Here is a 56,951-nt window from a genome sequence, read left to right as displayed (position 1 = left end):
CAAGGTCATAGCCCGACATGGTGCCGTCCCGGTCGACGGATGTGATCATGATCTCTCCGGCGTGGGCGTCTTCCATGCGCAGCGCCCATTCGGCCGCATCCATGCCGGTTTCCTCCTTGCCGCATCCGGCAAAGACCTTCCGGCCCTCGGGGGTTTCGCGGTAGTCGACATTGACCACGATGCACTGATCGCCAAACCGCGACGCCGCGCGGGTCACAAAGCCCGGATCGCGGATCGCAGCGGTGGTCAAACAGACCTTGTCCGCGCCCTGTGCCAGCAGTTTTTCGATCTGGCCCAGTTCGGTCACGCCGCCGCCGACGGTAAAGGGCATGAAGACCTCTTCCGAGACGCGTTCGATGATCCGTCCGTCAACAATCGAATTGTTGGGCGTGGCGTCGATGTCGAGAAAGATCATCTCGTCCACGCCATAGCTGTCATAGACCCGCGCGGTCGATACGGGGTTGCCCGCCTCGCGCCAATTCTCGTCAAAGCGCACGCCCTTGATCAGGCGACCGCCGTGCACGAGGAATTTCGGGATGATCCGTTTCTTAAGCATCGAAGTCGTGATCCAGCCAGTTCTGCAGGATCTGCAATCCGTTGTCCTGGCTTTTTTCGGGGTGGAACTGGGTGGCCGTCAGGTTGCCGCGGCTGATGGCCGCCGCGACCGGGCCTCCGTGATTGGTCGTGGCCACCAGATCGGCCGGGTCGTTGCAGATCATGTGATAGCTGTGCACGAAATAGACGTCGTTCTTCTTGGCCGGCAGACCCTGAAACAGCCACTCCGCGCCCGAGATTTGAAGCTCGTTCCAGCCGACCTGCGGCACCTTGAGATCGGCGTTCGGGCGGATGCGGGTGATCGTGCTGTCGATCCAGCCCAGTCCGGTGTGTTCACCATGTTCCGTGCTGGTCTTGGCGAACAGCTGCATGCCCAGGCAGATGCCGAAGACGGGTTTGCGGTTCTCCAGAACCTGCTGGTTCAGGGGGCGCTCCAGCCCCAGATCGCGGATCGCCTTGATCGCATCACCAAAGGCCCCGACGCCGGGCAGCATGATCCTGTCCGCCGCGTCAAAGTCGTCAGGATCGCGGGTGATTTCGGCCTCGGCCCCGCAGAAATCCAGCGCGTTCATCAGAGACCGGACGTTGCCAAAGCCGTAATCGACGATTGCGATCATTCGCCGGCGTCCGTGGTTGCCTTGCCGGGGGCAAAGTTGCGGCCGTCGGGGCCAAGTGGCACGTCGCTCAGATCCGTGCGGTCCCATTTGTCGAAGTCATAGGGCACGGGGCCGTCCTCGACCTTGTCCTTGTCGAATTCCCACGGGTGGACCGCGTGGGCGCGGAGATAGTCGTAATACTCGTCCTCGGTCATGTTGAGGATTTCCAGGAACCAATCCATCGAGGCGGGGCGCTTGCCGTCGTATTGTTCTTCAAGGCGCAGGGCCTCTTCGCGGGTCTTGCGGCCGTTGCGGATGTCGATGGACATCAGGTGGTTGGTCCGACCGTAGCCACGCTTTACGAACTTGGAATAGTCGCGCATCCCCTGGAAGGTGCATTCAACCTTCTCATAATGGAATTCCGGCGGCACGCCTTCGACCTCGTGGCCGAACCAGTCCAGCTCTTTGCCGATCAGTTCGACGTTCGCCTTGGTGTCCCACTTGATGTAGTTGCCCAGGCAGATCGAGCGGACCTTCAGCTTCATCAGATCTTTGCGCTTGGGATAGTTGAACATCCACAGGTCGCGCATTTCGACCCGACCCTGCAGGAATTCGTACATGTCGTCGGCGGTGATGCCCTGGTTCATCAGACGGTTGAAGCGTTTCTCGTCCACTTCCTCCATCTCTTCGAAGGTGTACCAGCTGTGGTATTCTGCGGTGCTTTCGCCCCAGAACAGCAGCGGCACCTGAAAGCGCACGGCCATGTGCATGACGCCGGCGTAGATCCCGGTGTGGCAATGCCAGCAGAAATCGCCCCGGCGCTTGAAGCTTTCCAGCATCAGTTCGCGCACGACGTGGAAGTTCGGCTGAAATTCGACCACGTCGACGCCCAGCTTCTTGAAGACCATGGTGTTGTTGTCTTCGACCTTGGGGCGATAGCCCCAGTGGTTGAAGCGCACCACCAGCGGCTTCAGCTTCAGGATCCGGCGAATGTACCAAAGCTGGAAGACACTGTCCTTGCCGCCCGAGAAGGGCACGATGCAGTCATACAGACCCTTGTTGGCGTATTCGTCGATCAGCCCGTCCAGCTGCTTGCGGCGGTCGTCCCAGTCGATCTTCTCTTCCTTGAACTCAACCTGGCGGCAGACGGAACAGACGCCCTCTTCGTCGAAGGTCAGGGTGTCCACGGTCTCGGGGTTGAGGCAACGGGTGCATTTTTTCATGTCTGATCTCCGATCGAGGATCTCAAGTGTGTCTGGCTCGGGTGGCTTTGACCCAAGTGGCTTTGACGATGCGTCAGGATGGCTTCGATGCAGAGGAAGTCGACCAGATCGTCCACCTCCAGCGCCTTTTCGCGGTCGGTCGGCACGCCCATGGTGTTATCATGGCAGAACCCGCGTTCATCGCGCAGGGCCTGGGGTGTCGAGATATAGAAACTGCCGTCCAGGGCAAAGACCGGCTCCAGGTCCTGGCGGCGGGGCAGGGTGGCGAAACTGCCGCCCGCGTAGGGGGTGATCGCGCCGGTTCCCGCGTCGCGCCGGACGGCGAAGGCGGGGTGCTGGGTCTCCATCGGGGCGATGCCCACGGCGGCGGTGATCCCCTGCGGGCGGGCATCGTCCAGCGCCTGAAGGGCGGCGTCGATGTCCCCCCCCTCGGTCAGGGGAGAGGTCGGTTCCAGCAGCACGAGGTAGTCATAGACCTCGCCCTCTGCCGCCAGGGTATCCAGCGCATGCAGGATGAAGCCGATGGACGGCGCGGTGTCGCTGGCCAGATCGGCAGGCCGCAGGAACGGAGTCTCGGCCCCATGGGCGCGCCCGATCCGGGCATAGTCTTCGCTGTCCGTCGACAGGATGACCCGGTCCACCGCGCGCGCGGCCAGGGCCGCCGCAATCGGCCAGGCCAGCAGCGGCTTGCCCATGAGCGGGCGGATGTTCTTGTCGGGCAGCCCTTTTGACCCGGCGCGGGCCGGGATCAATGCCAGAACTTTCTTGCCCCCGATCATGCCTCAGCCCGCCGGAGCCAGAATGTTCGGAGCGCTCACGAACTTGCCGCGCAGGCGCTGCATCAGCCGGTCCGAGGTCTTGGTCGTCCAGAACCGCACTGGCGAGCACTGCAGCCCGTGCTTTTCCTGCGCCGCGCGGATTTCGCGGTTCTGGCGCATGACGCTTTGGAAATTGCCGCCCGTTGCCCCGCCCGACCGCATGCGGACCCAGATCTGCGGGATGTGCCGCGACGGGATCTGATGGGTGTAGAAGGTGCGCAGCAGGAATTCGTAATCCGCCGCCAGCCGGTAGGTCAGGTCAAAGTTGCCGACCTTTTCATAGACATTGCGCCGCAGGAAGACGGTCGGATGCGCCGGTATGAACCCGGTCTCAAGCCGTGCGCGGGTGATCTGCCGGGACTTCCAGTGGCGTTCGATCTTCGCCGTATCCTCGGGATCGACATAGACCAGATTGGCGTGCACCGCGTCGATGGCCGGATCCTCAAAGGCGGTCATCACCTCTTGGATCACCGTGTCGGAACAGTAGAAATCGTCCGAGTTGATGAAGCCGATGATGTCGCCCGTCGCATGGGTCAGACCCTTGTTATAGGCGTCATAGATGCCCTTGTCGGGTTCGCTGACGATCTTGGTGATGCGCTGACCCAGGTCTTCGCAGATCTTGACGGTGTCATCCTTCGACGCACCGTCGATGATGATGTGGTCAATGTCCGCATAGGTCTGGGCGTTCACCGATTTCAGCGTGTCGCCGATGGTGCCGGCCGAATTCCAGCAGGCCGTCAGCAGGGTCATCTTGGTCATTCGGCATCCTTCCTGCGGACATGATCCGGGGCTTGTTTCAGCGGGCGGGGCAGGGGCGTGCCGTGCTGGTCCTTGTCGGACAGAAGCAGCGGGCGGCCGCCCAGCATTTCGGTGACCTGAGGCGCGATGTACCAGCTTTCCTCGGCACTTTCCATGTAACCGCCTTCGCAGAAATATTCGAAGACCACATCCTCAAGCGCATAGAAGCCATGGGCATATTTGGCGGCGATATGCACCCAGCCGTCCTCGGGGCCGATTTCGCTGTGCCAGATGGGGTCTTCGGGATCGTCGGGATTGGTGACGAAGTCGATGATTCGCCCCGAGATCACGCGAATGATTTTGTCCTGCAGATGCGGGGCGATCTGCCGGTGCAGCCCACGGAACACCCCCGCGGACGAAGAGGAGCGTTTAAGCACCACCCGGTCCGTTTCATAGAGGATCTCGACCTTGCCGCGGTCGTCGCCCAGGGTGATCGGTGCGGTTTCGAGGCGGGGGAACAGCATCGCCGGACCCTTACTTGAAGTTGGTGGCAAGGTAGGCTTCCTTGCGCGCCGTCTTCAGATCGCCCGCGACCATTTCGTCGACCATCTGTTCCAGCGTCGTCTCAGGCTCCCACCCCAGTTTCTGCTTGGCGTTGGTCGGGTCGCCCAGAAGGGTTTCAACCTCGGTCGGGCGGAAATAACGGGGGTCCACGCGCACGATCACGTCGCCCACCTTGACCGAGGGCGAGATCGCGGCGTCCACCGCCGTGACGGTGCCGATTTCGTCAACGCCCTCGCCGCTCCAGGTCAGGGTGATGCCAAGGCGCGCGGCGCTCATCTCGACGAATTCGCGGACCGACCGTTGCTGGCCGGTGGCGATGACGAAATCCTCGGGCACCTCCTGCTGCAGCATCAGCCACTGCATGCGGACGTAGTCACGGGCATGACCCCAGTCGCGCAGGGCGTCCATGTTGCCCAGGTACAGGCAGTCTTCCAGGCCCTGGCTGATGTTCGCCAGGCCTCGGGTGATCTTGCGGGTCACGAAGGTCTCGCCGCGGCGTTCGCTTTCGTGATTGAAGAGGATGCCGTTGCAGGCATAGATCCCATAGGCCTCGCGGTAGTTCACGCAGATCCAATAGGCATAGAGCTTGGCCACGGCATAGGGCGAGCGCGGGTAGAAAGGCGTCGTTTCGCGCTGCGGGACCTCCTGCACCTGACCGTAAAGTTCCGAGGTCGAGGCCTGGTAGAACCGCGTTTTCTTCTCCAGACCCAGAATGCGGATCGCTTCCAGCAGCCGCAGGGTGCCGATGGCGTCCACATCGGCGGTGTATTCCGGCACCTCGAAGCTGACCGCGACGTGGCTTTGCGCACCAAGGTTGTAGATCTCGTCCGGCTGGACCTGCTGCACGATCCGCACCAGGTTCGAGGTATCTGTCAGATCGCCATAATGCATAATAAAGCGCTGATCATCGACATGCGGGTCTTGATAGATGTGATCCACACGTTCGGTATTGAACAGGCTCGAGCGTCGTTTGATCCCGTGGACCTCGTACCCTTTTTCCAGAAGAAATTCAGCCAGGTAGGAGCCGTCCTGCCCCGTAATGCCAGTAATTAGGGCCTTTTTCACAATCGGGGTCCTCAGTACAGGAATTGGTCTTAAACCGTATTTCCATTCCGTTTAGCGACAGTTCCCTATCCCTTCAACCACCTGCCGCGCGGATATTGTGCCGTTAAGAAAGTCAGGCAGTCTTTGGCCGGTCTGCCCGATCTGTGACCGCAGGTTTAGCCGCCTGCGGAGACGTGAAAAATCGATTCAGGCCAAGCCTTTATACGTATTGTACCCCTGCCCAGGCCCCGTGGCAGGGGTGCGGGAAGATTACCGTTTCAACGGCTTGCCGATCTCCATGTCGGGGGTGATGGGGATGAATTCATCCTCGTCACCCGGGGGCAGGCGGAAGGGGCCGTTTTCCCAGTCGCCGGCTTTCCAGGCCTCTTTCGCGGTCTCGATCCGGTCGAGCGAGGATGAGACGAAATTCCACCAGATATAGCGGCTTTGGTTCATCGTGGCCCCGCCAAGCGCCATCAGACGGGCACCGCGTTCGCCCGCGCGGACGGAAATCGCGTCGCCGGGGCGGAAGACCATCATGCGGCCGGCCTCGAAGATGTCGCCGGCAACCTCGACCGAGCCTTCGGTGATATATAGCCCGCGATCCTCGTGGTTGTCGGGCAGCGGAAAGCTGGCGCCGGGCTCAAGCGTGACGTCCAGATAGAAGGTCTCGGACGGCAGGGTCACGGGGCTGCGCACGCCATAGGCCTCGCCCAGGATCAGCCGGGCCGAGGCCCCGCCGTCGCGCAGCATCGGAAGCGCCCCCTTGCCGTGGTGTTCGAAGGCCGGGTCCATGTCTTCGCGGTCCTCGGGCAGGGCGATCCAGGTCTGGATGCCGAACAGGCTGTGACGTTTGGCGCGCGTTTCGGCGCTGGTGCGTTCGGAATGGGTGACGCCGCGCCCGGCGATCATCCAGTTGACCTCTCCCGGGTGGATCATCTGATGGGTGCCCAGGCTGTCGCGATGTTCGAATTCGCCCTGGTAAAGGTAGGTGACCGTGCCCAGGCCGATATGCGGATGCGGGCGCACGTCGATGCCGCCTTCGGTGATGAACTCGGCCGGGCCCATCTGGTCAAAGAAGATGAAGGGCCCGACCATCTGCCGCTTGGGCGAGGGCAGGGCGCGCCGCACCTCGAACCCGCCGATGTCGCGGGCGCGGGGGATGATCAGCGTTTCAAGCGCGTCGGGACCGGCATGGGGGCCTTCGGGATTCTGGGTGGGATTCCAGCTCATGACGTTGCCTTTCTTGGCTGTGCCCGGATGCGGCGGGCGGCTTGGGGCCTGGGAAACGGTGTGGGGATCTATCTGCGGTTGGGCGTCACCATTGGATGACGTCGGCCAGGTCGTCGCGGTGGCGTTCCGCATAGGCGCGGAAGAAGGGGCACAGCGGCACGATCTTCTGCCCCCGCTCCCGGGCGTCTGCGATCGCGCGGCGGGCAAGGGCGGCGGCGATCCCCTGACCGCGCAGCGCATCCGGCACCCCGGTGTGATCGACGATCACCGTCCGGGGCGATGCCTTCGACAGGGTCAGTTCCCCTTCGGCCGATGTGCCCGCGACCCGGGCGACATAGCGGCCCTTGGTGTCGGTTTCGGTGTAGGTGATGACAGGGTCGGTCATGATCCAGGGCCTTTTGATTGGGGCAAAGGCGGGGCTTTGCGTTTCCGGGACGGGCCTGCGGCGTAGGGCAGGCCGGTTTGGTCAGTCGGCCAGCAGACGGGCCAGCGCCTCGGCCTCGGGTTGGCGGAGGTCGTGGCCGCCGTCGTGCACTTCGGTCGTGACCTCGGCCCCCTGGGCGCGGGCCCAGTCGATCAGCGCCTGGGTCATCGGCCAGGGGCAGATCGGATCGCGCCGCCCGGCGGTGATCAGAATGCGCCGCCCCTTCAGGCCCGGCACCGGGGCGGGATCCCAGGGGATCAGCGGGTGCAAAAGCCCGATCCGGTCGAACAGATCCGGCTGCGCCATGGCGACCGAGGCAAGGATATTCGCGCCGTTGGAATAGCCGAACCCATAGACCGGCGCGCCGGGGTGCTGCGCCTTGTGCGCCGCGACAAAGGCGGCCATCCGGTCGGTCCGGGCGGCCAGGTCCTCCATGTCATAGACGCCTTCGCCGGTGCGCCGGAAGAACCGCGCCGCGCCGAATTCCGAAACATCCCCACGAGGAGAGATCACCCCAGCCCCGGGCCGCAGCCCCTGCGCCAGGTCGAAGAACTGCGTTTCGTCCCCGCCGGTGCCGTGAAAGGCAAATAGCAGCGGGGCGCCGGGCGCGGGCGGGGTGGTCAGGGCGGTGTAAAGCTCGGTCGACATCGGGTTACTCCTGGATCTCGGGCAGGATCGCCTCGATCTTGCTGCGCAGGGGTTCGTAGCGGGTCGGCAGCTTCAGCGCCTCGCCCAGGTGCGCGGTGTCCTCGTCGCGGTCAAAGCCCGGTTCGTTGGTCGCGATTTCGAAGAGCACGCCGCCGGGGGTGCGGAAGTAGATCGCGTAGAAATAGTCCCGGTCGATGACCGGCGTGACCTGATAGCCGGTGTCCAGCAGCGCCTTGCGCACCTCGGCCTGGGCGGCGCGGTCTTCCACCGCAAAGGCGATGTGATGCACCGATCCCGCGCCCTGATGGGCCGCCGGGGCCGAGGGCACTTCTTCGATGTCGATCGAATTGGCCGCGTTGCCGCCGTCGATGACATAGCGTGTCACCGCGCCGCTTTTCTCGGCCTGTTCATAGCCCATGAAGCGCAGCAGCTCGGCCGCGCCGGCGGCATCGCGCAGACGCAGGCGGGCGCCGTGAAAGCCCAGAACGGCGGCGTCTTCGGGCACATCCGCGCCGGTCCAGCCGTTTCGGTCGCGGGGCTCATCCTCGACCAGCGCAAAACTGTCGCCATCGGGGCCGTCAAAGGACAGGCGGCGCTGACCCAGGAAGCTGTCTTCCTTCACGCCGGTCACGCCGTGATTGCCAAAGCGCCCGGCCCAATAGTCGATCGCGCCCTTGGGCACGGCGAATTCGGTCACGCCGACCTCGCCGGTGCCGCGCCGACCGCGCGGCATCCGACCAAAGGGAAAGGTGGTCATGACCGATCCCGGCGTGCCGACCTCGTCGCCGTAATACAGGTGATAGACGTCGGGCGCGTCGAAGTTGACGGTCTTCTTCACCCGGCGCAGCCCGAGGGTGCCGGTGAAGAACTGGTTGTTTGCGCTGGCATCCCCGGCCATCGAGGTGACGTGGTGCAGGCCCCGGATCTGATTGATCATTGGTGATTCCCTCATGTGTCTTTGCTTGGCCTTAAGATAGGGCTGGCCCATCATCCCGGGAATGATAATGTCGATGCATCTACCATTGCCAAAAATGCAACGATGACCGATCTGAAACCCGTGCGTGTCTTTCTCGAGGTCGCGGCCGAGAAAAGCTTTGCCCAGGCGGCCCGCAACCTTGCCATGACGCCGGCCAGCGTGACGCGCATCGTCGCGCGGCTGGAACAGGACCTGGGCCAGCAGCTTCTGGTGCGCACCTCGCGGCAGGTGGCGCTGACGGCCGCCGGGGCCCGCGTGGCGGCGCGCTTTGGTCCGATCGTGGCGGATTTCGACCGCGCGGCGGCGGATCTGGACCGCGCGTTGCGCCCCGACCGGGGGGTGCTGTCGGTCAATGTGCCGATGTCGCTTGGCCAGCGGCTAATGCCCGGCCTGATCTCGGCCTTCCGGCTGGCCTATCCCAATGTGCAGCTGAAGGTGACGCTGGCCGACCGGCTGATCGACATCCTGAAGGAAGAGGTCGACCTGGCGATCCGCATCTCGGCCCCGCCAACGGACAAGTCGACGATCTGGCGGCGGATCTGCGCAGTGCCCAGGCATGTGGTCGCGGCCCCTGCACTGTTCGACCGGGTGCCGCGCCCCGCGACGCCCGGTGCGCTGAACCCGGCGCTGTGCCTGTCTTACAGCGGCAGCGGTACGGCCGAGCACTGGCACTTTGCCCGCAACGGCGAGGCCCGCAGCATCACCGCCGGCAAAGATGTGATCTGCAACAACGGCGACGTGCTGCTGGGCCTGGCCTGTGACGGCGTGGGCATGACCCTTTTGCCGGATTTCCTGACGGTGGAGGCCCTGGCCTCGGGCGCGGTCGAACATGTCCTGCCCGAATGGGAGGTCGCGCCGCTGTCGCTTGGCATCTTTTATCCGCCCTACGACACGCTGCCGCCGCTGGTCGCCACCTTCACCGAGTTCTTCGAGGCCTACCTGCAGGACGAGGCCGGGTTCGATTTCCGCCCCGCGCGCCGCAGCGAATAGACCCTAACGCCCCGCGTCGAGCCGCTTTTCGATTGCGATCAGCCGTTGCAGCACCTCGTCCCGGTAGGTGTCGGTTGCGGCATTGCTTTCCTCGGCATGGGCGTCCTGCATCGAGTTCACGATCAGGCCGACCACAAGGTTCACCACGGCAAAGGTGGTGATCAGGATGAAGGGCACGAAGAAGATCCAGGCCTCGGGGTGGACCTCCATCACCGGGCGGACGATGCCCATGGACCAGGATTCCAGCGTCATCACCTGGAACAGCGTGTAAAGCGACCGGCCAAGGGTCCCGAACCAGTCGGGGAAGGTGGGCGCGAACAGCTTGGTCGCGATCACGGCCGAGATGTAGAAGATCACGCCCATCAGCAGAAAGACCGAGGCCATGCCAGGCAGGGCCGAGATGAAGCCCTCGACCACCCGGCGCAAGGTCGGCGCGACCGATACGACGCGCAACAGCCGCAGGATCCGTAGCGCCCGCAGCACCGAAAGCGCACCGGTCGCCGGCATCAGCGCGATGCCCACGACCACGAAATCGAAGACGTTCCAGGCATTGCGGAAGAACCGCCAGCCCCGGGCGTAAAGCTTGGCCACCAGTTCCGCCACGAAGATCGCAAGGCACGCGGTGTCCAGCGCCACGATCAGCCCGCCTGTGGTGTTCATCACGCTTTCCGAGGTTTCCAGACCAAGGATCACGGCGTTGAACAGGATCACCCCCATGATCGTGTAGCGAACGGAAGACCGGTCAAGAAAATCGGACAGGGACTGGCGCATATCGGGCTGGGCTCCTTGGAAATCCCAAGGGATCTAGGCGGTTTGCGCAGCGGTTTCCAGTGGTGGGCGGGGAAAGGGCAGATGTGCTGATATTCAGGGCACGAACTGCGCTGGAATTAATTTTTTTGGCGGAGTTCGACGGGGAAGAAGGCACCCCCGGCTCTGAGCGAAAGAAGACGCAGACCGATCCATAGCCCCGAGGTGTAACGGGCAAGGCGCAGACGGCAACCGGCACGCAACGCCAGTGCGCCACGTGCCGGGTAGGACTGGCAGGTCTGCTTTCGTCGGGCGAAAGAGGCCTGAAGACCCAGTCGTCAGTCGTTGTAGCCGTAGAAGTCGTTCACCTCTTGCGGGCGGTCGGGACCGGGTTCGAAGACCTCAAGCAGCACGTTGTCCGGCGCGGCGACCATGAAATAGGCGCTGCCGTCGTTGCGCTTGATCGGGTTGGGCAGATGCACGCCGCCGGCCTTCATTCGGTCGTACAGGTCGTCGATGCCCACGACCTGGAAACCCAGGTGGTGCACCGCGTTGCGCCCCAGATCGCGAGGCTGCTGATCATACAGGTGGATCGCACCGATGCCGATCTTCATGAAGACGTTGCGCGATCCGGCATAGGGGCCATCGTGCGCCACGACCGCATCGAACCAGCGGGTGTAGAAATCAATGGTCGCCTCGATGTCCGAACAGAACAGATGCGCGTGATGCATGTGGAACCGGGCCTTGCTGCCATAGGGATAGCGCCAGTTCGGGTTGGTCTCTTCGGTCATCTCTCATCCTCCTCAATGTGATGGTCCGCGACATCCGGGACGGCCAGGCCCGATGGCGGGCAGGGTTGGCCAGAGGATGCAGGACCCTTTATTGATAGTCATATTGGTATCAGTCAATGCAAATTCAGTATTTTATTTGCGATCAAATTCCACCTAGCCTGACCCCAAGCCGTTCAGAGGAGGACGGCAACAGATGGATCTGCAGGGCACAGCGACCCGATCGCCCCGCCCTGCAATCCGCCCAGGAGGAGAGACCAGATGGTCAGATTCACAAGCATCTACGAGATGTTGGCAGACACCACGGCCCGCCACGGCGACAGCCCGCTTTTTGCCGTGCCCGCGCGCATGGCGCAGGCCTGGTCCATCCCGGCCGAGCTGAGCTATGCGCAGGTCCTGGCCGAGGCCGACCGCCTGGCCGAAGCCTATGCCGCGCGGGGCTACGGCGAAGGCGATGTCATCGGACTGGCCTTCGAATCCCGTCCCCAGCACATGCTGCATTACTACGCGCTGAACCGGATCGGCGCCTGCATGATCCCGCTGAACACCGAACTGGCGGCGGTCGAGCTGGCCTATGTGCTGGATCATTCCCGATGCTCGGCCATCGTCGCCCTGCCGGAACTTGAGGCCCCGCTTGCCGCCGCACGCGCCGCAGCCGCCGCCGACATCCCGATCGCTTATGACGATCCCTCTGACCTGCCCCAGGCCCGGGCGGATCGCTGGCGCTTTGATCCGCAGGCCGATCCGCTGAACCGCGCGGCCGCGCTGCTTTACACTTCGGGCACCACCGGCAAGCCCAAGGGCTGCATCCTGTCGAATTGCTACGCGCTGGCCTCGGGGCAGGCTTATGGGTCGCCCTGGGGGGACAAGACCCTGCGCGCCGGCGTGGACCGGGTGCTGAATCCTCTGCCGCTGTTCCACATGAATTCGCTGATGCTGACGGCGGGGGGCGTGGTCGATTGCGGGGCCTGCCTGATCCTGCCCGGACGGTTCAGCCTGTCGAACTGGTGGTCGGACATCCGCGAAACCCGGGCGACACGGTTCCATTACCTCGGGCTGATGATCCCCGCGCTCATGTCGCAGCCCGAAACCCCGGCCGACCGCGATCACGCGCTGCACAGCGGCCTGGGTGCCGGGGTCGATCCCGCCCATCACGCCGCCTTCGAAGACCGGTTCGGCGTGCCGCTTCACGAAGTCTGGGGCATGACCGAGGTTGGCCGCGGCCTGTTTGCCGCGCAAGAGCCGCGCCACATCGACACCCGCGCCTGCGGCCGTCCTCGCAAGGGGGTGCTGGCCCGGATCATGCGCGAAGACGGCAGCACCGTCCCAGATGGCGAACCCGGCGAACTGGTGGTGCGCAGCGACAGCGACGATCCCCGTTTTGGGTTCTTTTCCGGCTACCTCCATGATCCCGACGCGACCGAGGCGATCTGGCACGAAGACTGGCTGTGCACCGGCGACATCTGCACCCGGTCGCCCGACGGCATGTTCTTTTTCGTCGACAGGAAGAAGAACATCGTTCGCCGCAGTGGTGAAAACATCGCCTCGGCCGAGGTTGAAACCGCGCTGTCCCGGGATCCGCGCGTGGCGCAGGTGGCCGTGCTGGCCGTCCCCGACGCGATGCGCGATGAAGAGGTCATGGCCTGTGTCGTGCTGAAACCCGGCGCGGATGCGACCGGACAGACAGCGCAGGGGCAGGCCGCGCTGGCCCGCGACATTGTCGACCAGGCCCGCGCCCGGCTGACCAGTTACAAGCTGCCCGGCTGGATCTATTTCATGCAGGCCCTGCCGGTCACGGGCACGCAGAAGGTTCAGAAACACCGGATCTTCCCCGACGGCTTTCGCGAAGATCTGGATCTGCCGGGCCTGCATGACTGTCGCCCGCTGAAGGCGCGGAAACGGGCCGCCGTGCCGGGCTAGGCCCCTCAGGTCAGCGACGGCAGATGCGCCATGTCGCTGGCCTTCACGAAACGCAGAAATTCGCGCAGCACCTCGTTGCCGCTGTCGGCGTGACAGATCATCGACACGCGGTGTTCCGCCGCCGGCCCGTCGATTTCCGCATAGCTCACGTCGCCATAATCCATGCGCGACAGCGACTGCGGCACCAGCGCGACGCCCATGCCCTGACTGACCAGGGTGACAACGGTGAACCAGTTGCGCAGCTTGTAGCCGTCGTTCGGCTTCATCCCGCCTTCGGCCAGCAGTTCGGCGATGCGGTCGTAATTGTATTCGGCATAGGCCCGTTCAAAGACGATGACCTTTTCGCCGGACAATTGCTGGATCGAGATCTTGCTGCGCCCGGCCAGCCGATGCCCCCGGGGCAGACAGCAGACCAGCCTTTCGGTTTCAAGCAGGTGATCCTGCACCTGGTCGGGCAGGGGGGCGCCGTGGATAAAGCCGACGTCCAGCTGGTGATGTTCGATCAGGTCGATCTGACCGGCGGTGTTCATCTCTTGCAGGATCAGGTCGACCTTTGGATAGGCCTCCTGGAACTGGCTGAGGATCTCGGGCAGGCGCCGGAACAGCATCGAGGGCACGAAACCCACGCTCAGCGTGCCGGATGTGCCCTTGGCGGTCTGCGCGGCGATGGTTTCGGCCTGTTGCAGCTGATGCAACAGCCGCGCAGCGTGCTTGGCAAAGACGGCGCCTGCCTCGGTCAATCTGACCGATCGGTTAGATCGAATCATCAAAGCAAAACCAAGGGTTTCCTCCAATTGGCGCAGGCTGGCGCTTAGCGGCGGCTGAGAGATGTTCAGCTTTCGCGCGGCATTTCCAAAGTGCAATTCCTCGGACAGGGCCAGGAAGTATTCGAGTTGTCGGAACGTTATCGCCATGTAGCGATTAACTATATTAAAGTTAGTATCGATCAATAGAAAAATAGTATTGTTATTAAAATAACCACCTGCGCAACAGTGAAAGCCGAACCGGTTCACCGCCCCAATCCTGATCGCGGCGGGCACACCGGTCGGAGGAGAACATATGCATTTCAAGGGAGGAGATACCTTGCGCACTTTCACGCTCTCGCTCGTTGCGGGTCTGATGTCGACGGCGGCCATGGCCAGCGATTATGCACTGCCCAGAACCGTCACCTGGACGACCTATTCCACCGGTTCGTCCGGCTATAACCAGGCCGTCGCGATCGGCGCGGCGCTGCAGGCCGACAGCGATGTCAACCTGCGCATCCTGCCCGGCAACAACGACCTGTCCCGGCTTGAGCCCGTGCGCCAGGGCAAGGTGCAATTCGCGGCCAACGGCGTCGGCACCTACATCGCCCAGGAAGGCATGCTGGAATTCATGGACCAGTCCTGGGGTCCGCAGAAGGTCCGCGTTGTCCTGAACAACATCGGATCCGGCGCGGGCATGGCGCTTGGCGTGACCAAGTCCGCCTGTGAAAAGGCAGGCAAGCCCGATTGCGAAGGCTTCCAGATCTCCGACCTCAAAGGTATGCGCGTGCCCGAGATCAAGGGCGGACCGTCCCTGAACCTCAACGTCGAGGCCTTCCTGGCCTATGGCGGGCTGACCTGGGCCGATGTCGAGGTCGTGGAATTCGGCGGCTTTGGCGCGTCCTGGAAGGGCATGGTCGAAGGCTCCGTGGATGCGGCTTTCGCCATCACCTCGGCCGGCAACGCCTATGAGGCGGAATCCAGCCCAAATGGCCTGTACTGGCCGCCGATCGACCCCGCGGACGCGGAAGGCATGGACCGCCTGAAGGCCGTGGCCCCCTATTTCGTGGCGATCAAGGCCACCCAGGGTGCCGCCATGCCGGACGAAGGCCAGGCGCTGACCGCCTATCCCTATCCGATCCTGATGGCCTATGACACGCAGGATGCCGACCTGGTCTACAACATGACCAAGGCGATGGCCGACCTTTACGACGCCTACAAGGATGGTGCCCCGGGCGCGATCGGCTGGGCGCTTGAAAACCAGGTCTACGACTGGGTTGTCCCCTTCCACGAAGGGTCCGTCCGCTACCTGACCGAGGCCGGCCTGTGGTCGGATGAGGCGCAGAAACACAACGACTCGCTGCTGCACCGCCAGGACGTTCTGGCCAAGGCCTGGGCCGAGCTGACCGAAGCCAAACCCGAAGGCGACTGGAAAGAAGCCTGGGCCGCCAAGCGCCGCGAAGCGCTGACCGCCGAGGGGCTGCCGGCCCCCTTCTGACAGGGCTGACGCGACACCGGCCGCACAGGGCCGGAACGCATCCTGAATGCACGGGGCAGGTCTTTGCCCCGTGCTGTTCAGTCTGGGACGGGCGAGCGGCGCGGCAGGAAGCCCGCCGGAGGAGGACACATGGAAACCCAAGACACACGACAGGGCCGCGGGGCAGCCGCGCTCGAGGCCGAGGCCGAGCGCGAGAAGGCAACCTTCACCGGGGTCACGCGATTGGTCATCGTGGCGCTGACGCTTTTTGCCATCGGGCTGACGATCAACCAGCTTTTCAACCTCAAGATCGGCGGTAGCGCGATCCTTGACGGGATGTATCTGAACATGCTGGCGGGGATCTTCCTTAGCCTGACGTTCCTGGTCTTCCGGGCGCATGGCCCGGTGTCCGCACGGGTGCCGTGGTACGACTGGGTCATCTTCGCGGCCGCCTTGGCCGTCGGCGGGTTCATCGCCTGGAACGCGGAAGAGGCCACCACCTTCGGCTGGGAATTCGCCGCCCCCGACTATGGGGTCTGGGCCGCCATCGCCTTCTATGTCCTGATCCTAGAAGCGACACGCCGGGCAGGCGGCACAGTGCTGTTCCTGATCGTGCTGATGTTTTCGCTGTATCCGACCTTTGCCGAAAGCGTGCCGGATCCCCTTTCGGGCTACCAGCAACCCTTCAACGACGTGGTCGCCTTCTTTATCTATTCCTCCGAAGGCTCCTTCGGCATCCCGATGCAGGCCTTCGGGTCGCTGGTCATCGGTTTCATCCTGTTCGGGTCCGTGCTGCAGTTCACCGGCGGCGGGCGGTTCTTCAACGATCTCGCCTTTGCGCTGGTCGGCCGCTATCGCGGCGGATCGGCCAAGGTTGCGATCTTTGCCTCGGGCTTCATGGGGTCGATGTCCGGTTCGGTCATCTCGAACGTGCTGACCACGGGCGCGGTGTCGATCCCCGCCATGCGCCGCGCCGGGTTCTCGGCGCGCTATGCCGCCGCGACCGAGGCCTGCGCCTCGACCGGGGGGGTGCTGATGCCGCCGATCATGGGGGCCACGGCCTTTGTCATGGCATCCTGGCTGGGCCTGCCCTATTCGGAAATCATGCTGGCCGCGGCGATCCCGTCACTGCTGTACTACTTCGGCCTGTTTGCCCAGATCGACGCTTATTCGGCCCGCCGCGGGTTGCGGGGCATTCCCGCCGAGCTGCTGCCGCACCTTGGCGCAGTGATGAAAAGCGGCTGGTTCTACATCTCGGTCTTTGCGCTGCTGATCGTCCTGATGGTGGCCTATCGTTGGGAAACCACCGCGCCCTTCTACGCCATCGCGCTGCTTCTGGTGATCAACCAGCTGATCGGCACCGACCGCTTCACCCTGTCGGGCTTCGTGGACATGATCGCATCCGTCGGGCGCATCCTTGCGGAACTGGTGGCGGTACTTCTGGGCATCGGCATGATCGTCGGCGCCTTCCAGGCGACCGGGCTGACCGGGCCGCTGGCCGGGGAACTGGTGTCGCTTGCCGGCAATTCGACGATCCTGCTGCTGATCATGGGGGCGATCACCGCCTTCATCTTCGGCATGGGGATGACCGTGACCGCCTGCTACATCTTCCTGGCCGTCATCCTGGCCCCGGCGCTGGTGCAGGGCGGGCTGAACGAACTGGCCGTGCACCTGTTCATTCTTTACTGGGGGATGGTCAGCTATATCACGCCGCCGGTGGCCCTGGGTGCCTTTGCCGCAGCGTCGATGGCCGGCTCCTCTCCGATCCGCACCGCGTTCGAGGCGATGCGCCTGGGCGGTGTCATCTATATCATGCCGTTCTTCTTCGTGCTGAACCCGGCGCTGGTCGGCCAGGCCGGCACGGCCGAGGTGCTGTTCGTGCTGGTCTGCGCCATGGTCGGCGTCTGGTTCATCTCGTCCGCGCTGCAGGGGCACATCAGCCTTGTGGGCGGCCTGGGGACCGGCGCGCTTGGCTGGCTGATGCGCGGGATGATCCTGCTTTCGGGTCTTCTGATCGCCGCGCCCATGGGCGGGCTCGTCGGGCTTGGTCATACCGAGGTCACGATCCTTGGGGCCCTGATGGCGGTTGTCCCGCTGATCCTGGCCTGGCGCACCGGCGAAAACGGGGACGCCGTGCCCAGCCCGGCCCCCGGCGCATGAGAAGGGGACAGGCATGAGCATCGAAACCGAAGACAGGGTCGAAACCCTGGCCCGGAAGCTGGCCGAGGTCCGGCGCAGCTTCCAGCCCATCCACAGCCTTCCAGCCGAACTTGTTCCGCCGGACGTCGCCGCCTCGTACCGCGTCGATGCGCGGGTCGAGAAACTGCTGGGCTGGGAACCGCTTGGCTGGAAGATCGCCGCCACCACGCCCGCCATGCAGGAAAGACTGGAAAGCGATGTGCCGATCCGCGGGCGGACCTACGCCCGGCACCGGCACCAATCGCCCGCGCGGTTGAAGATGTCGGCGCTGAACGGGCCCATGGTGGAATGCGAATTCTTCATGACCCTGGCGAAGGATCTTCCCCTGCGCGACACCGACTGGACCGAGGCCGAGGTCGCCGCCGCCGTCGGCACCGTGCACGCCGGGATCGAGGTCGCCGAGACACGCTATGTGATCGGCCGACGCCCGGGTGTGACCGGGCTGATCGCGGACGCAAGTTCGGCCGGGCAGTACATCTTCGGGCCGCAGGTTCATCTGCCGCCCGACGGGCTGGCCGGGGTCGAGGTCGTGCTTTACGTCGACGGTGTCGCGGAACAGCGGGGCACCGGGGCGGATGTGCTGGGCAACCCGATCCGGGCCCTGCAGTGGCTGGCCAACGACCTGCGGCGTCTGAACCGCAGCCTCTCTGCCGGAGAGGTGATTTCGACCGGCTCCATCACCGGGGTCTTCTATGCCCGCCCGGACAGCCTGTTCCGGGTTGAATTCGGGTCGCATTGCGCGGTCGAGGTGACCTTCGACGCCGCATGACCCCAAGCACGGGACAGCACCCCGGCGCGGGGTGCTGTCTCTGCCTTTGCGATGGCCACGACCGGGACGACGAAGACCCTTCAGCCGGAACCGAACCCTAGTCGGCGGTCCAGCCGCCATCCAGCATCAGCGACGACGCCGCAGAGAGGACGCCGTTGGAGTGCCAAAGCGTCACAACACAGGGCAAAATAAAAAAGCACCACCCGAATTCTCAGGTGGTGCAGTCATACTTGGTCGGGGCCAGTCGTCAGCCGTCAAGCTGGCTGACGTCGCGGACGGCACCCTTCGCGGCCGAGGTCGTCAGCGCGGCATAGGCCTTGAGCGCGCTCGACACCTTGCGGGTGCGTTTCTCTTCCGGCTTCCAGCCCTTGGCGTCGCGCGCGGCGCGGCGTTCGGCCAGAACGGCGTCATCCACGGCAAGGTGGATCGTGCGGTTCGGGATGTCGATCTCGATCCGGTCGCCATCCTCGACCAGCCCGATGGTGCCGCCTTCGGCCGCTTCGGGGGAAACGTGGCCAATGGACAGGCCCGAGGTGCCGCCCGAGAACCGCCCGTCCGTCAGCAGGGCACAGGCTTTGCCCAGGCCCTTCGACTTCAGGTAAGAGGTCGGGTACAGCATTTCCTGCATTCCCGGACCGCCGCGCGGCCCTTCGTACCGGATCACGACCACGTCGCCTTCCTTGACCTTGCCGGTCAGGATGTTGCTTACCGCCGTGTCCTGGCTTTCGCAGACATGGGCCGTGCCGGTGAACTTCAGGATCGAGGCATCCACCCCGGCCGTCTTCACGATGCAGCCTTCTTGCGCGATGTTGCCGAACAGGACCGCCAGGCCGCCGTCCTGGCTGAAGGCGTGTTCCTTGGACCGGATCACGCCGTTTTCGCGGTCGGTGTCCAGCTCCTTGAAGCGGTTCTCGGTCGAAAAGGCCTGCGTGGTGCGCACGCCACCGGGGGCGGCGCGGAACAGCAGGTCGGCCTCGGGGTTGTTGGCCACCTTGATGTCCCAATGCGCGATGGCCTCGCCCATGGTCGAGGAATGCACGGTGGTGCAGTCGTCATGCAGCAGGCCGGCGCGGGACAATTCGCCCAGGATCGAGAAGATGCCACCGGCGCGGTGCACGTCTTCCATGTGGACGTTTTCGATGTTGGGCGCGACCTTGCACAGGCAGGGCACGTGGCGCGACAGCTTGTCGATGTCGTCCATGGTGAAGTCCACGCCGCCTTCATTGGCGATCGCCAGCAGGTGCAGCACGGTGTTGGTGGACCCGCCCATGGCAATGTCGAGGCTCATGGCGTTCTGGAAGGCCTTGAAGGTCGCGATTTCCCGCGGGAGAAATCCGTGTTCTTCCAGCTCGTAGTGGCGGCGGGTGATTTCAACGATCTTGCGGCCGGCTTCCAGGAACAGGCCCTTGCGGTCGGCGTGGGTCGCCAGGGTCGAGCCGTTGCCGGGCAGGGCCAGGCCAAGCGCCTCGGCCAGGCAGTTCATCGAGTTCGCCGTGAACATCCCCGAGCAGGAGCCGCAGGTCGGACAGGCGTTCTCTTCGATGTGTTTCACCTGTTCGTCGGTGTAGGTGTCCGACGCGGCGGCGACCATGGCGTCGACCAGGTCGATCTTCTTCACGTCCAGGTCGGCCAGGTCGATCTTGCCCGCTTCCATCGGCCCGCCTGATACGAAGATCGCGGGGATGTTCAGGCGCATGGCGGCCATCAGCATGCCGGGGGTGATCTTGTCGCAGTTCGAGATGCAGACCATGGCGTCGGCGCAATGGGCGTTGACCATGTATTCCACGCTGTCGGCAATGACTTCGCGCGAGGGAAGGGAATACAGCATCCCGTCGTGGCCCATGGCGATGCCGTCATCCACGGCGATGGTGTTGAATTCCTTCGCGACACCGCCGGCCTTCTCGACCTCTTCCGCGACCATCTGGCCCAGGTCCTTCAGGTGGACGTGGCCGGGCACGAACTGGGTAAAGGAATTGACGATGGCGATGATCGGCTTGCCAAAGTCGCCGTCCTTCATGCCGGTGGCGCGCCAGAGGCCGCGGGCACCTGCCATGTTGCGGCCATGGGTGCTGGTTCTCGAACGATAGCGGGGCATAGGCGGCTCCAATTTTTGCGGATGCAGCGGGTGCTGCACAGGCTACGATTTCAACACATTGCAAGTACTGCGAAGCCGCGCGGATTGGAAGGCCGGACTGATCTTTGTCAGGGGATCAGGACAGGCACGCCACGCCGGGCAAACCCTGGCTGATTGACCCCTCAATACCGGACAATATAGATTATGTTGCCAAACCCGCGCATCGCGCGTCGCCATCCTAAAACAGCAGATCCGGCAGGAACAGCGCGATGGCCGGGAAGACCGTCAGCACAGCGATGGCGAGAAGATGGATGATCCAGTAAGGCACCGTGGCGCGGGCAACGCGGCCCAGGCTGACCTCGTTGTTGGTCAGGCTGGCCAGAACCGACAGGTTCAAGCCCACGGGTGGCGTGACCTGGCCGATCTCGATCACGATGGTGATCATAACGCCGATCCAGATCGGGTCATACCCAAGGCCGACCAGCAGGGGAAAGACCACCGGAAGGGTCATGATCATCAACGACAGCCCGTCAAAGAAACATCCCAGGATCAGGTAGATAAGCACCACCAGAAACAGGATCGTATAGCGGTTGAGCCCGCTGTCGGCGACCACGTTCAGGATCTGCTGGGCCACGCCAAGAATGCTGACCGACTGCGCCAGGATCGTGGCGCCCATGACGACGAAACCGATTGCGGCAAACAGCAAGGTCGCGTGGAACACCGCCTCGCGCAGGGATGTCAGGGTCAGATCACCCCAGATGAACGAAATCACGATGGCCAGCACGACCCCCAGGGCGGCGGCCTCGGTCGGGGTGGCCAGGCCTCCGATGATCGAACCGATCACCGCGAGGATCAGCAGCAGCAGCGGCCAGACCTGCCCCATGCCGCGCAGGATCGCCAGAAACGGCATATGCACGTCCTCGCGCGGGGCGACATGCGGATGGCGTAGCGTCTTGATGACGATATAGACCATGAAAGCGGCACCGATCATCAGGCCCGGAAGAATACCCGCGATGAACAGCCGCCCGATCGAGGTCTCGGTCAGTGCACCAAAGATCAGGAAGGACAGGCTGGGCGGAATAAGCAACCCAAGGGTGCCGCCACCCGCCAGGCTGCCGACGATGACGTCGCGGTCATAGCCGCGGCGGGTCATCTCGGGATAGGCCACGGATCCCACGGCCGCGGCGGTCGACAGGCTGGACCCGCTGACCGCGCCGAAGATGGTGCAAACGGCAATATTGGTGTGCAAAAGCCCGCCGGGGACCTTGCTGAAGACCGGCGCAAAGGCCGCATAGGCCCGGTTGCTGACCCCGCTGCGCAACAGGATCTCGCCCAGCAGGATAAACAGAGGCACCGCGCTGAGCGTGAAGGAATTGAAGACGTTCCAGATTGCATCCACGGCCAGCCCGGTGGCTCCGTTGGAAAAGACCTGAAGCAGCACAAGCCCGGTCAGGCCAAGTGCCGCGCCAAGGGCAACCCCGGTCGAGGCCGAGGCGACAAGGATACCAATCAAAGAGGACCAGAACATCGCTTAGCCGTCCGTGTCAGAAGTGTCAGAGAGGGGCGCGATCGTCGCTTCCTCATCAGGGGTGGCATAGCGTTCGCGTTCGATCAGCCCCGTCAGGCGGCTGGCAAAGATCACCCAGGTCAGGCCGACGGACACAGGCAGGGCCGTCATCCAGGGATAGAGCAGAAGCCGCGCCGTTTCGGTCTTGAGATTGCGTTTCCAGGCGAATTCCAGCCAGGGCAGCGCCTTGACGAAGATCCAGCCGAAAAACAGAAGTCCGACCAGCATGGCAGCGATATGGACCAACCGGCCAAACCGGGGCTCAAGCGCGTTTGACACGATCGAGACGCGCACATGCTGTGCCCGAAGCGTGACCAGCGGCAGACCAAGAAACAGCATCGCCGTCAGCAAAAGCCCGACGATGTCTTCGGTGATGTGCAGCGGCGTGCCGGCGATCCGGCGCATCACCACGCTGGTGGTCACCAGCCCGACGATCGCCACCATGCACAACGATGCACAAAGCGCGAGCGCAAGGGCCAGACGATCCAGCCCCTGCGCATATGTGTGTCGAAGACGGCTCACCAGCGGTTAGCGGCCAAGGGCCGTCAGCATCCGGGCGCGATAATCCAGCGCGGCACCGCCCGCTTCCTCGGCCAGCATGGCCCAGGTTTCGGACACGGCGGCCACGAATTGTTCGCGGTCGGCGTCGGGGAAATCCTCGCCCCAGGTCAGACCCTGAGCGACCAGTTTCTCGCGCGCGGCCATCTCGTTTTCGACGTCGGCGTCATACTGGTTGGTGCGCTCCCACAGGGCGTCTGCCGCTGCGGTGATCGCGTCCTTGATTTCCGGATCGGTGTTATCCCACAGCTTGTCCTGCACGCCGATCGTGTAGGGCGCAGAGGCCATCGGATAAAGGAACGACGCGTATTTCGTCACCTCCTGCAGCGAAATCGTATGGGCATACAGGGCGGGATAAAGCGCGCAGTCCACGACACCGGTGCGCAGCGCAACATAGACGTCTTCCTGCGGCACGATCTGCGCAGCAACGCCAAGCTTGGTGAAGGTCTCGACCTGTTCGCGGGCCCAAACACGAAGCTTCACGTCGCGCAGCTGTTCAAGCGTGTTCACCGGTTCATCCCGGCAGAATACCGACACGGAGAGCGTCGGGATCGCCACGAAGCCGACGGTGGTGATGTCCCAGTCGTTGTAAGCCTCGGTGTAGATCTCTTGTGCCACAGGCAGCACGGCCTTCAGCTCGTCCACGGTGCTGATCGCACCCTGCACGAACACCGACCCCAGTTCGGGCGCATCGCGGCCCAGATAGTTCGACCACATCAGGCTCATCTCGACGGCACCGGTCGGGACCACCCGCAGCAGGTCGGTGTTGGGCAGACCCAAAGAGCCGCCGTGATACATCTGAAGCGTGAAATCCTTGTCCGCGAGGGCAGCGTTCACATCCTCGGCAAATTGATCTAGCTGCGCGGACTCGGGCCGGGTCTCGGGCAGGAAGTTGTTGAAACGCCATTCCTCGGCCAGGGCAGGACCGGAGACCAATGCTCCGGCCACAAGGGCGTAGGCGGTTTTGTTGAGCAGTGTTTTCAAGGTCTTGTCTCCTGTTCAGCCAGACGCTTTGGTGCGTGTGGTGGCTGTATGTTAACCTTTATTTGGATTTGGCGCTGCACGGTCAAGGCGACACCCGGTGCGGCACTGCACTCAGCGGCTTTGCAAAAACAGACCCGATGGCGCGCGATGCCGGTCCTTTCGGGAAAGGCCGTGATGTCCGATACGCCGGCATGCAGCGCCGGTCACACCCCATTCAGCAGGCGAGAAGTTCATGCGTCAAACGGTTCATGGACACAGGCCCTTCTGGCGTGATCTCGACCTGATCTTCGATGATCATGCCGCCGACGCCGGTGACGTAGATCGGTGTCTCGAAGGCCAGGACCATGCCGCTTTCGATCGTGGTCTGCGCCGAGGCCGAGATGAAGGGCCATTCCTCGGACCCCGGTCCGGTGCCCAGACTGTGGCCGAAGTGGCCGCGGCAATATCCCGTCAGCCCCCTGCCCCGGATCGCCGATTGCGTGGCGCGATGGACCTCGGCCAAGGGGGTGCCGGGATGCAAAAGCTCAAAGCCCGCCCGGAACCCGGCCATCAGCGCATCATGCAGTTCGGATTGAAGGCGACGTGGCGCGCCGACCACGAAGGTCCGCCCGCTGTCCGAGGTATAGCCCCGCATCAGACAGCCCACATCGACCTTCACCAGATCGCCCGTCGCGGCCACGGCGTCGCCCCCCCAAGGGTCCGCCCCAACCGAGATATATTCCCAATGGCCGGTCATCGGCTTGCCGGCACCCGCCGTGGCGACGGTGCTGGACCAGACCGCAGCAAGATCGCTGCGCCGGATCCCAGGCGCGATGGCATCGCGCACGGCTGCAATGCCGACCTCGGCTACCTCGACGGCACTTCGCAGCAGCGCGATTTCTTCCGGAGACTTCATCGCCCGCAGCTGACGGGCCACGGCGGTGCCATCGATCAGAACGGCCGGATCCAGGGCCTTGATCAGCGGCGCATGCCCATTGGCGGCGACCGCCGAAAGTTCGATCCCGATGCGGCCCCGCGCCAGACCTTTTTCGGCCAGCGCATCGCGCAGGTGCCCATAGGTGATAGCGGCGTCGAAGGTCTCGGGTCGGCGATTGTCCTGGGGGCGCCCCGGTGCGTCCCAGATACCGTCAAAGGCGATGGCCAAGTCAGCGTCCAGATCGGCCTCGGGAAGGGTCATTGCCTCGACCCAGATCGGACTTTCGCGGACGTCATCGATATGGCTGTCCCGGCGTAGGTTCGCCGCGAAAAGGTCACTGATGACCACGGTTTCAGCCAGTTCTGGATCGGCGGGCACCAGCACGGCCACCGCGCCTTCGCGCCGCCACATGGTCGCCACCCCGGGGGCGGCACCGGTGGCATGGGCAAAGCCCTCGGCCGAGAAAAGGACCAGAGCATCCAGACCTTCGGCCTGCATGAGACGTTGCGCCGCGCTACGGTTCAAATGTGCCATGCCCTGTCCCTGCTTTCTGCGATCTCCTGCAAGTGGCGAGTGTTGCCGGGGTCTGTCAACCGCACGGCAGGTGTTTCAAAAATGCATGGCACCACCTCGGGCGCGACCGCCGGTCTGGCCCTTCAGTCCTTGATCGCCATTTCCCAGTAAGAGCCTTCCTTGCGCCCGATATGGGCGCGCAGGATCGATTGCGCTGTCGCCTCGTCCCCGCGGGCAATGGCGTCACAGATCTCTTGGTGTTCGCGATAGGACTTGGCCATGTGATCCGGGTGCCGGCCCAGACGGTTGCGCAGGGCCGCCATCTTCTGCGCGATGGTCTGATAGGCATCGTTTAGAAACCGGTTGTCCGAACAATCCATCAGGATCTGGTGGAATTCGGAATCCAGCCGCAGGTAAAGCGGCACATCATCGGATGCGCGGGCGCGCGACATCTGTTCGACGCAGGCCGACAACCGATCGGCCAGACGCGGGGCATCGACCTGCATCGCAAAACCAAGCGCCGCGGATTCAAGGCTGAGACGCGCATCGCACAGCTTTGCCAGTTCGTCGGGTTCCAAAGAGAAGACGAAGGTGCCGCGCTGCGGTTCGACCGTCAGCAGACCTTCCATTTCAAGCCGGTTGATCGCCTCTCGCACCGGGGTGCGGCTGACCGAAAGATCTTGGGCGATCCGGGCCTCGGACAGCTGGCTTCCCAGGTCCATATCGCCCGAGATGACCCAGTCGCGAAGCGATTCAGCCACGATTTCCGTCAATGATTTCGGTCTTGTAAGCGCTTTCATCTCGATTCCTCTCAAGCCTGACCGGGATAGCAAACTGGCATACAATATACAATCGTTGACACACTGGCATACTGTATGCCAGTTTCGATTCTGCATCGAGAAACGCTAGGGGGAGGAGCGATTGGCCCGTGCAGAAACCATACTGGTTGTCCTGAACCGCGCCCTTGTGGCGCTTGTTCTGGCGGCCGTATTTTCCATCGTCTTTGTCAACGTTGTCGGCCGCTATGGCTTTGGGCAGTCCTTTGCCTGGGTCGAAGAAGCCGCCCGTCACCTAATGATCCTGGGCGCCTTTTCCGGTGCGGGCCTGGCCCTGCGCGAAGGGCGTCTGGTTGCCATCACCACGCTGCAATCCGCAGGCTCGCCTGCCTTCGGCCGCGCGCTGCGCTGGCTGGCGGTTCTGATCATGTTCGTCTTCATGGCCACGATGTTCTGGCTGGGCGTCGAATTCGTACGGTTCGGCTGGAACAAGGAAACCATGTCGACGGGGATGCCGCGCGGCGTTGCCTATCTGTCGATCCCGATCGGCTGCGGATTGTTCCTGCTGCACCTGGCTCTCTTTGCTGCGCGCTTCGTGCGTGAGGACTTTGAATTCCTTGCCGATGCAAATCCCGAACAGACCCCGAAGAAGACGGCATAACCCATGGCGAAGACCCTAATCATCCTGTTCTTCGCGACCCTGATCTTGGGCGTGCCCGTGGCCTTCACCATGGGCGTGGCCGGCATGGCAGCGATCTTCATCGAAGGCAGCCTGAACCCGCTGATCGCGACACAGCGGATGTTTGCCGGCATCGACAGCTTTCCGCTGATGGCGGTGCCCTTCTTCATTCTCGCGTCCGAACTGATGACGGCCTGCGGCCTGACGCGGGCCCTGCTGAACTTTGCCAATGCGCTGGTCGGACATCTGCGCGGTGGCCTGGGCCACGTGAACGTGCTGGTCTCGATGCTGTTTGCGGGGATCTCGGGCTCGGCTCTGGCGGATGCGGCGGGGCCCTCGGCCATCGTGATGCGCATGATGCGCGAGGCCGGGTATGACCGCCATTATGCCGGGGCGCTGTCCGCGGCCACTGCCACCATCGGGCCGATCATCCCGCCTTCGATCCTTGCGGTGATCTTCGCGATCTCGACCAATGGCGTTACGGTGGCAGGGCTGTTTCTTGCAGGGATTGTCCCCGGTCTGCTGTTGGGGCTGGCACTGGCGCTGGCCAATCATATCGTCTCGACCCGGCATGGGTACCGCGGCCGCGACACCCGTGCGGGCCGGGAAGAGCTGCTGCAAAGCGCGATGACCGCCCTGCCCGCGCTGGTCATGCCTGCAATCATCCTGGGCGGCATCATCTTTGGCGTCTTCACCCCGACCGAGGCCGGGGCCGTCGCCTCGGCCTATGCGTTGCTGCTGGGGCTGATCCTGCGGGCCTATTCCCTGCGCAGTCTCTATGTGGCCTTCGCCCGTGCCGGGATCATCACTTCTTCGGTTTTTCTGATCATCGCCATGGCCTCGATCTTTGCCTGGCTGCTGACCTATCTCCAGATCCCGCAAGAGCTGGCCAAGATCGTGGCATCCGTCACCGACAGCCGCCTGGGCGTGCTGTTCATCCTCGCCGCCTTCGCCCTTGTGTGCGGCTTCTTCATCGACACGCTACCCGCGCTGATCATCCTGACACCGGTGCTGGGTCCGATTGCCTATGGCGCGGGGATCGATCCGCTTCAGTTCGGCATGATGCTGGTTCTGAACCTGACCATCGGCATGGTCACGCCCCCGGTCGGCCCTGTGCTTTTCGTGATCGCCAGCGTCGGTCAGCTGCGGCTGGACGCGCTGTCCCGTGCCGTTCTGCCGCTTCTCGCGGCCGAGCTCATCGTGCTGCTTCTGGTCATTCTCGTGCCCGGCATCAGCACCTTTGTCCCGACGTTCTTCGGGTTCTCAAACTGACATGAAAGGGAGGAAACCAATGAAAACCATGTCAAAACTCATGACGGCGACTGCGACAATCGCCCTGACCGTGGCCGGGCAGGCCGCCGTCGCCAAGGATCTGAAATACGCGCATTTCCAGTCGGCCGACCTCAGTTCCCCGAAACACGCCGCCGCGCTGGCGTTCGAAAGCTGTGTCGAGGGCAAGACCGCCGGATCGATCGACGTGCAGATCTTCCCTGCGGGCCAGCTGGCCGGCGACAACGAGGTGATGGAGGGTCTTCAGTTGGGCACCATCCAGATGGCCGTCGTGCATGACGGTCCGATCTCGGCCATGTACAAACCCTTCTCGGTTCTTGCCCTGCCCTATCTCTTTGACGATCAGGCGATGGCCTGGTCGGTGATGGATGGCACCTTTGGGGACGAACTGGCAGCGGACATGCTGGACAAGACGGGCATCCGAATGTTCGGCGCGGCCGACAACGGCGTGCGCAACTTCACCAACAACATCCGTCCCATTGCCGAACCGAAGGACATGGAAGGTCTGAAGATGCGCGTCATGACCGCGCCGGTCTGGGTGACGCTGGTGGAAAGCCTTGGTGCCTCGGCCACCCCGGTGCCGTGGCCCGAACTGCCCGGCGCGCTTCAACAGGGTGTCGTCGACGGTCAGGAAAACGGCGTGACCAATATCGTTAACGCCTCGCTCTATCAGAACCAGAAGTTCGTGTCTTTGGATGGACACGTGTTCAGCTGGCACGCCTATCTGATGTCGGACGACTTCTACCAGGGCCTGACCGAGGCCGAGCAGGTCGCCGTCACCCAGTGTTCCGACATCGCCAAGACGATCCATCGTGGCATGACCGCTGCGCAGGACGCCAATGCCACCACGATCCTTGAAGGCAAGGGCATGACCGTCGTGCCCGTCAGCCCCGAGCAAAAGGCGATGTTCCGCGAAAAGGCACAGCCTGCAGTGAAGGAATTCGTTGTGGGTGAGATCGGCGAGGACTGGCCGAACAAGCTGGACGCCGCTGTCCAGGCCTATCGCGACCAGTTCTGATCCATGCGGGACCGTATGATGACCACGCCGACCATCGCCATTCTCGAACCCGGCTATGCCGCCTATGACACGGAGACCGCCGTGCTGGGTGCCGCCGGGGCCCGGATCGTGACGGTCGGGGAAGACGTCGATGCGGTCCTGGCCCTGGGCGATCTGAACCCACGGGCGATCCTTGTCCGTGAAAGGACCATCGGACAGGCCGAACTGACGGCCTGTCCAGATCTCAAGGTGGTTGTCCGCTATGGTGTCGGTACCGACAATATCGACCTGGAGGCCGCCCGCGCCCGCCAAATCTATGTGGCCAATGTCCCCGACTACGGCGCGGAAAACGAGGTCAGCGACCATGCGCTGGCCCTGTATCTGGCCGTGCAGCGCCGTGTCGCCAGCCGCGATGCCGAGGTCCGCGCAGGGCATTGGGGCCTCGGGCAGGCCTCCCCGATCCCCTCCCGAGAGGATGCGGTTCTGGGGCTGATCGGCTGTGGTCGGATCGGGCTGGTGACCCTGACCAAATTCCGCGCTTTCGGTTTTCAGCGCGTGCTGGTGCACGACCCCTTCATGTCGCCTGACGCCGCGCGGGCGGCGGGTGTCGAGCTGACCGATATGGACAGCCTTTGCGCCACGGCGGATGTCATCAGCCTGCATGCGCCGCTGACGCCCGACACCCACCATATTCTGAACGCCGACCGTCTGGCCCGCGTGAAACCGACGAGCATTGTCATCAACGTCTCGCGCGGGGGGCTGGTGGATGAAACCGCCCTGGCCACCGCTCTGCAAGACGGCCGCCTGTTCGGGGCGGGTATCGATGTGTTCGAGGTCGAACCGATCCGCCCCGACAACCCGCTGCTGGGCGCGCCCAACACGCTCTTGTCGGATCACAACGCCTGGTATTCCGAACGGTCCGTTGCGCTGCTTCAGCGCAAGGCCGCCCAGGAAATCGCCCGCGTCCTGTCTGGCCAGCAACCCGTCAACTGGGTCAACCGCTGGCCCCTAGACCCCTGAAACCGAAGGAACATCACATGACACTTGCAGACCTGATCGCCGGATTCCGCGGCACCGCCATTGCCTCGGTTGCTGATGCCGTGGACAAGGTGGCCGGCAGGCCCGGCTTTCTCAACCATCAAATCCGGCCCCGGATCAATGAACACAAGATCGTCGGCCCCGCAGTCACCGTGCTGGAAGGCCCCACGGACGAGGAACTGCCGCCGCAGCACGCGCTGGACATGATCGACGCCTCCGACCCCGGATCGGTCATCGTGATTTCCACCAACCAAAGCGTCGATGTCGCCGTCTGGGGTGGTCTGATGACCGCCGGTGCCGTGGCCAACAAGCACGAGGCGGCGGTTCTGGACGCAGGTGTCCGCGACATCGTGGAAATCCGCCGCGACTATGACTTTCCGGTCTATTCCCGCACCGTCTGCCCCGGCACCACCGTTGGCCACGCCAAGACGCTGGCCGCGAATGTCGAGGTCGATATGGGCGGGGTCATCGTGCACCCCGGCGACATCATGGTGGGCGACATCGACGGCGTCGTCTGCGTGCCCCGCGCCCATGCCGAAGAGGTGCTGAAGATGGCGCAGGAGATCGACGAGCGCGAGGCAGAACAAGCCAAGCTGATCATCGAGAGCGGGTCTTTGAAGGAAGGTCTGGCCAAGTACGGGCGGATCTGACGGATCAGGTGGTCCGCAGGCTGCGGCAACAGCCTGCGGACCGCCAAAGTGCAGCAAGGGAGGAACACATGCTGAAACGAAGTCTCACCACGATTACCCTTACCGCCACTCTGGCCTCGGCGTCTCTGGCGCAACCGGCGCCCGAGATCGTGGCGGAATGGAATTCCCTGCCCTATGCCATCAGCGACAAGGCCGTTCAAGCTGCTTGGGAGGGCAGCGAGATCCACGGCAAGGCGCTGATGCAAGGGGCCAAACTGGACAGCGCGGGCAATATCTACGTCTCGACCGCCAGATGGGGCGGCCCCGAGATCCCCGCGACCCTGTCGAAACTGGTCAAGACGGGCGACACCTGGGCGCTGGAACCCTACCCCTCGCAAGAGATGAACGCGATCGACAATCCGGCCGGTCTCAAGGCCGTTCTGGGGTTCGAAATCGACCGCAACGACGTGATGTGGATCCTGGATCAGGGCCATGTCGCAGGCGCGCCGAACGCGCCGGGCGACGCCAAGCTTGTGCTGTGGGACATCGCCTCGAACAGCGAGATCCAGCGCTATGACTTCAGCGCCGATGAGGCCAGCGAGACCTGTTCGTTCCTCAACGACATCGTGGTCGATAACGACAGCGGCTTTGCCTACATCACCGACAGCGGCATCTTCTGCGATCCTTTGGAAGGCGGTCTGATCGTCTATGACAGCACCGACAACAGCGCCCGCCGCATTTTGGACCAGACCAGGTTCACCAATGATGAACCGACTTTTTTCTTCAACATCGACGACCGCCAGGTCCTGAAGAACGGCGGCATGCGCACCGGGGCGGACGGCATCGCGCTAAGCGCCGACAAGGACACGCTTTATTGGACAAACCTGACGGGCAATCACCTATACAGCCTTGATACCGATCTGCTGCGCGATCCCACGGTCAGCGAAACGGTGCTGGAAACTGCCGTGCGGACGGTGATGACCCTGCCCTCGAATACTGACGGGATGACCGCGGACGATCAGGGCAACATCTATATGACCGCCCTGTCGCTGGACGGCATCATGAAGCTGGACGGAAAGACCGGACAGCTGACGCGCTTTGCCCACCACCCCGAGATGAACTGGCCCGACACGCTGGCCTGGGGGCCGGATGGCGGGCTTTATGTCGTGTCGAACCACCTGCACCTCTGGGTCGATGGCGACATGAACTTCGAAACCCCCGCCATCCCGAACTTCCGCCTGTGGAAGATCCCCGGTGTGGGCAAATCCTACACAAGCGAATGACCCTGCGCGCGGCCCTGCCCCGGCTCGGCCGCGCGCCCACTGCAAGAGGACCACGATGACGCACGACATACTCTGCCTTGGCGAACCGATGCTGGAGTTCAACCAGCAGCCCGACGGCCGCTATCTTCCTGGCCACGGAGGCGATACGTCAAACTGCGCCATCGCCGCCGCGCGTCAGGGTGCACGGGTCGGATATGTCACCCATCTGGGGGCCGATGCCTTTGGCGACAGCTTCATGACGCTTTGGCGGGACGAGGGTATCGACACCTCCTGCGTGCGGCAGGTTCCGGACGCGCACACCGGGGTCTATTTCGTCACCCATGGCGACGGGGGGCATCAGTTCAGCTATTTCCGCGCCGGGTCCGCCAGCAGCCGTATGGGGCCGCAGGACCTGCCCCGTGACGCCCTGGAACAGACCCGCATCCTGCATGTCTCGGGTATCAGCCAGGCGATTTCCGAAAGCGCCGCCGACGCGGTCTTTGAAGCGATCGACCTGGTCCGCGCCGCCGGCGGGCGGGTATCTTATGACACCAACCTTCGGCTGAAGCTTTGGCCGCTGGCGCGGGCGCGGGCGGTGATCCATGCGGCAATGGCACAATGCGACATCGCACTCCCCGGGTTGGAGGATGCCCAGCAGCTGACCGGCCTGACGGATCCCGACGCCATTGCGGACGTCTACCTGAAGCTCGGGGCGGGCATCGTTGCGCTGACCCTCGGGGCCGAGGGCACGCTGGTCGCCACACCCGACGACCGCCGCCGCATCGGGGGCCGGCAGGTCACTGCCGTGGATGCCACGGCAGCGGGCGACACCTTTGACGGGGCCTTTCTGGCGCGGCTGGTGGCGGGGGACGATCCCTTTGTCGCAGCCCGCTACGCCAATGCCGCCGCCGCCCTGTCGACCCAAGGATACGGGGCCGTTGCCCCGATGCCGCATCGCGCAGCGGTCGAAGACTTTCTCAGCAAGGAACACCCATGAAACACGCAGTCATCATCGGCGGCACACGCGGCATCGGGGCCGGCATCGCCGCCAGCCTGCTGCGCGACGGCTGGAAGGTCACCGCCACCGGCGTCAGCAAAGACGAAGTCGCCACCTTCCACAGCGCCCACCCACAGGTCACCACCGCCGTTCTGGATGTCACCGACATGGGGCAGGTCCGCGACTTCTTCGGTGGCATCGACAGCCTGCAGGGGCTGGTCAACTGCGCCGGCATCCTGATGCGCGGCAAGGAATATGACATCGAGGTTTTCGAGAAAGTCATCGACATCAACCTGACCGGCACCATGCGCAGCTGTCTGGCCGCCCATGACCTGCTGGCGGCCGGTGGCGGTGCGATCGTCAACACTGCCTCGATGCTCAGCTTCTTCGGCGGGCCGCTGGTGCCGGGCTACTCGGCCTCGAAAGGTGGGGTGGCGCAGTTGACCAAGGCGCTGTCGGGCAAATGGGCCGCTGATGGCATACGCGTCAATGCTGTCGCGCCCGGCTGGATCGCCACCGAGATGACACAGGCCCTGCGCAACGACCCCCTGCGCAATGATCCGATCGTCACCCGCACCCCGCTGGCCAGATGGGGCGAGCCGACCGAGGTGGGCGAACTTGCCGCCTGGCTGCTGTCGGACCGCGCCTCCTTTGTGACCGGCAGCGTCTACCCGGTGGATGGTGGCTATGCCGCGATGTGAAACCCGTTGTGAAAAAGGAAGACCCAATGCCAGTTGAGACCCAAGAGGCCGACGCCCGCACCCCCTATCAGCTGCCCTTTCCCAAGGATGCGCAGGAAGAAATCGTCATCCCCAAAGCCATCCCAGAGGACGAACGGATCTGGGTGCCCCAGGCAGAAAACGTCGCCTTCCGGCCTCTGTGCCTGAACCGAAGCCAGGGGTACTGGATGAACCTTCTGCGGGTCCGCAAGTCGGGGGTTCTGTCGCGACACCGGCATCCGCAGGCGGTGCATGGCTATGTCATCAAGGGCCGCTGGCATTACCTGGAACACGACTGGATGGCCGAAGAAGGCGGCTATGTCTTCGAAGCCCCGGGCGAAACGCACACCCTGGTCGTGCCCGAAGACGTCGACGAGATGATCACCATGTTCCAGGTCAACGGCGTGATGCTTTACGTCGATCCCTGGGGCAAGACCCAGGGGTTCGAGGACGTGTTCACCAAGATCGACATGTGCCGCGCACATTACGAAAAGGTCGGGTTGGGCGCAGATTTCGTCGACCAGTTCATCCGCTGACGCGCCAGCGCTGCCGAACGGCAGCCCCTGAACTGACGGCCGCCTTGCCCGCATAGGGTGACCCTGATCCCCCGCATGCATCCATGCGGGGGTTTGTCCGTTCGCCCCCCGGAAACGGCACAGGCGGGTTTGCACCCCCGCAACCCGGTCTGACACATACGAACGGGTGCTTTCGGCTGGCGCCCCGGGAAACGCCGGGTGTAACCAGACCGCGACAGGGCCCGCCCTTCCCCAGGGGCAGCCGACCGACTGACAGGAGCACGAGACCATGACCGACTGGAAAACCAAGGCCGCCACCCTTTATGACGGCAGCTTCCGCCCCATGGTCATCGGCGGCCAGTGGGTCGCGGCCCAGTCCGAAGAGGTGATCGAGGCCCGCAACCCCGCCGACGGCACCCTGCTGGCCACCGTGCCGCGCGGGTCGAAGGCCGACATCGACAAGGCCGTCGCCGCCGCCCGCAAGGCCTTTGACGGACCCTGGTCGAAATGGACCCCGTTCGAGCGTCAGAACCTGCTGCTGAAGATTGCCGAGAAGTTCGAGGCCGAGTGGGAAACGCTCTGCCTGTCGGATACGCTCGACATGGGGATGCCGATCCAGCGGACGCTTGGCAATTCGCGCCGGGTGCTGGGCATGCTGCGCTATTACGCCGGTCAGGCGGTGGCCGTGCATGGCGCGACGATCCCGAATTCCTTCCCCGGTGAGATCTATTCCCAGACTGTGCGCGAACCTGTCGGCGTGGTCGGCGCGATCATTCCCTGGAACGCCCCCATTGCCGGGTCGATCTGGAAGATCGGGCCCGCGCTGGCGACCGGCTGTACCGTTGTTCTGAAACCCTCGGAAGAGGCGTCGCTGACCGTTCTGCTGATCGCCAAGCTGATGGAAGAGGCCGGGCTTCCCGAAGGCGTGCTGAACATCGTCACCGGCCATGGCGCCGAGGCCGGCGCCGCGCTGGCGGAACATCCCGGCGTCGACAAGATCGTCTTCACCGGCTCGACCGCGACCGGCCAGGCCATCGCCCGTGCTGGCACCGTGAACCTGAAACGGGTGTCGCTGGAGCTGGGCGGGAAATCCCCGGTCATCGTCTGCCGTGACGCCGACATCGAAAAGGCCGTGCCGGTAGCGGCCATGTCGGTCTTTGCGAACTCGGGCCAAATCTGCATCGCCGGGTCGCGCCTGTTCGTCGCGCGCGAGATCCACGATGAATTCACCCGCCGCGTCGCCGAATTTGCCGCCAACCTGCGCATCGGCCACGGCATCGACGCGGACACCGACATCGGCCCGATCATCTCGGCCCGTCAGGCGGACCGCATCGCCGGCTATCTGGCTGCGGGCCCGAACGAAGGGGCCGAGGTCCTGACCGGCGGCACCCGCGCCGAGGGTGAAGACCTGACCGGCGGGCACTTCTTCCATCCGACCGTTTTCGGCGGCGTGAACGACGACATGTCCATCGCCCGCGAAGAGATCTTCGGCCCGGTGATCTCGGCCATGCCCTTTGATGACCTGGACGAGGTCGTGACCCGCGCCAATGCCACGCCCTATGGTCTGGCGGCCGGGATCTTCACCACCCATCTGGGCACCGCGCATAGACTGGCGCATCGGATCAAGGCCGGGTCGGTCTGGGTCAACATGTACCACGCCATCGACCCCGCCGTGCCCTTCGGCGGCATGAAGATGTCGGGCTATGGCCGCGAAGGCGGGGCCGAGCACGTCGAGGAATACCTGGAAACCAAGGCGATCTGGATCAACGCGGATTGATCCGCGCCAGATTATCCCAGCATCCAGTCCAAACCTGAGGAGAACACCATGCATGTCGGATTGATCGGCGTCGGCCTGATGGGCCATGGCATTGCCCGCAACGTCCTGCGCCGGGGCGGTTTCGCCCTGACCTTCCTGGACCATCCCGGCAACCAGCCCGCGGACGAGATCCTGGGCCTGGGCGCCACCCCCGTGAAGACCCCCGCCGATGTGGCGCGGGTTGCGGATGTGGTGATCCTTTGCGTCACCGGATCGCCCCAGGTCGAGGCCATCGTGACCGGTGAAAACGGCCTGATCTGCGCGCTGAAGCCGGGTGCCGTGGTCGTTGATTGCTCCACCGCGCTGCCCGAGTCGACCGTTGCCATGGGTGCCGCCGTCGAAGCCGCCGGGGCGCATTACCTGGACGCGCCGATGACCCGCACCGCCAACCACGCGCACGAGGGCAAGCTGAACCTGCTGGTCGGCGGCGACGCCGAGGTGCTGGAAAAGGTGGGGCCGGTGCTGGCGTCCTTCACCGAGGACGTCGACCATGTGGGCGTGCTGGGCGACGGCCACCGGCTGAAACTGCTGCACAACTTCGTCTCGGTCGGGTTCATGACCCTTCTGGCCGAGGCCGCGGCCCAGGCGGCCGACGCGGGCATCAACCCCGAGGTCTTCACCGATGTTCTGGCCAATGGCGGCGGGGCCTCGGCCGCGCTGAACCGGCTGGCCCCCTATATCACCGAAGGCAACCGCGACGGCCTGCCCTTCTTCGTCGCCAACGCCCAGAAGGACATCGACTATTACCGCGCCATGTCGCAGGCGGCCGGGGCCCAGGCAACCATCGCCGACGGCGTCAGCGCCGCGATTGCCCAGGTGGTCGAGGGCGGCGAAGGCCAGGCCTATGTCCCCGAACTTGTCCGGCTTTTCCGTAAGCCAGCTATCTAATCTCGCAACCGCAGCCTTGCAAAAAGCAGGGGCCGCTTTGGGTGGCCCTTCTTTTTAAGGCTGTGTAGCACCACCAGACGTTTACGGGAGGATTACCATGACGTACCAAATTCGCACGCTGGCCGCCGCCGGCGCACTGATCGCCCTTGCCGCACCGACTTTCGCCGAAACCGAGGTCAAGCTGGGCTACGCGCTTGCCGCCGACAGCCACTATGGCGTCGCTGCCAAGAAATTCGAAGAGGTCGTGCTGGCCGAGACCGGCGACCAGTTCAGCTTTACCCACTTCCCGTCCTCGGGTCTGGGTGGCGAACGCGAAGTGATCGAGGGCCTGCAGCTGGGCACCATCGAGGCGACCATCGTGTCCTCGGGCACCCTGGCCAACTTCGTTCCCGAAACCGGTGTCTTCGACATCCCCTTCCTGTTCAACGGCTTCGACCACGCCCGCGCGGTTCTGGACGGTGAGATCGGTCAGGGCATCCTGGCCCAGTTCGACAACGTCGGCCTGCATGGTCTGGCCTGGGGCGAACAGGGCTTCCGCCACATCACCAACAACCGCAACGCGATCCATACGCCTGCGGACGTGGCCGGCCTGAAGATCCGCACCATGGAAAACCCGGTCCACCTGGCCGCGTTCAATGCCATGGGCGCCGCGCCCACCCCGATGGCCTGGCCCGAGGTGATTTCCTCGCTCCAGCAGGGTGTGATCGACGGTCAGGAAAACCCGCTGTCGGTGATCGTGTCGGTCAAGCTGAACGAAGTGCAGAAATACCTGACGCTGTCGGGTCACGTCTATTCGCCCGCGATGCTGCTGGTGTCCAAACCCTTCTGGGAAGGCCTGGACGACGCACAGAAAGCCGCCTTTGAAAAGGCCGCGACCGCCGCAGCCGCCGAAATGCGCGCCTATGTCGACAACGTCGAAACCACCGGCGTCGCCACCCTGAAAGAGCGTGGCATGGAAGTGAACGAACTGTCGGGCGAAGAAAAAGCGGCCTTCCAGGGCTCGATCCAGTCCGCCTACGACGGCTACTACAAGACCTACGGTCAAGAGCTTGTGGACTCCATCGTCAACTTCAAGTGATAAGACCGCCGGTGCCCCCTCGGGCACCGGCAATTACTACGGGGCCTGATATTGGGACAGTCGTTGAAGCGGTTGGAACGCATTTTTGTCACGCTCAACGGATGGGCGGTTCTGCTGATGCTGGCAGCCATGACGCTGATCGTCGGGGCCAATATCACCCTGCGCTACCTGACGTCCCATTCCCTGCCCTGGGCGGATGAAGCCGCCCGCTACCTGATGATCTGGATGACCTTCTCCGGCGCCGGCCTTGTCCTGCGCATCGGCGGTCACGTGGCCATCACCAACCTTCAGGACGCCCTGCCCGATCTGGGTCAGAAGCTTCTGCGCGGCGCGCTGGTCCTGGGTCTGCTGATCTTCTTCGGCTTCATGGTCCACGTGGGCATCCAGTACGCGCAGCGTATGCAGTACCAGGTCACCCCGGCCCTGCGCCTGCCCTTCCTTTACGTCTATGCCGCGATGCCCGTGGGCTTTTCGCTGCTGATCCTGCACCTTCTGCTGATCGCCCGTCCCCTGATCACCGCCGGCACCTACAAGTCGCTGGACGGCGACGCGACCGGGACGGCGCAACCCGGGGGTGCCAATGGCTGAGATCCTCTTTCCCGCGCTGTTCATCCTGCTGGCGCTTGGCCTGCCCGTGGCTTTTGCCATGGCGATTTCGGTCTTCGTGGCGCTTAGCTTCGGGTCGTCCTATCCCAACCTGGTCGTGGTGAAAGAAATGTTCGCCGGCCTCGACAGCTTTCCGCTGCTGGCCGTGCCCTTCTTTGTCCTCGCCGCCGAGATCATGACCGGAGGGGCCGTGACCCTGGCCGTCCTGCGGCTGGCGCAATCGCTGGTCGGCCATCTGCGCGGCGGGCTGGGGCATGCCAATGTGGTCAGCTCTGCCATGTTCGCGGGTATCTCGGGCTCGGCCCTGGCGGATGCCGCCGGTCCCGGCACAATGATGATCCGCATGATGGAAAAGGGCGGCTACGACAAGCCCTATGCCGGTGCACTGACCATCGCCAGTTCGGTCGTCGGGCCGATCATCCCGCCCTCGATCACCATGATCATCTACGCGATGCAGGACCAGGAGGTCTCGGTCGGGTCGCTGTTCATGGCCGGTGTCCTGCCCGGCGTGCTGATCACCGTCATGGTGCTTCTGGCGAACGCCCGCGTCAGCCGGGTGCGGGGCTATGCCAGCGGGGCGCCGATGCCGTCGCTTGGGGAAATCGCCCGGGTCGCCTTTTATGCCGTGCCCGCGCTGTCGCTGATCCTGCTGATCGTCGGCGGCATCCGTTTCGGCATATTCACCCCGACCGAGGCATCTGTGATCGCGGTCTTCTACGCGCTGATCATCGGCATGTTCGTCTACCGGTCGCTCAAGGTGCGGGATCTGCCGGGGATCATCCTGCGGGCGGCGCTGACCTCATCAGCAGTGCTGCTGATCCTGGGTGCCGCGCGCGCCTTTGCCTGGATCCTGATCATCGAGGGCATCCCCCAGTTCCTGGCTGAAACCATCATCGCCTGGGACCTGGCCCCGATCGCCTTCCTGCTGGCGGTGAACGTGCTGCTTCTGGTCTTCGGCCTGTTCATGGATCCGCTGCCGGGCGTGATGATCCTGGTGCCGATCCTGGCCCCGATCAGCCACGCGCTTGGCATCGACCCGAACCATTTCGCCATCGTGGTGATCGTGAACCTGACCCTGGGCCTGACGACGCCGCCCGTGGGCAGCCTGATCTTCGTCGTGTCCTCGACGGTGAACATCAAGCCCTCGACCCTGATCCGCGAAATGCCGCCCTTCTTCATCGCGCTCGCCGCGGCGCTTCTGGCGATCACCCTGATCCCCGCCCTGTCGACCTGGTTGCCGAATATCAGCGGGTTCTGATCCGGTGACCAATCGTTCGGACCATAGTGAAGCAAGTGAAAGAAGCGCCGCCTGGCTGCAGGAGCATCATCAGGCGCTTCTGACTGAAGCAGCCTGTATCGCCCGCGATGGCCTTCCCGGGTCGAAGCTTGCCATGAATGGGCCGACCACATCGACCAACTGTCCGCCGACGAAGGGCAGCGGGTCATGGAAGGGCTGAACACGATCCTCTGGGTTTTTTGACCCTTATACAGAGCCTAAATCAGACCCTAGTTCAGGCCCCCAGGTCCTTCAGAATGGCGCGCACCTTTGCAATGTCCTCGGGCATCGTCAGGTTCGGGGCATGGCCGCAGGGAAAGACCGTCATCCCCGGTTTCGGGCCGCGCTTCTGCATCAGCTCTGCCACGTCCTCGGGCAGTATGTCCGATGTCTCGCCCCGGATCAGATGGCAGGGCGTGGTGATGCGCGCATAGCGGTCCCAGGTCGTCAGCTCTTCTTTCGAGGCGGTGAACTGAATGGTGATGCGCGGATCGTAATGCAGCGTCACCTGCCCATCCGGCAGCCGCCGGACCGAGGTGCGCGCCATCCGCCGCCAATAGGCATCGCCCGCCACGCCAAAGGGCCGATAGACGCCGCGCAACCAGGCCTCGGCCTGGCTGACCTTGTCAAACACCGGCTGGTCCGAGACATAGGTGACGATCCGGTCAATCGCCTCTTGCGGCACCTCAGGGCCGATGTCGTTGATGACCAGTGCCGTCAGCCGATCCGCATGGGGACCCGAAGCCAGACGCATCCCGATCAGCCCGCCAAGGGACGTGCCCAGCCAGGCGGCGCGGTCGAACCCGTAGTGATCCAGCAGATCGGCGGCGATCCCGGCGTAGTATTCAACGGAATATTCAGCCTCGGGGTTCTGCGACCAGCTGGACAGCCCGCGCCCGATGGTGTCCGGGCAGATGACGAAGAACTCGTCCGACAGGGCGGCAGCCAGTTCGTCGAAATCCCGCCCCGACCGCGCCAGCCCGTGCCACATCACCAGGGGCTTGCCCGAAGGGTCGCCCCATTCGGTCACGTGCACCTCGTGATCCAGCACCGGAACCAGGGAAAAGCGGGGCGTGGGTCCGGAAACGTTCATGACCGCGCCCCTTTCTCCATCGCCGTGCCGGCGATCCCCTTGGGGAAGAAATAGACCAGCAGGATGAATATGATGCCCAGCCAGAACAGCCAGCGGTCCGGGGCCGTCAGCTCGGGCAGGATCGGCACGCCCTCCAGCGCCGCCGAAGCCGCGCCCATCAGGTCGCGCAGGTAATATTGCGCCAGCGTCAGCAGCACCGCCCCGATCACCGCGCCCCACATGGTGCCCATGCCGCCGATCACCACCATCAGCAGGATGTCGATCATGATGGCAAAGGACAGCGCCGTATCCGGCCCGGTGTATTTCAGCCAGACCGCATAGACCGTGCCCGCAAGCGACGCGATGGCGGCGGAAAGGCAGAAGACAAAGGTGCGATAGGCCACAACGCGATAGCCGATGGCCTCGGCCCGCGCCTCGTTTTCGCGGATCGCCTTCAGCACGGTGCCCACGGGCGACACGGTGAACCGCAGCATCACCAGAAACAGCACCAGGCACGAGGCGAAGACAAAGTAATAGGCCGCCAGCTTGCCGTTCATGCGCACGCCAAAGACCTTCAGCACCTTGCCGTCGGCATCGGTCAGCAGCTTGGTTGCGGGTTTGAACAGATCCGGGGCCTTGTAGGTGATCCCGTCCTCACCCCCCGTCAGATGCGACAGCTGCGAGGCCAGCACCAGCACGACCGACGCGGCCGCCAGGGTGATCATGGCAAAGAAGATCGCCTTGACCCGCAGCGACAACAGCCCGATCGCCACCGCAAAGACGATGGACACCGCAACGCCCGCCACAGCCCCAAGAAGGACCGGAGTCCAGCCCGGCCCCATCTGCTTCAGCAGGATCGCGGCCCCATAGGCCCCGAAGCCGAAGAACATCGTATGGGCAAAGCTGACGATGCCGGTATAGCCGATCAGCAGATCGAAACTGGCCACCAGCACGATGAAGATGCAGATCCTTGCCGCGACTTCCAGCGACCGCACGTCCTGAAACAGGAAGGGCGCGAACAGCAGAAGTGCTGCGATCAAGGCGACGGTCCCCTTGACGATCAAGGTGCCTGTGGTGGTGCGGGTGCCTGTCTGGTTGGTCATCTCGAACCCCCTTATTTCACCGCCGGGCGCAGGCCGTTCGGCCGCCACAGCAGGATTGCCACCATCAGGATCATGTTCGACGCCAGCGCCAGTTTCGGGGCCAGAAAGCCGATGTAGTTCGACATCAGCCCGACCATGATCGCGCCCAGAAGCGTGCCCTCGATCGACCCTAAACCGCCGATAATCACCACGATGAAGACCACGATCATCAGTTCCGCCCCCATGTGCGGGGTAATCAGCGTCTCGTATCCCGCCCACATGGCGCCGCCCAAAGCAGCCAGGGCCGAGCCAAGCATGAAGACCCCGATGAACAGCCGGTCGACCCGGAAGCCAAGCGCCTCGACCATCTCGCGGTCCTCGACGCCGGCGCGGATCAGCAACCCGATGCGGGTGCGGTTCAGCACGAAGAACAGCATCACGAAGACCGCCGCCCCCAGGGTGAAGGCGAAGGCGCGGTAGATCTCGATCGAGACGTCGCCGATGATCCAGGACCCTTCCAGGAAATGCGGCCGCGCGACGGAAAAGGGCGTGCCGCCCCAGAAGGCCAGGATCGCCTGTTCCGCCACGATCATCGCGCCGATGGTGATCAGGATCTGGCGCAGGTGGTCGCGGTAGACCGGCTTGATGATCACCGTTTCAAAGAACCAGCCGGCCACCAGGCCAAAGCAGATCGCCGCCAGGTAGGACGCCGCCAGCGCCAGCGAATTCAGCACCCAGCTGTCCGCCGTCAGCCAGGCCCCCATGCCCGCCAGCACCGTGGCCGAGACAAAGGCCCCGAAGCTGACAAAGGCCGAATGGCCAAAGTTCAGCACGTCCATCAGGCCGAAAACCAGACTAAGGCCCGATGCCATGAGAAACAGCATCATGCCCATGGCCAGCCCAGCCACCGTCAGCGTCAGCCAGGACGAGGGCGCGCCGATCAGCACGAAGGCCACCAGCGCCACCGCCACCGGCAAAAGGTTCACGCCGCCGAACCGGCCAAGCGTGGTTTCCAAGGTTGTTGTCAGTCTGCGCATTCCATCCCCCTCAGACCGACAGGCTCAGCAGCCGGTCCTGCAATGCCTTGTCGGCGGCAAAGCTCTCCATCGATCCGGTGTGGGCCACGCGGCCGTCGTCGATCACGGCCATGTCGCGGCCCAGGGACCGGGCGAAATTGTAGTTCTGCTCGACCAGCAGGATCGTCGTGTCGGCGCTGATCTCGCGAAAGGCCTCTCCCATGGCGGCGACGATGGACGGTGCCAGCCCCTTGGTTGGTTCATCAATCAGGATCAGGTCGCGCGGTTCGATGATCGCCCGGGCGACCGACAGCATCTGCTTCTGCCCGCCCGACAGGCTCCAGGCCTGTTTGTCGCGGAATTTCTCAAGCGCGGGGAACAGCGCGTGGATGCGCTTCAGCCGCGCCGGATCGAACCGCCCGTTGGCAGTGGCCAGCACCAGGTTTTCGTCCACGGTCAGCGTGCCAAAGATCCCCATGTTTTCCGGCACATAGGCAATCCCCTTACGGGCGATCTGGGCGGTGTGCAGGGCGGTGATATCCTCGCCCCGGAACAGCACCGACCCCGGCGAGGGCTGCCAAAGCCCCATGATCGACCGCAGCGTGGTCGTCTTGCCGGCCCCGTTGCGACCCAGCAGGACAAAGACCCCGCCCTCGGGCACATCAAAGGTGACATCATGCAGCACGGAATACTGGCCGATGTCGGTTTTCATCTGGCGCAGGGACAAAAGGCTCATGCGGTTTCCTCCGTCGCATTGCCCAGGTAGACGTCGCGCACGATCTGGCTCGACATGACCTCTGCCGGGTCGCCATCGGCCAGAAGTTCGCCATTGTGCAAGACGATGATGCGGTCGGCCAGGGCGCGGACCACGTCCATCTTGTGTTCCACCAGAAGCACGGTCTTGGTCGGGTCGGATTTGATCCCGGCAATCAGGTCCAGAACGTCCGGCGCGTGGTCCAGGCTCATTCCGGCCGTGGGTTCGTCGAACATGTAGATGTCAGGCTCCATCGCCATCAGCAGCGCGACCTCCAGCTTGCGCTGATCCCCATGCGGCAGGTTGGCGGCGGTCTGATGCGCCAGCGCGGTCAGCCTTGTGCGCTCCAGGTAGTGTTCCGCCTTCTCCGTCAGGCCCCGGAACTGCGACACCGGCCGGAACATGCGCCAGCCCTGCCCGGCCCGCGCCTGCACGGCCAGGCGGATGTTCTCCAATACGGTCAGCTGCGGAAACAGGTTGGTCAGCTGAAAGGCCCGCCCGATCCCCTGCCCCGCCCGCGCCGAAGGCGACAGCCGGGTGATATCGGTCCCGTCCTTGGTCACAATCCCCGAACTCGCGGTCAGCTGACCCGAGATCAGGTTGAAATAGGTGGTCTTCCCGGCCCCGTTCGGGCCGACGATCACCGTCAGCTCTCCGGGATGGAAATCGCAGCTGACCGCGTTGACGGCCACATGTCCGCCGAACCGGATGGTCAGCTCGCGGGTGGAAAGGGAAGGTACACTCATGATCATCGCCGTTCTGATGCGGTGCAGGGGAAAGCGCGCGCCCCCTCCTGCAGGATCCCCCGCGACAGGATCAGCCAGGGAAAATCCCTGCCCTCATCCTCTTGCCGAAAATATCCCGGGGGGTGAATTGAGCCCTTGGGCTCAAGAGGGGGGCAGCGCCCCCCTCCCGCCTTTACTTCGAATTGTCGCGACCGAGGGGGATGTTCATTTCCTCGGCGGGGATGATCCGGACTTTTTCCGGGATCGCCCAGTCGACGGCGTCATCCACCTTGATCTTGAAGTGCAGCATGTCCTGCAGCGCCTGGTGATCTTCCGGACGGAAGGTCATCTGACCCTTGGGCGTATCCCAGGACATGCCCTCCATGGTCGCGATCAGCGTCTCGGTCTCATAGTCGGGCGCAGTCTGCAGCGCCTTGACCACGGCCAGGGCGGCCGACATGCCACCGGCGGTGAAGAAATCCGGCGGGCTGTCGAACCGCGCCATGTGTTCCTTGACCAGCCAGTCGTTCACCTCGTTCTCGAAGGCCTCGTAGTAATAGTAGACCGCGCCTTCCATGCCGGGGAACCGCTTGTAGGTCGGCAGCACCGGCAGGATGTGACCGCCCATGGAGATCTCGATCCCGTAGCGCGACGGGTCCATCGCCTGGATCTTGCCGGGCGCGTCGCCGCCACCGGCGATGTAGATCAGGATGACCTTGCGACCGTCCTTGTCCTTCAGCGCGTTGAACATGCGTTCCGCCACGGCGGTGAAGTCGGTGGTGCCCTGCGGCACATATTCTTCGGTCACCACGGTGGCGCCGGTACCGTCAAGGGCCGCCTTGAAGGCGGAAATCCCGTCGCGGCCGAAGGCGTAATCCTCGGCCAGGGTGGCGACGACCAGGTTGTCATCGGGCTGCAGCGCCAGTGCCTGGGCCTGCATGTCCATGGACGAATTGCGCGAGGTCTTGAAGACATAGCGGTTGCTGTCCGGCCCTGTCAGGCTGTCGGCCACGGCCGGTTCCACGATCAGGATCTTCTCGTATTCTTCGGCAATGGGCAGCATCCCCACGGTCACGCCGGACGAGGTCGCGCCGACGGCCAGCAGGACCTCATCGTCGCCATAGGCCTCGGCCAGGACGGCGCGGGCGACGTCGGGTTTGAACTGGGTGTCCTTGATGATCACCTCGATCGGACGGCCGTTGATTTCGCCGGTGCCGCCGGTGCCATATTCGATGCCCATCTCGAACCCGGTCTGGGCCTGTTTCGAAAAGGCCTCGAAGCTCGAGCCCGAGAGCCCGTGGATCAGGGCGATCTTGATCGGATCCTGGGCCTGCACGGCCGAGGTCGCGGCCAGGCCGATCACGGCGCCCGCAAAGAGTCGCTTGAAAATATTCATGATATCCTCCCGTTGATGGCAGAGTGGCTGACCGTTGCAAAACAACACAAGGCCGCCCTACCTTGGCCACAGGATCACGCCAGAGAGGCTGCGAGGCAATATTGTGGAAATACGTATAGACGAGGCCTTCGCCACCGGCGACTTCGCCGAACTGGCCTATGCATACGCCCCCGTAGGGTTGGTGATCACCGAAAACCGGGTGATCCGCGACTGCAACGCAGCCTTCGCCGAGATGTTCGAATACGCGCCGGAAGACCTGCGAAATCAAGTATTTGCGATGCTCTATCCGACGGACGAGGAATTCGTGAACATCCGCGATCGGGGCGTGCAGCAGCTGCGCGAAACGAACACCTACTGGGACGAACGGGTGATGCGGAAAAAGTCCGGCACGCTGTTCTGGTGCCGGGTGCGGGGGCATTCCTTCACCCCCGACGCGCCCCTGGCCCGCGCCGTCTGGAGCTTTGCGGACCTGTCGCTGACCCGGCCCTACCTGCCGCTGACCCGGCGCGAACGGGAAATCATTTCCTATCTGGCCGACGGTCTGACCAGCAAGGAGATCGCCAACCAGCTAGAGCTGTCGTATCGCACGGTCGAGGTCTACCGGGCGAAACTGCTCAAGAAATTCGGTGTCAGCAATTCCAACGGTCTGTTCCAGTCGCTTGGCGGCATCGGATCGGACCACGTGGTGTCGCGCAGCGGCGAGGGCAGCTGAGCCAGGCGATCCCCCGGGGAAGACATCCCGACAGGCGCCGCAGGCCGGCCCGGCATCACCGAAGAACCGACCAAGCATCGAAATGTGCAGATTCGGTAGGAAAATCGTCGTGAAACTGTTGCAGGACGGCGGGTCAGCCACAATATTGTTGCTGAATACACCACGGCCGCGCCCAGGCCGCATCTGACGCGACATTCGCGCCCCATGCCCTGGTCCCGGTCCGGGACCGCCCCCTGGCCGGGCCAAAATCTGCGTGAGCATTTCCGGAAAGGCTTGCCTTGTGCCCGGGTTGCGTCAGTCTTGCGGGACCATCGGGGGCGTCTGAACCGCCCGGACCCTGGACCAAAGGACTGACATGTCGCTATTCCTCATCGTCGCCCTGCCCTTTATCGGCGCCCTCATGCCGGGCCTGATGATCGCCGCCGGACGCCGGGCCTGTGCCCTCGCGACGCTCTGGGTGACATTGGCGGCCTTCATCGGCCTTCTGACCCATGTGCCCACGGTGATGGCGGGCGGGATCGTCACCGCGCGGTTGGACTGGCTTCCCGGTCTGGGGCTGAACGCGAATTTCTACCTGGACGGGCTGGGGCTTCTGTTCGGGCTGATGATCCTGGGCATCGGCATGCTGGTGATCATCTATGGCCGCTACTACCTGTCGCGCGAAGACAACATGGGGGAATTCTACAGCTATCTCCTGCTGTTCCAGGGCGCGATGATCGGCGTGGTGCTGTGCGACAACATCCTGATGTTGCTGGTGTTCTGGGAACTCACCTCGCTCTCGTCCTTCCTGCTGATCGGCTATTGGAAGCACCTGCCCGAAGGGCGTCAGGGCGCGCGCATGGCGCTGACCGTGACCGGAATGGGCGGGCTGGCGATGATCGGCGGCATGATGATGCTGGGCCAGATCGTCGGGTCTTATGACCTGACCGTGATCCTGGAAAACCGCGAGGCGATCCAGGCCTCACCGCTGTATCTGCCTGCGTTGATCCTGATCCTTCTGGGCTGTTTCACCAAGTCCGCGCAATTCCCCTTCCACTTCTGGCTGCCGCACGCCATGGCCGCGCCGACGCCGGTCTCGGCCTATCTGCATTCGGCCACCATGGTGAAGGCGGGGATCTTCCTGATGGCGCGGCTCTGGCCGGTGCTGTCGGGCACCGACGCCTGGTTCTACATCGTGACGACTGCGGGGCTGGTGACGATGGTCCTGGGCGCGGTCATCGGCCTGTTCAAACACGACCTCAAGGCGCTGCTGGCCTTTTCGACGGTCAGCCACCTGGGCCTGATCACCATGCTTCTGGGCACGGGGACAAGCTATGGCGCGATGGCGGCGGTCTTTCACATCATGAATCACGCCACCTTCAAGGCCGCGCTTTTCATGACCGCGGGCATCGTCGATCACGAGGCCCACACACGCCACATCCCCGCCCTCGGCGGGCTGCGCAAGCTGATGCCTGTGACCTTCACCATCGCCACCATCGCGGCGCTGTCGATGGCGGGCATCCCGCTGCTGAACGGGTTCCTGTCGAAGGAAATGATGCTGGAAGAGGCCGCGCATACCACGCTTTACGCGACCCCCTGGCTGGTGCCGGTGCTGGCGACCGTGGGCGCGCTGTTCTCGGCCGCCTATTCCTTCCGGTTCATCGTGCATACCTTCCTGGGCCCGGTACGCGACGATTATCCAGCGAAACCGCATGATCCGAACTTCGGGATGTATTTCTCTCCGGCGTTGCTGACCGTCCTGGTCGTGCTGATCGGCATCGCGCCCTTCGTGGCGGAACCGCTGGTCTTCGCCGTGACCGAGGACGTTCTGGGCGGTATCCTGCCCCTGCCCGACGTGCACCTGAAGATCTGGCACGGGCTGACCCCGGCGCTGATGATGTCCGCCATCGCGGTGGTCGGAGGGCTGATCCTGCTGGCGATCTTCGCCCCGCTGTCGCGCGGCTGGGACGCCGCGCCAAGGCCCGAGGCCAAGGCGATCTTTGACCGGGTCATCGCCGCCTGCGTCCATGCCGCCCAGGGGGTCACCCGCCGGCTGCACGACGGATCGCTGACCCGTTATGCGGCGATCTTTGGCGTCACGGTGGTGGCCGTCGGCCTGCACGCCTGGACCTCCGGGTCGGTCGGGCCGGAAACCCGCGCCCTGACCCCGGTGACGCCCATTGCCATCGCGGGCTGGCTGTTGCTGGTCGGCGCGGCGCTTCTGCTGGTCATCCACCATCGCAACCGCCTGCGGGCGCTGATCCTGATGGGGGTGATCGGGCTCATGGTTTCCATGGGGTTCAACTTCTTCTCGGCCCCCGACCTGGCGCTGACCCAGATCTCGGTCGAGGTGGTGACGATCATCCTGATGCTGCTGGCGTTGAACTTCCTGCCCAACACCACCCCCGTGGAAAGCGGCGGGCTGCGGCGGCTGCGCGACGGGGTGATCGCCGTGGCCGGGGGTCTTGCCTCCTCCAGCCTGATCTATTCGATCCTGATGCGGGATTTCGCCTCGCCCTCGATCTCCGAATACCACCTGGCGAATTCCTACAAGGGCGGCGGCGGCACCAATGTGGTGAACGTCATCCTGGTGGATTTCCGTGGCTTCGACACCTTTGGCGAAATCATCGTGCTGGGGATCGCCGCGCTGGTGATCTACGCGCTGACCGAAACGCTGCTGTCCAGCCCGGTGCGGGCGCGGCTGCTGAACCGCAAGCCGGATCAGCCCCGCGCGGGCGATGCGCACCCGCTGATGATGGTGGTCATGACGCGGGTCATGCTGCCGCTGTTCCTGATGGTCGGGGTCTATATTTTCCTGCGCGGCCACAACCAGCCGGGCGGAGGCTTCATCGCCGGTCTGATCGTGGCGATTGCCGTGGTGGTGCAATATATGGCCTCGGGCTTTGCCTGGGCCGATGCGCGCCAGCGTTTCCCCTATCACGGGATCATCGGCGCGGGCGTGCTGGTGGCCGGGCTGACCGGCATCGGGGCCTGGTACGCGGGCAAGCCCTTCCTGACCTCGGCCTTCGGCTATTTCCGCATCCCCCCGATGGAGGAGTTCGAGCTGGCCACCGCCATGGGCTTTGACCTGGGCGTCTTCCTGGCGGTCGTGGGGGCGGTGATGCTGTCGCTGCATTCCTTCTCGCGCCTCGCGCGGACGGCGGACATGAACGTCAGCGAACACGCCATGGACATCGACCCGTCCCGCCCCGAAGACGACACCAACGGACAGGAGGCGTAAGATGGAGATCCTGCTTTCCTCGGCCATCGGCGTACTGACCGCCGCCGGATTGTACCTTGTGATGCGCCTGCGCACCTTCCCGGTGATCCTGGGCACCTCGCTTCTGTCCTATGCGGTGAACGTGTTCCTGTTTGCCACCGGGCGCATCGCGATCAACCAGCCGCCGATCCTGACGGATACGGCGCAGGGCTATGCCGATCCGCTGCCGCAGGCGCTGGTGCTGACGGCGATCGTGATTTCCTTCGGGATGACGGCCGTGGTGGTGATCATCGCGCTTGGGGCCTATCTGTCCGGCAATGACGACCATATCGACGATCAGCCCGGCCTGTTCCACGGCCCCGTGGACGGCGAAGAGGACGGCGCCGAGATGGGCAGCGACCTGGCCCACCAGGTCCCGCAACAGGAGGCCGGCCGATGAACCACTGGATCGTTCTTCCCGTCGTGCTGCCCGCCATGCTGGCCGCCGGCATCGTTCTGGGCCTGCGTCACCACATCGTGCTGCAGCGGGTGTTTTCGCTGGCAGGCCTCGTGGCGCTTCTGGCGCTGGCCTCGGGGCTGTTCTGGACCGCATCGGACGGCACGATCACCCTGTATCAGCTGGGCGACTGGCAGGCCCCCTTCGGGATCGTGCTGGTGGCCGACCGGCTGTCGACGCTGATGGTTCTGCTGACCGCCGTCATGGCGATCCCGGTACTGCTGTATGCCATCGGGTCGGGCTGGGATTATCGCGGGCGGCATTTCCATGCGCTGTTCCAGTTCCAGATCATGGGCATCATGGGCGCCTTCCTGACCGGCGACGCCTTCAACCTGTTCGTTTTCTTCGAAATCCTGCTGATTGCCTCTTACGGGCTGATGATTCACGCGGGCGGGACAGAACGGCTTCGGTCCGGGGTGCAGTACATGCTGTACAACCTGCTGGGCTCGACCCTGTTCCTGTTCGCGCTTGGCACGATCTATGCCGAGACCGGGACCCTGAACATGGCCGACCTGGCCCTGCGCGTGTCCGAGGCCGTGCCGGATCAATCGGCGGGCCTGCGGGTGGCCGCCGTTCTGCTGCTGATGGTCTTTGCCATCAAGGCCGCCGTGCTGCCGCTGCACTTCTGGCTGCCGTCCTCCTATGCCAACGCGCCTGCCCCGGTGGCCGCGCTGTTTGCGATCATGACCAAGGTCGGCGCCTATGGGATCATCCGCTTCTATACGCTGGTCTTCCCGCCGGGCCTTGAGATCACCCAGGGCCTCTTTGACACCTGGCTGATGCCCGCCGCGCTGCTGACGCTGGCGCTTGGCATGATCGGCGTGCTTGGGGCCTTCAACCTGAATCGGCTGGTGGCCTTTGCGGTGATCGGCTCCATGGGGATGCTGCTAGCTTCGGTCGCGGTCTTCACGCCCGCGGGGATCACCGCCGCGCTCTACTATGCGATCCATTCGACGCTGGCGACGGCGGCGCTGTTCCTGCTGGTCGACGTGGTGCAGTCGCGGCGCGGGTCGCACGGGTCTTCGCTGCTTCAGACCGCACCGCCGATGGCCGGAGGGGCGCTGGTCGCGGGCCTGTTCTTTGCCGCCGCCATCGCCATGACCGGTCTGCCGCCGCTGTCGGGCTTCCTGGGCAAGCTGCTGGTGCTGGACGCCGCCACCGGCAGCCCGCTGGTGTGGTGGGTCTGGGCCGTGGTCCTGGGGTCCAGCCTTGTGGCCGTCGTCGGCTTTTCCCGCGCGGGCAGCGTGATCTTCTGGAAATCCCATGCCTCGCCCCTTGCTGGCGGGGCCGAGGCCCCCGAGGACACCCAGGGTGCCGCCGAACCGCACGCCCCCCCTGCCCCGCAGCCCGCCCTGCCCATGGTGGCCATCGGATCGCTTCTGGCGCTTCTGGTCGCGGTCACGGTGCTGGCCGGACCGATCAACCGTGTGCTTGCGGCCACCACGGCGCAGCTGTTCGATCCCGCGCCCTATGTGTCGGTCGTGCTTGAGACGCCGGGCAAAAAGATCACCTACAAGGGCGAGGCCGGGGCCGAGAAGGCCGGTGCCGCCCCCGCAGATGACACCGGGGCCAAGTCCGGGGCCAAATCCGAGGCCAAGTCCGACACCACATCGGAAGCCGCCACGAAACCGGGGGGGACCCACTGATGCTCAACCGTCTTTTCCCGCACCCGATCATGACCATCCTGCTGACCGCGGTCTGGTGCCTTCTGGTCAATGAACCCAAGCTGGGCACGCTGGTCTTTGGGCTGATCCTTGGCACGGTGATCCCCTTTGCCACCGCCGCCTATTGGCCCAACCGGCCGCGCATCCCGCGTCCGCACCTGATGCTGGGCTATATCGCCATCGTGGTCTGGGACATCATCGTCGCCAACGTGGTCGTCGCCGCCATCGTCCTGTTCAAGCGCAACGATCGGATGCAGCCCAACTGGGTCTCGATCCCGCTGGACCTGCGCACGCCCGAGGCGATCACCATGTTGGCCGGAACGATCACCCTGACGCCCGGCACCGTGTCGGCCGACATCTCGGACCAGGGTCACGCGCTGCTGGTGCATGCGCTGGACGCCCGCGATCCCGATGCCGTCCGGGACGAGATCAAGCAGCGCTATGAACGCCGCCTGAAGGAGATTTTCGAATGATCACCTATGCGCTTTATTTCGGCTTCGCCTGTATCGCCATCGCCCAGCTTCTGGCCATGGTCCGCCTGATCATCGGGCCGGACGTCGGCGACCGGATCCTGGCGCTGGACACGATGTCGATCAACACCGTGGCGCTGATCGTGCTTCTGGGCCTGGCCGGCGGCAGCCAGATCTATTTCGAGGCCGCGCTGATCATCGCCATGCTGGGCTTTGTCTCGACCGTGGCCTATGCGCGCTTCGTGCTGCGGGGGGACATCATCGAATGACCTATTCGCTTGGTGATATCGCCATTTCTCTTGCACTGGTCATCGGCGGGGCCTTCGTTCTGGTCGGCTCGATCGGGCTGATCAAGCTGCGCAACCCGATGTCGCGCCTGCATGCGCCGACCAAGGCGGGCACGCTTGGGGTTGGCTCGATCCTGATCGCTTCGGTGATCTACAGTTTCGCCTATGGCGAAGGGTCCCTGCACGAGCTGCTGATCATGATCTTCCTCTTCGTGACGGCCCCGGTTTCGGCGCATTTCATCGCCAAGGTGCACATCCACCGCGATCAGACCGAACAGAAGCTGCCGAAACCGCCCGCCGATACGGACTGGGCGACGAAACACACCCATGCGCGCGACAATGGGCAAGTCGGGGGCCAGATCGGGGACCAGATCGGCACGGATGCCGACACACTGTCCTGAGGCGGCCTGAGAGGGCCAACGAAGGCCCCCGCCCCTAAAGCACCTCGGGGTTGATCACGTGGATTGGGGCCCCTTCGGCGAAGGCGTTGATCTGGTCGTAGATATCGGCGAACTGGTGATCCAGCTCATCCTCGGTGACATAGCCGATGTGCGGCGTGGCGATCACCGAGGGGTGCGACAGCATCGGATCTTCGGTGTCGGTGAAGGGCTCGGGGTCGAAGACATCCAGCGCCAGCCGCCCGGGCCGTCCCGCCTCCAGCGCGGCGGTTAGCGCACCACCCTCGACCAGCCCCGCGCGCGAGGTGTTGATGAAACTCGCCGTGGGTTTCATCGCCAGCAGGTCGTCGCGGGTGATCAGCCCCCGGGTCTGCGGGGTCAGCCGCACGTGGACCGAAACGAAATCGCTTTCGCCGAAAAAGGCCGCGCGGCTTGGCGCGACCGTCTCGCCCTCGGCCTCGGCCCGGGCGCGGCCCGCCTCCGACCCCCACCACCAGACCTGCATCCCGAAGGCGCGGGCATAGCTTGCCACCTGCCGCCCGATCCTGCCGTGACCGTAAAGCCCCAGACGCCGACCCGACAGGCTTTGCCCCGGGGCCAGCTGCCAGTGTCCGGCCTTCAGGCTTTGCATCTGCTGCGGGATCTGCCGGGCCGAGGCCAGCATCAGCGCAAAGGTCAGCTCGGCCGCCGCGACCGAGGGCCGGCCCGCCGACTGGTTCGACGACAGCACCACACCCTGCTGCGTACAGGCGGGCACATCCACATGGGGATAGACGCCGCGCTGGCTGATCAGTTTCAGGTTCGGCAGGCGGGACAGAAGGGCCTGGGTCACCGGGGTACGTTCGCGGAACAGCACCAGCGCCTCGGCCTCGGCCAGGCGGTCGGCCAGCACCGCGGGGTCCTCGACATGGTCGGTCCAGACGGTGACGTCATGATCCGCAAGCCGTGCATAGCTTGGCAGGGTCTTCAGCGTGTCGAACCAGTCGTCGAGGATATGAACCTTCATCGCGCGCACCTTTCCGGGGCTGTCAGTCGTGGCATCGGCGGAGTCATCCCCCGCCCGATGGTATGGGTCCATCTATGATCCCGCCCCGACGCGCTGGCAAGCACCCGGCCCGTCCCCGGGCGGACGGGGCCCCGCGCCAAGGTTCGGCCAGCGCGGGACGCCGGATCAGATATGCGCGGCGATGAAATCGGCCGCGCGGCCGTGGGCCTTTTCAGCCGCCGCCTCGATGTAATCCGCCGGGCGGGCGTCATTGGCAAAGGCATGGCCGGCCCCGTCGTAGATATGCACGCCCATCTCGGGAAAGAAGGCGCGGGCGGCCTGCATCATCTCGTCCGGGACATGGCTATCCTCGGATCCCCAGTGCCCTTCGACCGGTGCCTTCAGCGGGTCGATCTGGTAGGCATCCAGGCGCGTGCCATAGAAAGGCACCGCGCAGGCGATATCCAGGATCTGCGCCGCCCGGATCGCCAGGCCACCGCCCCAGCAAAAGCCGATCACGGCCACCTTGCCGCCGCGCGCTTTCAGCATGTCGACCGTGGCGCCGACGTCCCGCATCGTCTGGTCCAGATCGGCGGCCAGCATCAGGTCGCGGCCCTTCGGGGCCTCGGCAAAGGGGATCACCGCGTCGCGGCTTTGCCGGTCGAACAGCGCCGGAATGGCAACGTCATAGCCCTGCGCAGCATAGCGCGCGGCCACGCCCTTCAGCTGTTCGGTGATGCCGAAGATCTCTTGCAGGATCACGATCCCGCCTTTGCGTGCGCCCTCGGCCTCGGCCAGCCAGCAGCCAAACTCATGGCCATCGGGGGCCGTCACTCGGGTCATCATGTCCTGTCTCTCCTGTGGATTGGCCTGCCCCGGGATGTCGGGACAGGCCGTGTCAGAGCCTTCATCAGTCTCTATGCAAGGGCTTTATTGGCCGACCTGGATGCCGGCCTCTTCAAAGTATTTCAGCGCGCCGGGGTGATAGGGCACCTCGGTTGCTGGGGCCATGGTGGCGGCATCGGCCCGGGCGAAGGCGCCAAAGCTGTCCTTCAGCGCGTCCTTGCCCGTCGCGATCGCCTTGGTCATGTCATAAACCAGCTGATCGCTGACATCGCCGTTGGTCATCATGACCCAGGGGATCCGCATCAGATTTGCGCCGCCCTTCTGCAGCCCGTTGATCTTTTCGTTCTGCGGCAGGGCGACGATGTCCCCGGCGGGCAGGAACTCCTTGAAGGCGGCGCGCCCTGAATCGCTGTCATCCAGCGAGACATAGCACAGCCCGCCACGGTCCTTCAGCTTGACCGAGGCCTGCTGCCCGGCGCCGGAGTTCAGGCTGACCAGCGCCACGTCGACCAGCCCGTCACCAAGCGCATTCATGCCCGCCACGAAGGACGCCACCGGCACCTTCTGGAAATCGCCATAGCTTAGCCCCGCATTGGCCAGACCGCCCATGATGTAGAAGGGAATGATCGTGGACGAGGTATATTCCGAGGCGATGCGCAGGTCCGCCGCCTTGGCCTTCAGCTCGGCCACCGTGGTCAGCCCCATGTCGCAGGGGGCCATCAGACCGGTGGTCAGCGGGAACATCACCCCGACCATGCGGATATTCGGGTTGGCGCGGTCATAGTTGCCGGTGCCGGAAAAGGCATAGCCCGCCTCGACCCCGTTCGAGAAACCAAAGTCGACTTCGCCGTTGTTGATCAGGGGCAGATAGCCGACCAGCGGCTGTGTCCGCGCGGTGATGCCGGCGTCATTGGCGACCTTGGCGACCGCCTGACCCGAGTTGTAGGCCAGCGATCCCTGCGCCCCGGTGGCGATGGTCACCACCTGCGCGAGGGCCGCGCCACCGGACAGACCCAGTGTCAGACCCAGTGTCAAACCAAAGGCAAGCGCCCCTCCGGTCAGGGCTTTCGTAAAGTGTTTCATGTCTCTCCTCCTGTTGAATTGCGTGTTGATATGCGCCTAGCGGGCGACGCCCTGGGCGGCCGGTGCCGCGCGCAGGCGCATCAGCCCGGCCAGCACGGCGATCAGCGCGGCGGCCACCACATGCAGCAGCGCCCCAAGCGGCAGGAACCCAAGCGGCAGCGCGGTCATGCCCAGCACGACGAAGACCAGCCGCAGCACCGGCGTCAGCCGCTGCGCCCAGAAACCCACGATGCCCGCGGTGATGGCAAAGACCCCGGCCACGGCCAGCAGCAGGTTGCCACTGATCGCCAGCCAGTCGCCCTGCATCAAGATCGCCGGGGTGGCGACGAAGATGAACGGCAGCATGAAGGCCGCCCAGCCGACGCGCATCGCGGCAAAGCCCGTCTTCAGCGAATCGTCCTTGGTGATCGTCGCCGCCGCAAAGGCGGCCAGCGCCACGGGCGGCGTGATCATCGACATCATCCCGAAGTACAGGATGAACAGATGCGCCGCGATCGGGTCGATCCCCGCCTGCACCAGCGACGGTGCCACCAGCGCAGCCAGCAGCACATAGACCCCCGAGGTCGGCATCCCCATGCCCAGGATCACGCAAATCACCGCCGAGATGCCAAGAAGAAGCACGACGTTCGATCCGACCGCATCCACCAGCACCAGCGTCAGGGCAAAGCCCAGCCCGGTGATGTTCAGGATGCCGATGACAAAGCCCGCCGCCGCCACCACCAGGATCAGGTCGACCATGCCGGTGCCGGTGTCCACGAAGGTGGACCAAAGCGTTTTCAGCGTCAGTTTCTCGCCGCGATAGCTGCGCAGGAACGACACGATGACGATTGCCACCGCCGACAAAAGCGCACTGTCCGCCGGATCCATCCGCCACCAGAACAGCGCCACCAGAAGGGCCCCGAAGGGGATGATGAAATGCCAGCCCTCTTTCAGGACCTGGCGCACGGTCAGACCCTCGACATCCGTGGGCGCGATGTTGTCGCGGCCCGCGATCAGGTCGACCTGCAGAAAGACGCTGAAGTAATACAGCACCGCCGGAAGCAACGCCGCCCCCGCCACGGTGAAATAGGATATGTCCAGGAACTCGGCCATCAGGAAGGCCGCGGCCCCCATGATCGGCGGGGTCAGCTGCCCCC

At 64.2% G+C, this 56,951-nt stretch carries 56 protein-coding genes (1 of these 56 running past the window's edge); 26 read left to right on the top strand and 30 right to left on the bottom strand.

The window, feature by feature from the left end:
• The 11 genes from hisF to BMX99_RS17390 form a co-directional block, all read right to left on the bottom strand.
• On the bottom strand, positions 1-556 hold the 5' portion of the coding sequence (hisF, locus tag BMX99_RS17440) for an imidazole glycerol phosphate synthase subunit HisF (RefSeq protein WP_093454883.1). The gene continues 218 nt to the left of window position 1, outside the view; the window shows 556 of its 774 coding nt (coding positions 1-556); its start codon is at positions 554-556; the stop codon falls past the left edge of the window.
• Positions 549-1,172: an imidazole glycerol phosphate synthase subunit HisH gene (gene hisH / locus BMX99_RS17435; protein ID WP_093454882.1), complete on the bottom strand. Its 624-nt coding sequence runs from the start codon at positions 1,170-1,172 to the stop codon at positions 549-551. The genes hisF and hisH overlap by 8 nt, the downstream gene beginning before the upstream one ends.
• Positions 1,169-2,338, bottom strand: coding sequence for an N-acetyl sugar amidotransferase (locus BMX99_RS17430; RefSeq protein WP_212632904.1), 1,170 nt, complete (start codon positions 2,336-2,338; stop codon positions 1,169-1,171). Before BMX99_RS17430 ends, hisH begins: the two co-directional genes overlap by 4 nt.
• 32 nt (positions 2,339-2,370) lie before the next feature.
• Positions 2,371-3,153 (bottom strand): acylneuraminate cytidylyltransferase family protein, encoded by a 783-nt coding sequence (locus BMX99_RS17425; RefSeq protein WP_093454880.1) that lies wholly within the window; start codon positions 3,151-3,153, stop codon positions 2,371-2,373.
• 3 nt (positions 3,154-3,156) lie between these two features.
• Positions 3,157-3,951: a glycosyltransferase family 2 protein gene (locus tag BMX99_RS17420; RefSeq protein WP_093454879.1), complete on the bottom strand. Its 795-nt coding sequence runs from the start codon at positions 3,949-3,951 to the stop codon at positions 3,157-3,159.
• Complete coding sequence (locus BMX99_RS17415) at positions 3,948-4,454, bottom strand: dTDP-4-dehydrorhamnose 3,5-epimerase family protein (RefSeq protein WP_093454878.1); 507 nt, start codon at positions 4,452-4,454, stop codon at positions 3,948-3,950. The genes BMX99_RS17420 and BMX99_RS17415 overlap by 4 nt, the downstream gene beginning before the upstream one ends.
• A 10-nt stretch (positions 4,455-4,464) precedes the next feature.
• The gene (gene gmd / locus BMX99_RS17410) at positions 4,465-5,559 is read right to left on the bottom strand and encodes a GDP-mannose 4,6-dehydratase (protein WP_093454877.1); all 1,095 of its coding nucleotides are present in this window, start codon (positions 5,557-5,559) and stop codon (positions 4,465-4,467) included.
• 249 nt (positions 5,560-5,808) lie between these two features.
• The gene (locus BMX99_RS17405) at positions 5,809-6,771 is read right to left on the bottom strand and encodes a pirin family protein (protein WP_093454876.1); all 963 of its coding nucleotides are present in this window, start codon (positions 6,769-6,771) and stop codon (positions 5,809-5,811) included.
• Positions 6,772-6,856: 85 nt separating this feature from the next.
• Positions 6,857-7,159, bottom strand: coding sequence for a GNAT family N-acetyltransferase (locus tag BMX99_RS17400; RefSeq protein ID WP_409371787.1), 303 nt, complete (start codon positions 7,157-7,159; stop codon positions 6,857-6,859).
• Positions 7,160-7,237: 78 nt separating this feature from the next.
• Positions 7,238-7,843, bottom strand: a complete 606-nt coding sequence (locus BMX99_RS17395; protein WP_093454874.1) for an alpha/beta hydrolase — start codon at positions 7,841-7,843, stop codon at positions 7,238-7,240.
• 4 nt (positions 7,844-7,847) lie between these two features.
• The gene (locus BMX99_RS17390; RefSeq protein WP_093454873.1) at positions 7,848-8,780 is read right to left on the bottom strand and encodes a VOC family protein; all 933 of its coding nucleotides are present in this window, start codon (positions 8,778-8,780) and stop codon (positions 7,848-7,850) included.
• Positions 8,781-8,882: 102 nt separating this feature from the next.
• Between BMX99_RS17390 and BMX99_RS17385 the strand changes: the two genes are divergently transcribed.
• Entirely contained in the window at positions 8,883-9,809 is a 927-nt protein-coding gene (locus BMX99_RS17385) for a LysR family transcriptional regulator (protein WP_093454872.1), read from the top strand.
• A gap of 3 nt (positions 9,810-9,812) precedes the next feature.
• Here the strand turns inward: BMX99_RS17385 and BMX99_RS17380 are convergent, their stop codons facing one another.
• On the bottom strand, positions 9,813-10,580 hold the full coding sequence (locus BMX99_RS17380) for an ion transporter (protein WP_093454871.1): 768 nt from the start codon (positions 10,578-10,580) through the stop codon (positions 9,813-9,815).
• Between the two features lie 314 nt (positions 10,581-10,894).
• The gene (locus tag BMX99_RS17375; protein ID WP_093454870.1) at positions 10,895-11,347 is read right to left on the bottom strand and encodes a VOC family protein; all 453 of its coding nucleotides are present in this window, start codon (positions 11,345-11,347) and stop codon (positions 10,895-10,897) included.
• Between the two features lie 258 nt (positions 11,348-11,605).
• Here BMX99_RS17375 and BMX99_RS17370 point away from each other — a divergent pair, with 258 nt between their 5' ends.
• Positions 11,606-13,264 (top strand): AMP-binding protein, encoded by a 1,659-nt coding sequence (locus BMX99_RS17370; RefSeq protein ID WP_093454869.1) that lies wholly within the window; start codon positions 11,606-11,608, stop codon positions 13,262-13,264.
• A 5-nt stretch (positions 13,265-13,269) separates the two neighbouring features.
• On the opposite strand, the gene BMX99_RS17365 is transcribed toward BMX99_RS17370, so the two are convergent.
• Positions 13,270-14,178 carry a LysR family transcriptional regulator gene (locus BMX99_RS17365; RefSeq protein ID WP_170848851.1) on the bottom strand — a complete coding sequence of 303 codons (909 nt, stop codon included), beginning with the start codon at positions 14,176-14,178 and terminating at the stop codon, positions 13,270-13,272.
• Positions 14,179-14,347: 169 nt separating this feature from the next.
• On the opposite strand from BMX99_RS17365, the gene BMX99_RS17360 reads away from it, so the two are divergent.
• The 3 genes from BMX99_RS17360 to BMX99_RS17350 all read left to right on the top strand — a co-directional run bounded on the left by BMX99_RS17360 (position 14,348) and on the right by BMX99_RS17350 (position 18,452).
• A complete protein-coding gene (locus BMX99_RS17360; protein WP_244525669.1) occupies positions 14,348-15,505 on the top strand; it encodes a TAXI family TRAP transporter solute-binding subunit in 1,158 nt (385 codons plus the stop codon).
• Between the two features lie 129 nt (positions 15,506-15,634).
• On the top strand, positions 15,635-17,644 hold the full coding sequence (locus BMX99_RS17355; protein ID WP_093454866.1) for a TRAP transporter permease: 2,010 nt from the start codon (positions 15,635-15,637) through the stop codon (positions 17,642-17,644).
• A gap of 13 nt (positions 17,645-17,657) precedes the next feature.
• Positions 17,658-18,452, top strand: coding sequence for a 2-keto-4-pentenoate hydratase (locus tag BMX99_RS17350; RefSeq protein WP_093454865.1), 795 nt, complete (start codon positions 17,658-17,660; stop codon positions 18,450-18,452).
• A 247-nt stretch (positions 18,453-18,699) separates the two neighbouring features.
• Here BMX99_RS17350 and ilvD read toward each other — a convergent pair whose 3' ends face one another.
• From ilvD to BMX99_RS17320, 6 genes are all read right to left on the bottom strand, one after another.
• Positions 18,700-20,547: a dihydroxy-acid dehydratase gene (ilvD, locus tag BMX99_RS17345; RefSeq protein ID WP_093454864.1), complete on the bottom strand. Its 1,848-nt coding sequence runs from the start codon at positions 20,545-20,547 to the stop codon at positions 18,700-18,702.
• A gap of 217 nt (positions 20,548-20,764) precedes the next feature.
• Positions 20,765-22,054, bottom strand: coding sequence for a TRAP transporter large permease (locus BMX99_RS17340; RefSeq protein WP_093454863.1), 1,290 nt, complete (start codon positions 22,052-22,054; stop codon positions 20,765-20,767).
• A gap of 3 nt (positions 22,055-22,057) precedes the next feature.
• Entirely contained in the window at positions 22,058-22,615 is a 558-nt protein-coding gene (locus BMX99_RS17335; RefSeq protein WP_170848850.1) for a TRAP transporter small permease, read from the bottom strand.
• 6 nt (positions 22,616-22,621) lie between these two features.
• Positions 22,622-23,635, bottom strand: coding sequence for a TRAP transporter substrate-binding protein DctP (gene dctP, locus BMX99_RS17330; RefSeq protein ID WP_244525667.1), 1,014 nt, complete (start codon positions 23,633-23,635; stop codon positions 22,622-22,624).
• A 214-nt stretch (positions 23,636-23,849) separates the two neighbouring features.
• Positions 23,850-25,085, bottom strand: coding sequence for a M24 family metallopeptidase (locus tag BMX99_RS17325; protein WP_093454861.1), 1,236 nt, complete (start codon positions 25,083-25,085; stop codon positions 23,850-23,852).
• A 122-nt stretch (positions 25,086-25,207) separates the two neighbouring features.
• Entirely contained in the window at positions 25,208-25,825 is a 618-nt protein-coding gene (locus BMX99_RS17320) for a GntR family transcriptional regulator (protein ID WP_170848849.1), read from the bottom strand.
• Positions 25,826-25,985: 160 nt separating this feature from the next.
• On the opposite strand from BMX99_RS17320, the gene BMX99_RS17315 reads away from it, so the two are divergent.
• From BMX99_RS17315 to BMX99_RS17250, 14 genes are all read left to right on the top strand, one after another.
• A complete protein-coding gene (locus tag BMX99_RS17315; protein WP_093454859.1) occupies positions 25,986-26,501 on the top strand; it encodes a TRAP transporter small permease in 516 nt (171 codons plus the stop codon).
• Positions 26,502-26,504: 3 nt separating this feature from the next.
• Entirely contained in the window at positions 26,505-27,791 is a 1,287-nt protein-coding gene (locus tag BMX99_RS17310) for a TRAP transporter large permease (protein WP_093454858.1), read from the top strand.
• Between the two features lie 19 nt (positions 27,792-27,810).
• A complete protein-coding gene (locus tag BMX99_RS17305) occupies positions 27,811-28,827 on the top strand; it encodes a DctP family TRAP transporter solute-binding subunit (protein WP_244525666.1) in 1,017 nt (338 codons plus the stop codon).
• Between the two features lie 18 nt (positions 28,828-28,845).
• The gene (locus BMX99_RS17300; protein ID WP_093454857.1) at positions 28,846-29,826 is read left to right on the top strand and encodes a C-terminal binding protein; all 981 of its coding nucleotides are present in this window, start codon (positions 28,846-28,848) and stop codon (positions 29,824-29,826) included.
• Positions 29,827-29,843: 17 nt separating this feature from the next.
• Positions 29,844-30,494: an RraA family protein gene (locus tag BMX99_RS17295; RefSeq protein WP_093454856.1), complete on the top strand. Its 651-nt coding sequence runs from the start codon at positions 29,844-29,846 to the stop codon at positions 30,492-30,494.
• A 68-nt stretch (positions 30,495-30,562) separates the two neighbouring features.
• Positions 30,563-31,756 (top strand): L-dopachrome tautomerase-related protein, encoded by a 1,194-nt coding sequence (locus BMX99_RS17290; RefSeq protein WP_093454855.1) that lies wholly within the window; start codon positions 30,563-30,565, stop codon positions 31,754-31,756.
• A 55-nt stretch (positions 31,757-31,811) separates the two neighbouring features.
• Positions 31,812-32,732 (top strand): sugar kinase, encoded by a 921-nt coding sequence (locus tag BMX99_RS17285; RefSeq protein ID WP_093454854.1) that lies wholly within the window; start codon positions 31,812-31,814, stop codon positions 32,730-32,732.
• Positions 32,729-33,433 carry an SDR family NAD(P)-dependent oxidoreductase gene (locus BMX99_RS17280; RefSeq protein ID WP_093454853.1) on the top strand — a complete coding sequence of 235 codons (705 nt, stop codon included), beginning with the start codon at positions 32,729-32,731 and terminating at the stop codon, positions 33,431-33,433. Before BMX99_RS17285 ends, BMX99_RS17280 begins: the two co-directional genes overlap by 4 nt.
• A 26-nt stretch (positions 33,434-33,459) precedes the next feature.
• Positions 33,460-33,987, top strand: a complete 528-nt coding sequence (locus BMX99_RS17275) for a 2,4'-dihydroxyacetophenone dioxygenase family protein (RefSeq protein ID WP_093454852.1) — start codon at positions 33,460-33,462, stop codon at positions 33,985-33,987.
• A gap of 268 nt (positions 33,988-34,255) precedes the next feature.
• A complete protein-coding gene (locus BMX99_RS17270) occupies positions 34,256-35,743 on the top strand; it encodes an aldehyde dehydrogenase family protein (RefSeq protein ID WP_093454851.1) in 1,488 nt (495 codons plus the stop codon).
• Positions 35,744-35,791: 48 nt separating this feature from the next.
• Positions 35,792-36,670, top strand: coding sequence for an NAD(P)-dependent oxidoreductase (locus tag BMX99_RS17265; RefSeq protein WP_093454850.1), 879 nt, complete (start codon positions 35,792-35,794; stop codon positions 36,668-36,670).
• A 97-nt stretch (positions 36,671-36,767) separates the two neighbouring features.
• On the top strand, positions 36,768-37,748 hold the full coding sequence (locus tag BMX99_RS17260) for a TRAP transporter substrate-binding protein (protein WP_093454849.1): 981 nt from the start codon (positions 36,768-36,770) through the stop codon (positions 37,746-37,748).
• 63 nt (positions 37,749-37,811) lie between these two features.
• Positions 37,812-38,336 carry a TRAP transporter small permease gene (locus tag BMX99_RS17255; protein WP_093454848.1) on the top strand — a complete coding sequence of 175 codons (525 nt, stop codon included), beginning with the start codon at positions 37,812-37,814 and terminating at the stop codon, positions 38,334-38,336.
• Entirely contained in the window at positions 38,329-39,612 is a 1,284-nt protein-coding gene (locus BMX99_RS17250) for a TRAP transporter large permease (RefSeq protein WP_093454847.1), read from the top strand. The genes BMX99_RS17255 and BMX99_RS17250 overlap by 8 nt, the downstream gene beginning before the upstream one ends.
• Positions 39,613-39,865: 253 nt before the next feature.
• On the opposite strand, the gene BMX99_RS17245 is transcribed toward BMX99_RS17250, so the two are convergent.
• The 6 genes from BMX99_RS17245 to BMX99_RS17220 form a co-directional block, all read right to left on the bottom strand.
• The gene (locus BMX99_RS17245; RefSeq protein WP_093454846.1) at positions 39,866-40,723 is read right to left on the bottom strand and encodes an alpha/beta fold hydrolase; all 858 of its coding nucleotides are present in this window, start codon (positions 40,721-40,723) and stop codon (positions 39,866-39,868) included.
• Entirely contained in the window at positions 40,720-41,805 is a 1,086-nt protein-coding gene (locus BMX99_RS17240; RefSeq protein WP_093454845.1) for a branched-chain amino acid ABC transporter permease, read from the bottom strand. The genes BMX99_RS17245 and BMX99_RS17240 overlap by 4 nt, the downstream gene beginning before the upstream one ends.
• 11 nt (positions 41,806-41,816) lie before the next feature.
• A complete protein-coding gene (locus BMX99_RS17235) occupies positions 41,817-42,821 on the bottom strand; it encodes a branched-chain amino acid ABC transporter permease (protein ID WP_093454844.1) in 1,005 nt (334 codons plus the stop codon).
• A 10-nt stretch (positions 42,822-42,831) separates the two neighbouring features.
• Positions 42,832-43,536 (bottom strand): ABC transporter ATP-binding protein, encoded by a 705-nt coding sequence (locus BMX99_RS17230; protein WP_093454843.1) that lies wholly within the window; start codon positions 43,534-43,536, stop codon positions 42,832-42,834.
• Entirely contained in the window at positions 43,533-44,300 is a 768-nt protein-coding gene (locus BMX99_RS17225; protein ID WP_093454910.1) for an ABC transporter ATP-binding protein, read from the bottom strand. The genes BMX99_RS17230 and BMX99_RS17225 overlap by 4 nt, the downstream gene beginning before the upstream one ends.
• Before the next feature lie 172 nt (positions 44,301-44,472).
• On the bottom strand, positions 44,473-45,675 hold the full coding sequence (locus BMX99_RS17220) for a substrate-binding domain-containing protein (protein ID WP_093454842.1): 1,203 nt from the start codon (positions 45,673-45,675) through the stop codon (positions 44,473-44,475).
• Positions 45,676-45,778: 103 nt separating this feature from the next.
• Here BMX99_RS17220 and BMX99_RS17215 point away from each other — a divergent pair, with 103 nt between their 5' ends.
• The 7 genes from BMX99_RS17215 to BMX99_RS17185 all read left to right on the top strand — a co-directional run bounded on the left by BMX99_RS17215 (position 45,779) and on the right by BMX99_RS17185 (position 52,904).
• Entirely contained in the window at positions 45,779-46,387 is a 609-nt protein-coding gene (locus tag BMX99_RS17215) for a helix-turn-helix transcriptional regulator (RefSeq protein WP_093454841.1), read from the top strand.
• Between the two features lie 355 nt (positions 46,388-46,742).
• Positions 46,743-49,607 carry a monovalent cation/H+ antiporter subunit A gene (locus BMX99_RS17210; protein ID WP_093454840.1) on the top strand — a complete coding sequence of 955 codons (2,865 nt, stop codon included), beginning with the start codon at positions 46,743-46,745 and terminating at the stop codon, positions 49,605-49,607.
• Position 49,608: 1 nt separating this feature from the next.
• Positions 49,609-50,025, top strand: a complete 417-nt coding sequence (locus tag BMX99_RS17205; RefSeq protein ID WP_093454839.1) for a Na+/H+ antiporter subunit C — start codon at positions 49,609-49,611, stop codon at positions 50,023-50,025.
• On the top strand, positions 50,022-51,728 hold the full coding sequence (locus BMX99_RS17200) for a monovalent cation/H+ antiporter subunit D (RefSeq protein WP_093454838.1): 1,707 nt from the start codon (positions 50,022-50,024) through the stop codon (positions 51,726-51,728). The genes BMX99_RS17205 and BMX99_RS17200 overlap by 4 nt, the downstream gene beginning before the upstream one ends.
• Positions 51,728-52,219, top strand: a complete 492-nt coding sequence (locus BMX99_RS17195; protein WP_093454837.1) for a Na+/H+ antiporter subunit E — start codon at positions 51,728-51,730, stop codon at positions 52,217-52,219. The genes BMX99_RS17200 and BMX99_RS17195 overlap by 1 nt, the downstream gene beginning before the upstream one ends.
• On the top strand, positions 52,216-52,485 hold the full coding sequence (locus BMX99_RS17190; protein WP_093454836.1) for a K+/H+ antiporter subunit F: 270 nt from the start codon (positions 52,216-52,218) through the stop codon (positions 52,483-52,485). The genes BMX99_RS17195 and BMX99_RS17190 overlap by 4 nt, the downstream gene beginning before the upstream one ends.
• The gene (locus BMX99_RS17185) at positions 52,482-52,904 is read left to right on the top strand and encodes a Na+/H+ antiporter subunit G (RefSeq protein WP_093454835.1); all 423 of its coding nucleotides are present in this window, start codon (positions 52,482-52,484) and stop codon (positions 52,902-52,904) included. The genes BMX99_RS17190 and BMX99_RS17185 overlap by 4 nt, the downstream gene beginning before the upstream one ends.
• 34 nt (positions 52,905-52,938) lie before the next feature.
• Here the strand turns inward: BMX99_RS17185 and BMX99_RS17180 are convergent, their stop codons facing one another.
• From BMX99_RS17180 to BMX99_RS17165, 4 genes are all read right to left on the bottom strand, one after another.
• Positions 52,939-53,907, bottom strand: coding sequence for a D-2-hydroxyacid dehydrogenase family protein (locus BMX99_RS17180; protein WP_093454834.1), 969 nt, complete (start codon positions 53,905-53,907; stop codon positions 52,939-52,941).
• A 165-nt stretch (positions 53,908-54,072) separates the two neighbouring features.
• Complete coding sequence (locus BMX99_RS17175; RefSeq protein WP_244525665.1) at positions 54,073-54,729, bottom strand: dienelactone hydrolase family protein; 657 nt, start codon at positions 54,727-54,729, stop codon at positions 54,073-54,075.
• Between the two features lie 87 nt (positions 54,730-54,816).
• Positions 54,817-55,815, bottom strand: a complete 999-nt coding sequence (locus BMX99_RS17170) for a TAXI family TRAP transporter solute-binding subunit (protein ID WP_093454832.1) — start codon at positions 55,813-55,815, stop codon at positions 54,817-54,819.
• A 36-nt stretch (positions 55,816-55,851) separates the two neighbouring features.
• Positions 55,852-56,951: TRAP transporter permease (locus BMX99_RS17165; RefSeq protein ID WP_139199588.1), on the bottom strand; the 1,100-nt coding region annotated here is incomplete at its 5' end.

The organism is Pseudooceanicola nitratireducens (assembly GCF_900109195.1).
GTDB classification, from domain to species: Bacteria; Pseudomonadota; Alphaproteobacteria; order Rhodobacterales; family Rhodobacteraceae; genus Pseudooceanicola; species Pseudooceanicola nitratireducens.
This window is presented reverse-complemented; position numbering and strand designations above follow the sequence as displayed.

Bases quoted from the DNA above. Each gene is read 5' to 3' on its own strand.
- BMX99_RS17380 (WP_093454871.1), bottom strand. From the start codon at position 10,580: ATGCGCCAGTCCCTGTCCGATTTTCTTGACCGGTCTTCCGTTCGCTAC.
- BMX99_RS17170 (WP_093454832.1), bottom strand. From the start codon at position 55,815: ATGAAACACTTTACGAAAGCCCTGACCGGAGGGGCGCTTGCCTTTGGT.
- BMX99_RS17260 (WP_093454849.1), top strand. From the start codon at position 36,768: ATGACGTACCAAATTCGCACGCTGGCCGCCGCCGGCGCACTGATCGCC.
- BMX99_RS17210 (WP_093454840.1), top strand. From the start codon at position 46,743: ATGTCGCTATTCCTCATCGTCGCCCTGCCCTTTATCGGCGCCCTCATG.
- BMX99_RS17275 (WP_093454852.1), top strand. From the start codon at position 33,460: ATGCCAGTTGAGACCCAAGAGGCCGACGCCCGCACCCCCTATCAGCTG.
- hisH (WP_093454882.1), bottom strand. From the start codon at position 1,172: ATGATCGCAATCGTCGATTACGGCTTTGGCAACGTCCGGTCTCTGATG.
- BMX99_RS17305 (WP_244525666.1), top strand. From the start codon at position 27,811: ATGAAAACCATGTCAAAACTCATGACGGCGACTGCGACAATCGCCCTG.
- BMX99_RS17225 (WP_093454910.1), bottom strand. From the start codon at position 44,300: ATGAGTGTACCTTCCCTTTCCACCCGCGAGCTGACCATCCGGTTCGGC.
- BMX99_RS17200 (WP_093454838.1), top strand. From the start codon at position 50,022: ATGAACCACTGGATCGTTCTTCCCGTCGTGCTGCCCGCCATGCTGGCC.
- BMX99_RS17265 (WP_093454850.1), top strand. From the start codon at position 35,792: ATGCATGTCGGATTGATCGGCGTCGGCCTGATGGGCCATGGCATTGCC.
- BMX99_RS17190 (WP_093454836.1), top strand. From the start codon at position 52,216: ATGATCACCTATGCGCTTTATTTCGGCTTCGCCTGTATCGCCATCGCC.
- BMX99_RS17230 (WP_093454843.1), bottom strand. From the start codon at position 43,536: ATGAGCCTTTTGTCCCTGCGCCAGATGAAAACCGACATCGGCCAGTAT.
- BMX99_RS17415 (WP_093454878.1), bottom strand. From the start codon at position 4,454: ATGCTGTTCCCCCGCCTCGAAACCGCACCGATCACCCTGGGCGACGAC.
- BMX99_RS17375 (WP_093454870.1), bottom strand. From the start codon at position 11,347: ATGACCGAAGAGACCAACCCGAACTGGCGCTATCCCTATGGCAGCAAG.
- BMX99_RS17385 (WP_093454872.1), top strand. From the start codon at position 8,883: ATGACCGATCTGAAACCCGTGCGTGTCTTTCTCGAGGTCGCGGCCGAG.
- BMX99_RS17180 (WP_093454834.1), bottom strand. From the start codon at position 53,907: ATGAAGGTTCATATCCTCGACGACTGGTTCGACACGCTGAAGACCCTG.
- BMX99_RS17340 (WP_093454863.1), bottom strand. From the start codon at position 22,054: ATGTTCTGGTCCTCTTTGATTGGTATCCTTGTCGCCTCGGCCTCGACC.
- BMX99_RS17365 (WP_170848851.1), bottom strand. From the start codon at position 14,178: ATGGCGATAACGTTCCGACAACTCGAATACTTCCTGGCCCTGTCCGAG.
- BMX99_RS17285 (WP_093454854.1), top strand. From the start codon at position 31,812: ATGACGCACGACATACTCTGCCTTGGCGAACCGATGCTGGAGTTCAAC.
- BMX99_RS17245 (WP_093454846.1), bottom strand. From the start codon at position 40,723: ATGAACGTTTCCGGACCCACGCCCCGCTTTTCCCTGGTTCCGGTGCTG.
- BMX99_RS17205 (WP_093454839.1), top strand. From the start codon at position 49,609: ATGGAGATCCTGCTTTCCTCGGCCATCGGCGTACTGACCGCCGCCGGA.
- ilvD (WP_093454864.1), bottom strand. From the start codon at position 20,547: ATGCCCCGCTATCGTTCGAGAACCAGCACCCATGGCCGCAACATGGCA.
- BMX99_RS17270 (WP_093454851.1), top strand. From the start codon at position 34,256: ATGACCGACTGGAAAACCAAGGCCGCCACCCTTTATGACGGCAGCTTC.
- BMX99_RS17425 (WP_093454880.1), bottom strand. From the start codon at position 3,153: ATGATCGGGGGCAAGAAAGTTCTGGCATTGATCCCGGCCCGCGCCGGG.
- BMX99_RS17240 (WP_093454845.1), bottom strand. From the start codon at position 41,805: ATGACCAACCAGACAGGCACCCGCACCACCACAGGCACCTTGATCGTC.
- BMX99_RS17195 (WP_093454837.1), top strand. From the start codon at position 51,728: ATGCTCAACCGTCTTTTCCCGCACCCGATCATGACCATCCTGCTGACC.
- BMX99_RS17390 (WP_093454873.1), bottom strand. From the start codon at position 8,780: ATGATCAATCAGATCCGGGGCCTGCACCACGTCACCTCGATGGCCGGG.
- BMX99_RS17395 (WP_093454874.1), bottom strand. From the start codon at position 7,843: ATGTCGACCGAGCTTTACACCGCCCTGACCACCCCGCCCGCGCCCGGC.
- BMX99_RS17405 (WP_093454876.1), bottom strand. From the start codon at position 6,771: ATGAGCTGGAATCCCACCCAGAATCCCGAAGGCCCCCATGCCGGTCCC.
- BMX99_RS17250 (WP_093454847.1), top strand. From the start codon at position 38,329: ATGGCTGAGATCCTCTTTCCCGCGCTGTTCATCCTGCTGGCGCTTGGC.
- BMX99_RS17295 (WP_093454856.1), top strand. From the start codon at position 29,844: ATGACACTTGCAGACCTGATCGCCGGATTCCGCGGCACCGCCATTGCC.
- BMX99_RS17370 (WP_093454869.1), top strand. From the start codon at position 11,606: ATGGTCAGATTCACAAGCATCTACGAGATGTTGGCAGACACCACGGCC.
- BMX99_RS17185 (WP_093454835.1), top strand. From the start codon at position 52,482: ATGACCTATTCGCTTGGTGATATCGCCATTTCTCTTGCACTGGTCATC.
- BMX99_RS17310 (WP_093454858.1), top strand. From the start codon at position 26,505: ATGGCGAAGACCCTAATCATCCTGTTCTTCGCGACCCTGATCTTGGGC.
- BMX99_RS17325 (WP_093454861.1), bottom strand. From the start codon at position 25,085: ATGGCACATTTGAACCGTAGCGCGGCGCAACGTCTCATGCAGGCCGAA.
- BMX99_RS17350 (WP_093454865.1), top strand. From the start codon at position 17,658: ATGAGCATCGAAACCGAAGACAGGGTCGAAACCCTGGCCCGGAAGCTG.
- BMX99_RS17235 (WP_093454844.1), bottom strand. From the start codon at position 42,821: ATGCGCAGACTGACAACAACCTTGGAAACCACGCTTGGCCGGTTCGGC.
- BMX99_RS17220 (WP_093454842.1), bottom strand. From the start codon at position 45,675: ATGAATATTTTCAAGCGACTCTTTGCGGGCGCCGTGATCGGCCTGGCC.
- BMX99_RS17280 (WP_093454853.1), top strand. From the start codon at position 32,729: ATGAAACACGCAGTCATCATCGGCGGCACACGCGGCATCGGGGCCGGC.
- BMX99_RS17420 (WP_093454879.1), bottom strand. From the start codon at position 3,951: ATGACCAAGATGACCCTGCTGACGGCCTGCTGGAATTCGGCCGGCACC.
- BMX99_RS17300 (WP_093454857.1), top strand. From the start codon at position 28,846: ATGACCACGCCGACCATCGCCATTCTCGAACCCGGCTATGCCGCCTAT.
- BMX99_RS17290 (WP_093454855.1), top strand. From the start codon at position 30,563: ATGCTGAAACGAAGTCTCACCACGATTACCCTTACCGCCACTCTGGCC.
- BMX99_RS17175 (WP_244525665.1), bottom strand. From the start codon at position 54,729: ATGACCCGAGTGACGGCCCCCGATGGCCATGAGTTTGGCTGCTGGCTG.
- BMX99_RS17355 (WP_093454866.1), top strand. From the start codon at position 15,635: ATGGAAACCCAAGACACACGACAGGGCCGCGGGGCAGCCGCGCTCGAG.